This is a genomic window from Sediminibacterium sp. FW305-C-269, from assembly GCF_058231045.1.
Genome location: NZ_JBIQXQ010000003.1, coordinates 47052 through 104722 on the forward strand (window position 1 = coordinate 47052; position 57671 = coordinate 104722).

Annotated in this window: 49 protein-coding genes and 1 tRNA gene (1 of these 50 only partly in view); 34 read left to right on the plus strand and 16 right to left on the minus strand. The window is 47.2% G+C overall.

Annotated elements, in window-relative coordinates; genetic code table 11:
- The first annotated feature begins 246 nt into the window (after window positions 1–246).
- From ACH3Y6_RS10155 to ACH3Y6_RS10195, 9 genes are all read left to right on the plus strand, one after another.
- A complete protein-coding gene (locus ACH3Y6_RS10155; protein ID WP_490835501.1) occupies window positions 247–1074 on the plus strand; it encodes an outer membrane protein assembly factor BamD in 828 nt (275 codons plus the stop codon).
- Window positions 1043–1387: a DNA-directed RNA polymerase subunit omega gene (locus ACH3Y6_RS10160; protein WP_161818149.1), complete on the plus strand. Its 345-nt coding sequence runs from the start codon at window positions 1043–1045 to the stop codon at window positions 1385–1387. The genes ACH3Y6_RS10155 and ACH3Y6_RS10160 overlap by 32 nt, the downstream gene beginning before the upstream one ends.
- A gap of 273 nt (window positions 1388–1660) precedes the next feature.
- Entirely contained in the window at window positions 1661–2860 is a 1200-nt protein-coding gene (coaBC, locus tag ACH3Y6_RS10165) for a bifunctional phosphopantothenoylcysteine decarboxylase/phosphopantothenate--cysteine ligase CoaBC (RefSeq protein WP_490835502.1), read from the plus strand.
- Window positions 2850–3776 (plus strand): type IX secretion system protein PorD, encoded by a 927-nt coding sequence (porD, locus tag ACH3Y6_RS10170; RefSeq protein ID WP_490835503.1) that lies wholly within the window; start codon window positions 2850–2852, stop codon window positions 3774–3776. Before coaBC ends, porD begins: the two co-directional genes overlap by 11 nt.
- On the plus strand, window positions 3773–4141 hold the full coding sequence (locus tag ACH3Y6_RS10175; RefSeq protein ID WP_490835504.1) for a DUF4296 domain-containing protein: 369 nt from the start codon (window positions 3773–3775) through the stop codon (window positions 4139–4141). The genes porD and ACH3Y6_RS10175 overlap by 4 nt, the downstream gene beginning before the upstream one ends.
- Before the next feature lie 38 nt (window positions 4142–4179).
- The gene (locus tag ACH3Y6_RS10180; protein WP_490835505.1) at window positions 4180–4881 is read left to right on the plus strand and encodes a CoA transferase subunit A; all 702 of its coding nucleotides are present in this window, start codon (window positions 4180–4182) and stop codon (window positions 4879–4881) included.
- A gap of 47 nt (window positions 4882–4928) precedes the next feature.
- Complete coding sequence (locus ACH3Y6_RS10185) at window positions 4929–5585, plus strand: 3-oxoacid CoA-transferase subunit B (RefSeq protein WP_490835506.1); 657 nt, start codon at window positions 4929–4931, stop codon at window positions 5583–5585.
- A gap of 107 nt (window positions 5586–5692) precedes the next feature.
- Window positions 5693–6166, plus strand: a complete 474-nt coding sequence (locus tag ACH3Y6_RS10190; protein WP_490835507.1) for a redoxin domain-containing protein — start codon at window positions 5693–5695, stop codon at window positions 6164–6166.
- Window positions 6167–6271: 105 nt separating this feature from the next.
- The gene (locus ACH3Y6_RS10195) at window positions 6272–6625 is read left to right on the plus strand and encodes a T9SS type A sorting domain-containing protein (protein ID WP_490835508.1); all 354 of its coding nucleotides are present in this window, start codon (window positions 6272–6274) and stop codon (window positions 6623–6625) included.
- Window positions 6626–6711: 86 nt separating this feature from the next.
- On the opposite strand, the gene ACH3Y6_RS10200 is transcribed toward ACH3Y6_RS10195, so the two are convergent.
- Entirely contained in the window at window positions 6712–7887 is a 1176-nt protein-coding gene (locus ACH3Y6_RS10200) for a class I SAM-dependent rRNA methyltransferase (protein ID WP_490835509.1), read from the minus strand.
- 161 nt (window positions 7888–8048) lie between these two features.
- Between ACH3Y6_RS10200 and ACH3Y6_RS10205 the strand changes: the two genes are divergently transcribed.
- Both ACH3Y6_RS10205 and dnaJ read left to right on the plus strand, forming a co-directional pair.
- Complete coding sequence (locus ACH3Y6_RS10205; protein ID WP_490835510.1) at window positions 8049–8618, plus strand: nucleotide exchange factor GrpE; 570 nt, start codon at window positions 8049–8051, stop codon at window positions 8616–8618.
- 77 nt (window positions 8619–8695) lie between these two features.
- Window positions 8696–9859, plus strand: coding sequence for a molecular chaperone DnaJ (dnaJ, locus tag ACH3Y6_RS10210; RefSeq protein WP_490835511.1), 1164 nt, complete (start codon window positions 8696–8698; stop codon window positions 9857–9859).
- A gap of 43 nt (window positions 9860–9902) precedes the next feature.
- On the opposite strand, the gene ACH3Y6_RS10215 is transcribed toward dnaJ, so the two are convergent.
- The 5 genes from ACH3Y6_RS10215 to ACH3Y6_RS10235 form a co-directional block, all read right to left on the minus strand.
- Window positions 9903–11669: a vWA domain-containing protein gene (locus tag ACH3Y6_RS10215; protein WP_490835512.1), complete on the minus strand. Its 1767-nt coding sequence runs from the start codon at window positions 11667–11669 to the stop codon at window positions 9903–9905.
- A 78-nt stretch (window positions 11670–11747) separates the two neighbouring features.
- Complete coding sequence (gene hpt / locus ACH3Y6_RS10220) at window positions 11748–12290, minus strand: hypoxanthine phosphoribosyltransferase (RefSeq protein ID WP_490835513.1); 543 nt, start codon at window positions 12288–12290, stop codon at window positions 11748–11750.
- 42 nt (window positions 12291–12332) lie between these two features.
- Window positions 12333–13427: a glucosaminidase domain-containing protein gene (locus tag ACH3Y6_RS10225; protein ID WP_490835514.1), complete on the minus strand. Its 1095-nt coding sequence runs from the start codon at window positions 13425–13427 to the stop codon at window positions 12333–12335.
- 1 nt (window position 13428) lies between these two features.
- Window positions 13429–14067 carry an O-methyltransferase gene (locus tag ACH3Y6_RS10230; RefSeq protein ID WP_490835515.1) on the minus strand — a complete coding sequence of 213 codons (639 nt, stop codon included), beginning with the start codon at window positions 14065–14067 and terminating at the stop codon, window positions 13429–13431.
- A 79-nt stretch (window positions 14068–14146) separates the two neighbouring features.
- On the minus strand, window positions 14147–15607 hold the full coding sequence (locus tag ACH3Y6_RS10235; protein WP_490835516.1) for a sodium:solute symporter: 1461 nt from the start codon (window positions 15605–15607) through the stop codon (window positions 14147–14149).
- 83 nt (window positions 15608–15690) lie between these two features.
- On the opposite strand from ACH3Y6_RS10235, the gene ACH3Y6_RS10240 reads away from it, so the two are divergent.
- Window positions 15691–16230 (plus strand): LOG family protein, encoded by a 540-nt coding sequence (locus ACH3Y6_RS10240; protein WP_490835517.1) that lies wholly within the window; start codon window positions 15691–15693, stop codon window positions 16228–16230.
- On the opposite strand, the gene ACH3Y6_RS10245 is transcribed toward ACH3Y6_RS10240, so the two are convergent.
- The gene (locus tag ACH3Y6_RS10245; RefSeq protein ID WP_490835518.1) at window positions 16211–16813 is read right to left on the minus strand and encodes a hypothetical protein; all 603 of its coding nucleotides are present in this window, start codon (window positions 16811–16813) and stop codon (window positions 16211–16213) included. The two genes, ACH3Y6_RS10240 and ACH3Y6_RS10245, sit on opposite strands and share 20 nt — an antisense overlap.
- Before the next feature lie 350 nt (window positions 16814–17163).
- Here ACH3Y6_RS10245 and pckA point away from each other — a divergent pair, with 350 nt between their 5' ends.
- From pckA to ACH3Y6_RS10270, 5 genes are all read left to right on the plus strand, one after another.
- Complete coding sequence (gene pckA / locus ACH3Y6_RS10250; protein ID WP_490835519.1) at window positions 17164–18768, plus strand: phosphoenolpyruvate carboxykinase (ATP); 1605 nt, start codon at window positions 17164–17166, stop codon at window positions 18766–18768.
- A gap of 503 nt (window positions 18769–19271) precedes the next feature.
- On the plus strand, window positions 19272–20003 hold the full coding sequence (locus tag ACH3Y6_RS10255; protein WP_490835520.1) for a hypothetical protein: 732 nt from the start codon (window positions 19272–19274) through the stop codon (window positions 20001–20003).
- A 353-nt stretch (window positions 20004–20356) separates the two neighbouring features.
- On the plus strand, window positions 20357–21229 hold the full coding sequence (locus ACH3Y6_RS10260; protein ID WP_490835521.1) for an alpha/beta fold hydrolase: 873 nt from the start codon (window positions 20357–20359) through the stop codon (window positions 21227–21229).
- 460 nt (window positions 21230–21689) lie between these two features.
- A complete protein-coding gene (locus ACH3Y6_RS10265) occupies window positions 21690–21983 on the plus strand; it encodes a nucleotidyltransferase family protein (RefSeq protein WP_490835522.1) in 294 nt (97 codons plus the stop codon).
- The gene (locus ACH3Y6_RS10270) at window positions 21976–22305 is read left to right on the plus strand and encodes a HepT-like ribonuclease domain-containing protein (protein ID WP_490835523.1); all 330 of its coding nucleotides are present in this window, start codon (window positions 21976–21978) and stop codon (window positions 22303–22305) included. The genes ACH3Y6_RS10265 and ACH3Y6_RS10270 overlap by 8 nt, the downstream gene beginning before the upstream one ends.
- Window positions 22306–22865: 560 nt before the next feature.
- On the opposite strand, the gene ACH3Y6_RS10275 is transcribed toward ACH3Y6_RS10270, so the two are convergent.
- Complete coding sequence (locus tag ACH3Y6_RS10275; protein WP_490835524.1) at window positions 22866–23501, minus strand: deoxynucleoside kinase; 636 nt, start codon at window positions 23499–23501, stop codon at window positions 22866–22868.
- Between the two features lie 165 nt (window positions 23502–23666).
- Window positions 23667–24677: a tryptophan--tRNA ligase gene (gene trpS / locus ACH3Y6_RS10280; RefSeq protein ID WP_490835525.1), complete on the minus strand. Its 1011-nt coding sequence runs from the start codon at window positions 24675–24677 to the stop codon at window positions 23667–23669.
- A gap of 262 nt (window positions 24678–24939) precedes the next feature.
- Between trpS and recG the strand changes: the two genes are divergently transcribed.
- The 3 genes from recG to ACH3Y6_RS10295 all read left to right on the plus strand — a co-directional run bounded on the left by recG (window position 24940) and on the right by ACH3Y6_RS10295 (window position 31959).
- Window positions 24940–27051: an ATP-dependent DNA helicase RecG gene (recG, locus tag ACH3Y6_RS10285; protein ID WP_490835526.1), complete on the plus strand. Its 2112-nt coding sequence runs from the start codon at window positions 24940–24942 to the stop codon at window positions 27049–27051.
- Window positions 27052–27260: 209 nt separating this feature from the next.
- Window positions 27261–30929 carry a DUF7948 domain-containing protein gene (locus ACH3Y6_RS10290; protein ID WP_490835527.1) on the plus strand — a complete coding sequence of 1223 codons (3669 nt, stop codon included), beginning with the start codon at window positions 27261–27263 and terminating at the stop codon, window positions 30927–30929.
- Between the two features lie 28 nt (window positions 30930–30957).
- Window positions 30958–31959, plus strand: a complete 1002-nt coding sequence (locus tag ACH3Y6_RS10295) for a PorP/SprF family type IX secretion system membrane protein (protein WP_490835528.1) — start codon at window positions 30958–30960, stop codon at window positions 31957–31959.
- Window positions 31960–32055: 96 nt separating this feature from the next.
- Here the strand turns inward: ACH3Y6_RS10295 and ACH3Y6_RS10300 are convergent, their stop codons facing one another.
- The gene (locus ACH3Y6_RS10300) at window positions 32056–32838 is read right to left on the minus strand and encodes a hypothetical protein (protein ID WP_490835529.1); all 783 of its coding nucleotides are present in this window, start codon (window positions 32836–32838) and stop codon (window positions 32056–32058) included.
- 190 nt (window positions 32839–33028) lie between these two features.
- Here ACH3Y6_RS10300 and ACH3Y6_RS10305 point away from each other — a divergent pair, with 190 nt between their 5' ends.
- The 5 genes from ACH3Y6_RS10305 to ACH3Y6_RS10325 all read left to right on the plus strand — a co-directional run bounded on the left by ACH3Y6_RS10305 (window position 33029) and on the right by ACH3Y6_RS10325 (window position 38184).
- Window positions 33029–34321 (plus strand): aminopeptidase P family protein, encoded by a 1293-nt coding sequence (locus ACH3Y6_RS10305; protein WP_490835530.1) that lies wholly within the window; start codon window positions 33029–33031, stop codon window positions 34319–34321.
- 57 nt (window positions 34322–34378) lie between these two features.
- On the plus strand, window positions 34379–35158 hold the full coding sequence (locus tag ACH3Y6_RS10310; protein WP_490835531.1) for a CDP-alcohol phosphatidyltransferase family protein: 780 nt from the start codon (window positions 34379–34381) through the stop codon (window positions 35156–35158).
- 4 nt (window positions 35159–35162) lie between these two features.
- Entirely contained in the window at window positions 35163–35411 is a 249-nt protein-coding gene (purS, locus tag ACH3Y6_RS10315) for a phosphoribosylformylglycinamidine synthase subunit PurS (protein WP_490835532.1), read from the plus strand.
- A gap of 101 nt (window positions 35412–35512) precedes the next feature.
- Window positions 35513–36178, plus strand: coding sequence for a 16S rRNA (cytidine(1402)-2'-O)-methyltransferase (rsmI, locus tag ACH3Y6_RS10320; RefSeq protein WP_490835533.1), 666 nt, complete (start codon window positions 35513–35515; stop codon window positions 36176–36178).
- 137 nt (window positions 36179–36315) lie between these two features.
- Window positions 36316–38184 carry a M1 family metallopeptidase gene (locus tag ACH3Y6_RS10325; RefSeq protein ID WP_490835534.1) on the plus strand — a complete coding sequence of 623 codons (1869 nt, stop codon included), beginning with the start codon at window positions 36316–36318 and terminating at the stop codon, window positions 38182–38184.
- Window positions 38185–38486: 302 nt separating this feature from the next.
- Here ACH3Y6_RS10325 and rsmG read toward each other — a convergent pair whose 3' ends face one another.
- Both rsmG and ACH3Y6_RS10335 read right to left on the minus strand, forming a co-directional pair.
- A complete protein-coding gene (gene rsmG, locus ACH3Y6_RS10330) occupies window positions 38487–39131 on the minus strand; it encodes a 16S rRNA (guanine(527)-N(7))-methyltransferase RsmG (protein WP_490835535.1) in 645 nt (214 codons plus the stop codon).
- Complete coding sequence (locus ACH3Y6_RS10335; protein ID WP_490835536.1) at window positions 39101–40225, minus strand: glycosyltransferase; 1125 nt, start codon at window positions 40223–40225, stop codon at window positions 39101–39103. The genes rsmG and ACH3Y6_RS10335 overlap by 31 nt, the downstream gene beginning before the upstream one ends.
- 17 nt (window positions 40226–40242) lie before the next feature.
- On the opposite strand from ACH3Y6_RS10335, the gene tgt reads away from it, so the two are divergent.
- The 4 genes from tgt (at window position 40243) to ACH3Y6_RS10355 (ending at window position 44971) form a co-directional block, all read left to right on the plus strand.
- Window positions 40243–41499 (plus strand): tRNA guanosine(34) transglycosylase Tgt, encoded by a 1257-nt coding sequence (tgt, locus tag ACH3Y6_RS10340; protein ID WP_490835537.1) that lies wholly within the window; start codon window positions 40243–40245, stop codon window positions 41497–41499.
- 229 nt (window positions 41500–41728) lie between these two features.
- Window positions 41729–42820, plus strand: coding sequence for an LptF/LptG family permease (locus tag ACH3Y6_RS10345; protein ID WP_490835538.1), 1092 nt, complete (start codon window positions 41729–41731; stop codon window positions 42818–42820).
- 145 nt (window positions 42821–42965) lie between these two features.
- Window positions 42966–44288, plus strand: a complete 1323-nt coding sequence (locus ACH3Y6_RS10350) for a citrate (Si)-synthase, eukaryotic (RefSeq protein WP_490835539.1) — start codon at window positions 42966–42968, stop codon at window positions 44286–44288.
- A gap of 146 nt (window positions 44289–44434) precedes the next feature.
- The gene (locus ACH3Y6_RS10355) at window positions 44435–44971 is read left to right on the plus strand and encodes a hypothetical protein (RefSeq protein ID WP_490835540.1); all 537 of its coding nucleotides are present in this window, start codon (window positions 44435–44437) and stop codon (window positions 44969–44971) included.
- Between the two features lie 192 nt (window positions 44972–45163).
- Here ACH3Y6_RS10355 and ACH3Y6_RS10360 read toward each other — a convergent pair.
- The 3 genes from ACH3Y6_RS10360 to ACH3Y6_RS10370 form a co-directional block, all read right to left on the minus strand.
- Window positions 45164–45237: transfer RNA gene (locus ACH3Y6_RS10360), tRNA-Ala, on the minus strand.
- A gap of 99 nt (window positions 45238–45336) precedes the next feature.
- Window positions 45337–46233 carry a DUF1684 domain-containing protein gene (locus tag ACH3Y6_RS10365; protein WP_490835541.1) on the minus strand — a complete coding sequence of 299 codons (897 nt, stop codon included), beginning with the start codon at window positions 46231–46233 and terminating at the stop codon, window positions 45337–45339.
- A 306-nt stretch (window positions 46234–46539) separates the two neighbouring features.
- Window positions 46540–47535, minus strand: a complete 996-nt coding sequence (locus tag ACH3Y6_RS10370; protein WP_490835542.1) for an aldo/keto reductase — start codon at window positions 47533–47535, stop codon at window positions 46540–46542.
- A gap of 199 nt (window positions 47536–47734) precedes the next feature.
- Between ACH3Y6_RS10370 and ACH3Y6_RS10375 the strand changes: the two genes are divergently transcribed.
- The 3 genes from ACH3Y6_RS10375 (at window position 47735) to ACH3Y6_RS10385 (ending at window position 54534) form a co-directional block, all read left to right on the plus strand.
- Entirely contained in the window at window positions 47735–49447 is a 1713-nt protein-coding gene (locus ACH3Y6_RS10375; RefSeq protein ID WP_490835543.1) for a GMC oxidoreductase, read from the plus strand.
- 295 nt (window positions 49448–49742) lie between these two features.
- On the plus strand, window positions 49743–51458 hold the full coding sequence (locus ACH3Y6_RS10380) for a GMC oxidoreductase (protein ID WP_490835544.1): 1716 nt from the start codon (window positions 49743–49745) through the stop codon (window positions 51456–51458).
- Window positions 51459–51969: 511 nt separating this feature from the next.
- Window positions 51970–54534 (plus strand): Ig-like domain-containing protein, encoded by a 2565-nt coding sequence (locus ACH3Y6_RS10385; protein WP_490835545.1) that lies wholly within the window; start codon window positions 51970–51972, stop codon window positions 54532–54534.
- A gap of 85 nt (window positions 54535–54619) precedes the next feature.
- Here ACH3Y6_RS10385 and ACH3Y6_RS10390 read toward each other — a convergent pair whose 3' ends face one another.
- Complete coding sequence (locus tag ACH3Y6_RS10390) at window positions 54620–55393, minus strand: NUDIX hydrolase (RefSeq protein ID WP_490835546.1); 774 nt, start codon at window positions 55391–55393, stop codon at window positions 54620–54622.
- A gap of 87 nt (window positions 55394–55480) precedes the next feature.
- On the opposite strand from ACH3Y6_RS10390, the gene ACH3Y6_RS10395 reads away from it, so the two are divergent.
- Both ACH3Y6_RS10395 and ACH3Y6_RS10400 read left to right on the plus strand, forming a co-directional pair.
- Complete coding sequence (locus tag ACH3Y6_RS10395; protein ID WP_490835547.1) at window positions 55481–57394, plus strand: glycoside hydrolase family 3 protein; 1914 nt, start codon at window positions 55481–55483, stop codon at window positions 57392–57394.
- A gap of 22 nt (window positions 57395–57416) precedes the next feature.
- On the plus strand, window positions 57417–57671 hold the start of the coding sequence (locus ACH3Y6_RS10400) for a sugar phosphate isomerase/epimerase family protein (RefSeq protein WP_490835548.1). It continues 675 nt past the right edge of the window; only the first 255 of its 930 coding nucleotides appear in the window; it begins with the start codon at window positions 57417–57419; the stop codon falls past the right edge of the window.

The window sequence follows — 57671 nt, forward strand, 5'->3', positions numbered from 1 at the left end:
TGCTGGATGCTGGATGCTGGATGCTGGATGCTGGATGCTGGATGCTGGATGCTGGATGCTGGATGCTGGATGCTGGATGCTGGATATTGGAGGTTGATAACGCTGCTAATCCCTATTCCAGCATCTAGCATCCAGTATCCAGCATCCGGTCCCCCCCCTTTTTGGGTAATTCTTAACGAAATAACGGCCCAAACCCCATTCGGACTTTATAAATTGCCCGTAATTAACTAATTTTGCCAACTTGTTATGAATAGGATCGTTCTGTTATTGTTATCGGTAGTACTGCTCACCTCTTCCTGCTCCAATAAATTTGGAAAAATCATGAAGAGCAAGGATTATGAGTACAAATACAAAATGGCCGAACAATACTATGCAAACAAGAACTACGGTTATGCCCAGCAGCTCTTTGAAGATATCTTTCCCTATGTAAAAGGGTCCACGCGTTACGAGGATATGTATTACAAGTTCGCGTACTCTTACTACTACCAGAAAGATTATCTGAATGCAGAGAACCTGTTCAAGAGTTTTGTAGAGAACTTCCCTACCAGTACCAGGGGAGAGGAATGTGATTATATGAGGGCCTATTGCTATTACAAGCAATCACCCAAAGTGGAACTGGACCAGACCAATACCAACAAGACCATGCAGTTGATGCAGGCATTCCTCAATACACACCCTAATTCCGAAAGGGCAAAGGATGCCAGTGAGATCATTGATAAATGTCGCGAGAAACTGGAGCTGAAAGAATTCAAAGGAGCAGAACTGTATTATAACCTGGGCTTTTACAAAGCGGCTGCCATTGCTTTTGGGAATGTGTCTGATAATTTCCCCGATTCAAAAAAATCAGACGAATACAAGTTACTCGTGATCAAGTCATACGTAAAGTATGCAGAAATGAGTTACGAAGAGAAACAGAAAGAGCGTTATGAGAAAGTGATCTCTGAATGTAACGACTTCACCGAGCGTTTTGCAGACAGCAAATACGTGGAGGAAGTTGCCAAATACAAAACACAAACCAATAACATTTTAAAAAATCTGAAAAATGAGCAAGCTAAGAAGGCAAATGAGCGCTAATACCGCCAGTGTGGTTGAAACCAAAAGCCTGATTGACATCAAGGGCAAAACAGGCAACCTGTACGAGTCGATCGCTATTATTGCCAGAAGGGCCAATCAGATCAATATATCCCTGCGGGAAGAACTGCACAACAAACTCGAAGAATTTGCCAGCCATACAGACAGCCTGGAGGAAATTCATGAGAACAAAGAGCAGATTGAGATCTCAAGGGCCTACGAAAAAATGCCAAACCCCGCAATCCTGGCTACCCAGGAATTCATGGAAGGAAAAGTATACCACAGGCGCAACGACGAGAGCGACCTGTTCAGATAAGCCAACTATTTGATAAATGATACGAAAACGACAGTGATGAACTGTCGTTTTTTGTTATTTTGAGGGAGATTGTGGTGGGCAATGGGCAGTAGGGAGTGGTGAGTGGTCAGTAGGGAATGGACAATGGTGAAGGGTCAATAAATTACACACTACTGACTACTCCCCACTCCCCCCAGAGAATTCTTATATTTACACTCGTTTTCATTGCCTACTGCCTATTGCCTATTCACCATTGACAATTCACAATTGCCCATTGCCCATTCACAAAAAAACATGCTCCAGAATAAAAAAATACTCATTGGCATTACCGGCAGCATTGCTGCCTATAAGTCCATCCTGCTGGTTCGGCAGTTGGTAAAACAGGGGGCCGAAGTAAAGGTAGTGATGACCCCTGCCGCCAGGGAATTCGTATCTCCGCTGGTATTGGCAACGCTTTCCAAAAATGCCGTCATTTCTGAACTGGCAGAGGGCAGTGAATGGTCCAACCATGTAATGCTTGGCCGTTGGGCTGACCTGTTCGTGATTGCGCCATTAAGTTGTAATACACTCGCAAAAATGGCGAACGGGTTATGCGATAACCTGTTACTGGCCGTATACCTTTCAGCCACCTGTCCGGTGGTTATAGCGCCGGCCATGGATGAAGATATGTGGCAACACCCTGCCACACAGAGGAACCTTGATCTGCTGAAAGGATACGGTAACCATATCATTCCTGTGAACAGCGGAGAGCTGGCCAGTGGCTTGCATGGTGAGGGACGGATGGCAGAGCCTGAAGCCATTGTCTTATTCCTGGTGGAGCATTTTTTCAGGACAAAGGAACTGGCGGGCAAAAAGGTTATGGTCACGGCCGGACCCACGTATGAAGCCATTGATCCCGTTCGTTTTATCGGAAACCATTCTTCCGGTAAAATGGGTTTTGCCCTGGCGGAAGAGTTGTACCTCCGCGGCGCTGATGTACAGTTGATCACCGGCCCTACACAGCAAACCACCGCCTTTACTGGTATCCGCGTGAACAAAGTACAATCCGCCGCCGAGATGTTTGACACCAGTGTGGCGATATTCCAGGGTGTGGACATTGCGGTTATGTCGGCAGCCGTTGCCGATTACAGCCCGGCGGAAACAGCCAATGAAAAGATCAAAAAACAACCAGGTAACCTGACGCTGATGCTGGCACCCACCAAAGATATCCTGCAGTATGTGGGAACCCATAAAAAACAAGCTCAGTATGTAGTGGGCTTTGCCCTGGAAACACAAAACGAAAAGGAGAACGCACGTAGAAAACTGGAAAGCAAACAGGCAGACTGTATCGTACTGAATTCGCTGCGTGATGAGGCGGCTGGTTTTGGCGTTGATACGAATAAAGTTACCTTGCTTTGCAAGGACGGGACCGAAATGGTCACTGAACTCAAAACCAAAAAAGAGATCGCAAAAGATATTGTTTCATTCATCGTATCCCGTTTACATGCTGAATAGAAAAGTTGTTTATAGTATGATCCTTTGCTGCCTGTTTGCTGTTCCGGCTGTTTCGCAGGAACTGCAGGCGAGGGTGAGTGTGGTGGCGTCAAGGGTGAACTCCACGGTTGATAAGAAGATATTTACCACATTACAGACACAGTTGAACAACCTGCTGAATAACCGGAAATGGACCAATGATGTTTTTCAGGCAAATGAAAAGATCGAGTGCAGTTTCCTGCTGAACATAGAAAGTATTGTGGAGACCAATGTGTACAAAGCTACATTGACCATACAGGCTGCAAGACCCGTGTATAATAGTTCCTATAAGGCAGCGCTCGTTAATTTCATAGATGCGGACGTGACTTTTAAGTACCAGGAATTTCAACCGGTAGAGTTCAATGAAAACCGGGTGCAGGGAACGGATGCGGCGGCGGCCAACCTGCCGGCCATCCTGGCGTATTATGCCTATATGATCATCGGGCTTGACTATGACTCCTTCTCACCCAAAGGCGGAGAAACTTTTTACCGTAAAGCCCAGAACATAGTGAACAATGCACCGGAAGGCAGGAACGTAACAGGCTGGCGGATGTTTGACGGTCAGCGTAACCGTTATTGGCTGAATGAGAACCTGATCAATACCCGCTACAATATCATCCATGATGTGGTTTATGCATATTACCGGAAAGGAATGGATAATATGGCCGGAGCAGAACCAGAAGCCCGAAAGAACTTACTGGAAACCCTGATCCAGTTGCAGGCTTTCAATAAAGAAAATGCCAATACCATGTTCCTCCAGTTCTTTTTACAAGGAAAAGTGCAGGAACTGATCGGCGTTTTTAAAAAGGGAACAGGCGACCAAAAAAATAAAGCCGTCGACATTCTTGCAGAGATCGATGTGATCAATGCTTCACGCTATAAACAGGAATTGCGATGAGGAATGCCATCAAGCTGTTTTGTGTTTGCCTGATAGTTGTGATGGGATGTCGGTCCGGTATTTCCAAGGAGGGCTTACTGGCGCCTGATAGTATGAAAGTGGTTATGTGGGACATGATGAAGGCCGATGAATTGTACCTCCGTATCAGTATCAAAGATACTACGGCAGCCAGGCGTAAGGAGAATATCCGGTTATATGAACAGGTTTTTGCCGTACACAAGATCACCAAAAAGCAGTTCGATAGCAGTTACCGCTTTTATGCTGCCCACCCCGACCAGTTCAAACTGTTGCTTGACTCACTGGACACCTACGCTGCACGTCAACGCACCAAGCAGTTTGAAAAGAAGTATGGCACGTCCAAATAGGGAATCTTCTCTACCTTTACAGGTATAACGATTGCCACATGAACAAAGTATTTGCCAATGCCGATGCGGCCATACACGACATACCTGATGGCGCCACTTTAATGCTGGGTGGTTTTGGCCTGAACGGTATTCCCGAAAACACCATTGCAGCCCTTGTTAAAAAGGGAATTAAGAACCTCACCTGCATCTCCAATAACGCCGGGGTGGATGGGTTTGGTCTGGGCCTGTTATTGCAGACCCGTCAGATCCGGAAAATGATGGCCAGTTATGTGGGAGAGAATGCGGAGTTTGAGCGGCAGTTATTGAGTGGAGAACTGGAAGTGGACCTGATACCACAGGGAACCCTGGCTACCCGTATCCAGATGGCCGGGATGGGCATCCCCGCTTTTTATACCCCCGCCGGCTATGGAACCGAGATAGCAGAAGGAAAAGAAGTTCGTGAATTCAATGGTAAGAGGTACCTGATGGAACACGCTTTGCATGCGCAGTTTTCGATCGTGAAAGCCTGGAAAGGAGATACGATGGGCAACCTTGTTTTCCGTAAAACCACCCGGAATTTTTCCACTTCCATGGCCAAAGCAGGTGATATTACGATCGCTGAAGTGGAGCAACTGGTGCAACCCGGCGAGATTGACCCGGATGATGTGCATGTAGCCGGTGTATACGTGCACCGCATTTTCCAGGGAAGTCATTACGAGAAACGGATTGAACGAAAAACGGTTCAATTGGCGAATAGTTAGTAATACCTCTATTACTAACACTCATTCCTCATTCATAATTCATTCGTATGTCATTAGATAAATTCGGTATCGCCAAACGCATTGCACAGGAACTGAAAGATGGTATGTATGTAAACCTGGGCATCGGTATCCCCACGTTGGTATCCAACTATATTCCGGAAGGCATGACCGTGATCTTCCAGAGCGAGAACGGTATATTGGGTATGGGACCTTATCCAGTGGAGGCAGAAGTGGATGCAGACCTGATCAACGCAGGAAAAGAAACCGTGACGCTGATACCCGGCGGGGCTTTTTTCGACAGTGCCGAAAGTTTTGGAATGATCCGTGCGGGTAAGATAGACCTAACCGTACTGGGTGCCATGGAAGTAAGTGAGAACGGTGATATTGCCAACTGGAAAATACCCGGCAAAATGGTGAAAGGGATGGGAGGAGCGATGGACCTGGTAGCCAGTGCCAAGAATATTATCGTAGCCATGATGCATACCAACCCAAAAGGAGAAAGTAAACTGCTGCCTGCCTGTACCCTTCCATTAACGGGAGTGGGCTGCGTAAAAAAAGTAGTGACAGAACTGGCTGTGCTGGATATTACCCCTGAAGGATTTGTCTTAAAAGAGCGCGCCCCCGGCGTACCGGTAGAAGAGATCGTTTCCAAGACCCTTGGCAAACTGATCGTTCCTGATTTTGTACCGGAAATGATGTTATAACCACCTTCGCAGCTAAAGAAAATAGTGTTTCTTTGCGCACCGGACAACAATCTGGCTAACAGATTGTTATACACCGGTAACTTTCACCTAAACCATAAAATAACATCATGAGTATCCAGACCGGACAAAAGGCTCCAGAATTTTCATTGTTTGATACCGATAAGAACAAGGTATCACTGGCAGATCAGAAAGGAAATAATGTAGTGGTATTATTCTTCCCCCTTGCATTTACAGGCGTTTGTACAACCGAATTGTGTAATGTCAGGGATAATATCGCTACTTACAACAATACCAACGCCAAAGTGTTCGGGGTTTCTGTTGATTCACTGTTCAGCCTGGGTAAATTCAAGGCCGAGCAGAACCTGAACTTTCCGCTGCTTAGCGATTTTAACAAAGACGCAGCCAAAGCCTTTAACGTACTGTACGAAACCTTCCCGGCATTCGAAATGCAGGGGGTAAGTAAAAGGGCAGCTTTTGTTATCGATAAAGAAGGTGTTGTGCGTTATGCAGAAGTTTGTGCCACACCGGGCGACCTTCCCAATTTTGCAGCGATCCAGCAAACACTGGCTGAATTGAACTAGAATATCCCCAAAAAATGCCTTCCGGCTTATAACCGGAGGGTATTTTTGTTAAAAATGGGGTGAAACTCTTGTTAAAACGGGTTAGATTTAAGTAATTTGTCATGCATGCGAAAATTTTACCTGATCGGATTGGTACTTTTCTCCCTTTTCAGCAGCAGTTTTGGTGCTGACGATACCGTGTACTGGAATTTCACCGACGGGTCTACCCCCAAGATCGCCCATTTTTATCCCAACCCTGCCACCAGTTATATCAATTTTACTTTCGATAAATCGGTTGATAAATCCTACACCTTACAAGTGTATAATTTCATCGGGAAAAAGATGAATGAGTACCGCATCACCGATGCCAAACTCACCATTAACCTGGATGACAATTATTTAAGAGGCCTTTACATTTACCAGCTGCGCGACCAAAGCGGAAGAATCATAGAATCAGGTAAGTTCCAGGTAAACAAATAAGCTTTCATTAACTAAGGGATCAGTGGGACTCCGAATATATCGCTGTCCATTCAAATTCACTAAATCACAAATTAGTAATTCATCCGCTACCTGTCCGTCACTTCTACGATCAGAAATTTCAGATAGTTCGTATTCTCCATGCCCCAGATGATCGGGTGATCGCTGGCCTGCGCCTGAAAAGTTACCTGGCGTATTCTTTTGCGGGCATCTTTGGCGGCCTGTTCAATGGTTTGCAGGAACTGTTCAGGTGATACCAGGTTGGTGCAACTGGATGTTACCAGGAAACCCCCGTTGCGAACGAGTTTCATACCCCGGAGATTGATCTCCTTATAACCCGTTAAGGCTTTCTGTATGTTCTCGCGACTCTTCGTGAAAGCGGGTGGGTCCAGCATCACCACATCGTATTGTTTGCCTTCCTTGCCCCATTGTTTCAATACATCGAATGCATTCACGGCTTCAAAGTGACAAATAGCATCCAGTTGGTTCAGGGCAGCATTCTTATTGGCTTGCGTTACGGCAGTTTCAGAAATATCCAGTCCCAGCACCGATCTGGCACCATAGTGGGCTGCATGTATCTCAAATGTGCCGGTATAGGTGAACACACCCAATACCTCAGCACCTTTGACTAATTGCTGTATGGCCCGACGGTTATCCTGCTGATCGAGAAAATAGCCGGTCTTCTGTCCGTTCTCAATGTCTACCCAAAACCGTAAACCATTTTCGTTGATAAGAATATTCGTATCGAAGGGGGCGGATAAGAACCCTTTCTGCTGGGGTAAACCTTCCAGTTCACGAACGGGTACATCATTCCTTTCATAGATGCCCTTGGGCGAAAAAATAGCCTCTAATGCCGAAACAATGGCTGCTTTCCAGGTATCGATCCCCAGTGAAAGGGTCTGGATCACAAAATAATCGTTGAACTTGTCTATGATCAGGGCGGGCAAACCATCGGCTTCACCAAATACCAGCCGGCAGTTTTCGGTATAGCCTATTTTTTTCCGGTATTCCCATGCCTGCAGGATACGATTATGAAAAAACTGCTCATTGATGCTTTCCCCTTTGCGGGTAAGCAGGCGTACCAGTATCTGTGATTTTGGGTTGATATAACCACGGCCACAGGGCTTGCCATCACCATAATATACGTTCACAATGTCCCCGCCGGTCACTTCACCCTCAATTCTTTCCACTTCGTTTCCATAGATCCAGGGGTGCCCGTTGGCAATCCTGGTGGCGATCTTTTTCCGGAGATATACACTTGTCATGCGCCAAAGATAATGGTTTGGTATTTTGGGATGGCGACTTCGGCCCCGATAGAACAAATGCTAACCCCAAACCCAAACTTCGCTTCCTTTCTGCCATTTTTTCCCTTTTCTTTGCCCCGGCAATATTTTTGACAGGTATTGCAGCACAACGAATTATTATTATGGAAGAGCAAGAAATGACACAAAACCCTGAAAGTAAAGAAACGGTGAACGAAATGGATATCAATACTGACGAAAATGCAGCCGGAACCTCGCATCTGAACGAGCCGGTAGCAGAGGGGAACGGCCTTGAAAAACTGCAGGCTGAACTGCAGGAACAAAAGGATAAATACCTGCGCCTGATGGCAGAATTCGACAATTTTCGCCGCAGAACCGCCAAAGAGCGCCTGGAACTGATGCAGACGGCCGGAAAAGAAGTGATCGTTTCCCTGCTGGAAGTGCTGGACGATTGCGATAGGGCCGAAAAACAATTACAGGCTTCTGATGATATTGCCCTGCAGAAAGAAGGCGTTCAGCTGGTATTTAACAAACTGCGCAGTACCCTGCAGGCAAAAGGGGTAAAAGTCATGGAGAGCATTAATACGGATTTTGATGTGGAGAAACATGAAGCCATCACCGAAATACCGGCACCAAACCCTGCTATGCAGGGTAAAGTGATGGATGAAGTGGTGAAAGGCTATTATCTGAACGATAAGATCATTCGTTTTGCCAAAGTGGTGGTAGGAAAATAAAATTGTGAACCAGGAACCTTTTGCTGCGAGCCGGGTTCTGGTCTTATTTTCTGCTCGCAGCTAAAAGAAAGAAGCCAATGGCTAATAAAAGAGATTTTTACGAGATACTGGGTGTCAGCAAATCAGCCAGTGCCGATGAGATCAAAAAAGCTTATCGGAAAGTGGCTATGCAGTACCACCCCGACCGTAACCCCGGTGATAAAGCCGCAGAAGAGAAATTTAAAGAAGCTGCAGAAGCATACGAGATATTGAGTGATGCGGATAAAAAAGTCAAGTACGACCGCTACGGCCACCAGGCATTTGGTCCGGGCACATCGGGCGGTAGTGCGTACAGTGGTAACATGGATGATATCTTCAGCCAGTTCGGGGATATTTTCGGAGAAGACATGTTTGGCAGTTTCTTCGGTGGTGGTGGAAGACGTGGCGGTGGTGGCCGTGCCGCACGCGGTCAGCGCGGAAGCAATCTGCGTATCAAACTCAAATTAACTTTTGAAGAGATCGCCAAGGGAGTTACCAAAAGTGTGAAAGTGAAAAAGCACGTGGTATGCAGTACCTGTGGCGGTAATGGTGCAAAAGATAAGAACAGCGTACAGACCTGCGGTACCTGTAATGGCAGTGGACAGGTACGAAAAGTAACCAGCACTTTCCTGGGGCAAATGCAGACCGTAACCACCTGTCCTACCTGTAACGGAGAAGGCACTACAGTAACTGCCAAGTGTGGGGCCTGTAAAGGTGAGGGAAGGGTATATGGCGAAGAGACCATCAGCATCGATATCCCAGCCGGTGTACAGGAAGGTATGCAGCTCAGCATGAGCGGAAAAGGTAATGCAGGTGAAAGGGGTGGTGCTCCCGGCGACCTTATCATACAGATCGAAGAGGAAGCACATACAGAATTACACAGGGATGGATTGAATGTGGCGTATGACCTCCATATCTCTATTCCCGATGCAGTATTTGGTACGCATGTGGAAGTGCCAACCATTGATGGTCGCGCCAAGATCAAGATACCACCGGGGACACAGAGTGGAAAGATATTCCGCCTGAAAGGAAAAGGATTCCCCGAAGTGCAGGGCTATGGCAAGGGCGACCAGCTGATACAGGTGAATGTATGGACACCGCAGCATGTAACGGCCGAGGAAAAAGAGGCGCTGGAGAAAATGGGTAAGAGCGATAATTTTAAACCACATCCCAGTAAAGGGGAGAAGAGTTTCTTTGAACGGATACGGGATGCGTTCAATTAATACAAAAATGCCTCGCTGTACAGCGAGGCATTTTTGTGTATAGTTACCAAACTTTTTGTTTCTTCCGTTCTTTACCCGGATGATAGATCCTTATGGCTTTTTCTACCAGTGACAGGAATTCTGCCTGTTGGGGATCCTGAGGATCGACCGCTGTTCTGGCCAGCGACCATACATCTTCAGGCGAATAGTTCCGGGTGAACCTGGAATGTTTCAGTATGGATCCGAACATAGCCACCGCAGCGGCGAACCGGTAAGCTGAATCAATGGTTTCTATTTTTTCTGCCTGACCGATGATGGGGAATGACTGCTGCAGGATACTGTCCTTTCCTGGTATCCTGTATTGCAGGGAAGCATTGGCGATCAATTTTTTTTCATTGAACCGGTTGCCTGATGCCGGTATGATCTCGAAGATGGCCATCAGGGAATGCCCGCTGCCGATCTCACCACCTTCCAGCTCTCCCGTGCTGTCGTCCGCGAAATGTTCTTTGTTATCGAATCCGATCAGCCTGTATTCACTGATGCTGTTCGGTTGAAAGGACAGTTTGATGAACGCATTATTGGCAACAGAGTACAAGGTCTGGGTAAACTCCTTGACCAGTACTTTCTGCGCTTCCTGCAGGTTATCGATATAGGCAAAATTACCATTGCCTTTTTTGGCAAGTCCTTCCAGTTTGCTGTCTTTGTAATTCCCCATGCCCACACCCAGGCAGGTCAGATAAATGCCACTCTGCCGGTAACCACTGATCATGGCTTCCAGTTCCAACTCAGAGGTCTGGCCAATATTGAAATCGCCGTCGGTAGCGAGTATCACACGGTTGTTCCCTTTTTTGATAAAACTTTTTTTGGCCAGTTCATAAGCGATGCGGATAGCCCCTTCGCCGGGCGTATCGCCACTGGCCACCAGCGAGTCGATGGCTTCACGGATCCTTTTTTTGTGTGCGCCGCCTGTTGGTGCCAATGCTACACCCACGCCGCCGCCATAGGTTACGATGGTGATGGTATCTTTCTCGCGCAGGTTGTCGGTAAGCATGCCAAAAGCTGATTGTAACAACGGCAAACGGTTGGGTTTGTCCATCGAACCCGATATATCTATCAGGAATACGAGGTTGGAAGAAGGGATACTGTCAAGCTGTAGCCTGGGTGCCCTGATGTTCAGGAACAGCAATTGGTTTTGTTCATCCCAGGGGCAGGTGCTCAACTGACTCCTGAAACTGAAATAGCCGGTATCCTTTTTTGTGCCATGTATTTTCGAAAGATTGAAATAGTTCAGCATCTCTTCTATGCGAACGGCATCGACCGGTACCATCATCTCGTGGTTCAAAAACCGTCGGATATTGCTGTAGGAAGCTTTGTTGATGTTCAGGGAGAAACCTGTTTCCGGGTATTGGCCGGCTGCAATAAAACCGTTTTCCACCAGGTTGCTGTAGCTCTCACCCAGTACAGAGAAAAAATTACCGCGACTTCCTTTCAGGTTGGTGGTGATGGATATGGGCTTACGGCTGTAGAGGTTTGCCGTAGCAGGTAACATCTTCATGGTAATGGACTGAAACTTCCGGCTATCGATGGCCATGCGGATCGTTTCGTAACCTGCCAGGCTGATTTGCATGGTATCGTTGATGCTTGCTGTGGATATGCCGAATGTGCCGGTACTGCCACTATAGTAAGGGAAACTGCCTTTCGACAACAGCTGAATCTTGACGCCCTGTAACCATTGCCCACGTTCATCGCGTACTTCACCACGTAGGTAATACTGTGCCTGTGCAGCGGGAAAGCCAAGCCATACGCATACAGCCCAAATGATTAGTTTCATTGGTCAGCAGGATTTCAATTAAGTTAGCACAGTGTACAGGCAATAGCAAGCGCCTGTAAAAGATTAGCAGATTTTTGGCTATACGCCCCGCTCCAGTTGGTAAAGCTCACGGATATTACGTCCCAGTCCGTCATAATCCAGTCCGTAGCCCAGCACGAACTTATTGGGAATAGAAAAACAGCAATAGTCGATGGTAACCGGGTAAATGGTAGCATCGGGTTTGTGCAGTAATACCGCCACTTTTAAAGATGACGGATGCTGGTTACGCAACTGTGGTAAAAACTCGTTCATGGTCTTGCCGGTATCAATGATATCTTCCAGGATGATCACATGGCGGTCTGTGATATCTGTATCCAGTCCGATAGCGGTGATGACCTGGCCGGTAGACTTGGTTCCTTTATACGAAGCCAGTTTGATAAAACAGATCTCCGCTTCAATGGTCAGGTATTTGAACAGGTCCGATGTAAACATGAAAGAACCGTTCAGTATGGCAATGAATAAAGGTTTTTTGCCTGCATAATCCCTGTCAATCGTATTCGCCAGTTCTTTTACTTTTTCCAGGATAAGGGTCTCTGGTAAATAAGGTACAAAGGTTTTGTCGTGAACGGTGATGGCTGACATATGGCAGTTTTAAATTGTCCTGAAACTGGGTATCAGGAATGATTATTTGGGTGAACGGGGTGTTGTGTTAACAGTGGTTGTGGCAGTGGCAGGCCGTAAGTATATCTTCTCGCCTGTATTCACATTGCTGCTCCGGCTCAGCCGGTTATATTCCAGTAAACTGTCCAGCCGAATGGCTTCCTGCTGACAAATGGAGTGCAGGGTTTCGCCTTCTGCTACCACATGAAAATCAACGGCCCCTTTTTTGGGTTTTCTTTCAATGAACATCAACCGGTCAGTATCCAGTATATCCATAGAAGAGAGGTCGTTGTACTCGATCAGTTTGCTCAGCGGAATATCGTATTGGTTGGCCAGCGATAGTAGTGATGTGCCTTCCGCAGCATAGATCACTTTGGTATTGTTAATTACGAAGATACCAGCGGGATAACTTGTTTTTTTGTTTACAGTTACCTGCGCGTTGGAAGATATACCGGTATTCGATGGGGCAGTTGCTATGGCCGGTTCGGGTTGAGCTGTTTCCTGTGTAACAGGAGTAACCGGTTGTTCTGCAGCAGGCGTGGCTACCGGAGCGGGATTGGCTGTGACCGGTTTAGACTGGCTGTAAGATTCGCTTACAGGCGTCTGGTTCCTGGCAAGTGCGGTAAGACTGTATTGCTGGAGTTGATAATCATTGATGAGTTTCAGCAAACGCTGGGGATAGGTAGGGCTGGTAGCATAACCGGCTTTTTTTAAGCCTATGGCCCAGCCTTCATAATCTGTGGGGTCCAGTTTGAACAGGAAAGCGTAATGAGGTCTAGTTTTCAAAAAATCGGAATGATCACGAAAAGATTCTTCTGCTGATGGATATACGCGGAAACATTCCCCTTTCTCATCGTCATCGTGATAGGTCTTTGCGCCTGTCCATTCGGTCTTGCACTTGATGCCAAAATGGTTGTTGGAAGTTTTGGCCAGGGGGCTTTCTCCCCATTGCGACTCCAGGATACCCTGGGCCAGTGTAATGGCGGCGGGAACACCCGTGCGTTGCATTTCTGCCATCGCCAGTTCTTTGTAGCTATCGATATATGCCAATACTTTTTCTTTCTGTGCCCGGGCTGTGAAAGAGAGAACCAGGCAGAAAAGCAGGACCAGTTTCTTCATGTCATTTCTTTTTTATCAGCAATAGCCCGTCACGCATCGTTATCAGCACCTGTTCGGTTCGGGGGTCATTGTGTACATGTTCATTAAAAGCTTCTATGGCTTTGGCATTTTTACCGCTGATGGGTTCCTGTAATACCTCGCCATGAAACAATACATTGTCGGCTATGATAATGGCTCCCGGGCGTAAGCGGGGTACGATCAGCTCGTAGTACCCGATATAACCGGTTTTGTCGGCATCCAGGAAGACCAGGTCCCAGGTATGGTTGAGCGTGGGAATGATCTCCATTGCATGGCCAATGTGCAAATGTATCTGCTTATTCTTTTCGGATCTGCTAAAATTTGCCCGGGCAGTGGCTGCATCCTGTTCCCGCAGTTCAAGGGTATGCAGCTCGCCGTTTTCTGCCAGTCCTTCAGCCAGGCAAAGCGCACTGTAACCGGTAAAAGTACCCACTTCCAGGATATACCGGGGATGTATGAGAGCGCTGATCAGGGAGAGGAACCTGCCCTGTACATGACCACTCAGCATGTGCGACAGGGGATGGTTGGCCAGGGTCTGCTGGGTCACCTCCTGCAGAAGGGTATTCTCCGGGGAGCTGTATTTTGCCGCATAGGCTTCTGCCTGTGGAAGGATGAGGTCCATGGGCAAATATACAATGAATGAATGAGTGGATGAGTGAATGAGTGAATGATCAAGACCGTCATTCACTCATTCAATGATCTTATGCTTTCGCGGGTTCGTTGGAGGGTTTGGATGCCAGCCATAAACCGATAAAAGTGATTAATCCGTTAATGATCAGCAGTTCCAGGCCCAGTTCAAAGGAACCGAAGATCTGTTTCTGGAAGCGGTCCAGCAGGAAACAGATGACGGGTGAGATCACACAGATGAAAGGTACCAGGTGATCGCTCACCTTACGTTTGGAAATGATGCCGAAAGTGAACAGGCCCAGCAGCGGTCCATAGGTGAATGTGGCCACTTTCAGGATCAGGCCGATCATGCTGGAGTCGTTGATCCATTTGAACATCATCACAAACAGCAGGAAGATGAACGCGAAGGAAAGGTGTACGCGTTGACGTAATTTCTTCTTTTGCTCATCTGTCATATCCGACCTGCGTTGCATACCGATAATATCGATACAAAAAGTGGAGGTCAATGCCGTGATGGCACCATCTGCACTTGGGAAGAGTGCTGAGATCAATGCGATGATAAAGATCACAGAAACAAATGGAGGCATATGCTGCAGGGCGATGGCAGGAAATAATTTGTCACCGGTCACATCCAGATTCAGCTGGGTAGCATACAGGTACAGTAAACCGCCGAGGAACAGGAAGATCAGGATCACGATCATCAGTACAATTGACATAGAGATCACATTCTTCTGCGAATCTTTCAGTGTTTTAACAGAAATATTTTTCTGCATCATTTCCTGGTCCATACCGGTCATGGTTACGGTGATAAAGGCTCCGGCCAGGATCTGTTTTACAAAGAACAGTTTGCTGTTAGGGTCTGTGAAAAAGATTTTGGAATACCCTTTTTCCCCCATTACCTGCAGGCTTTCGCCAAAACCCATGTTCATTTGGCTGAGGATATATACCACGCAGATCACCAGTCCCAGCAGCATACAGGTAGTTTGCAGGGTATCGGTCCAAACGATGGTTTTCACACCCCCTTCATAGGTGTACAATAAGATCATCACCAGGATAATCAGGGTAGTGGCCCAGAAAGGAATATGAAAACTGTTCAGGATGGCTTCCTGCAGGATATTGACTACGAGGTACAAACGTGCGGTAGCGCCGAGGATGCGTGACAGGATAAAAAAGCCGGCACCTGTTTTATAAGATTTAAAACCCAGGCGGTTATGCAGGTAATGATAGATGGAAGTAAGGTTCAGCCGGTAGTAAAGCGGAAGCAATACATAGGCGATTACCAGGTAACCGATAAGGTAACCAAGTGTGATCTGGAAATAAGCAAAGGATTCTTTGGCAACGGCTCCCGGAACACTCACAAAGGTAACACCGCTTAAAGAGGTGCCTACCATACCGAATGCCACCAGCATCCAGTTACTGCTTTTGTTACCGATAAAAAATGAGTCGTTGTTACTGTTCTTACCCGTGTACCAGGCCACACCGAGTAATATCATGAAATAGGCAATAACAAAGGAAAAAAGCAGTAAAGGAGACATATTGGGGCAATTAAAATGATCAAACGAAAACGGAAAAGTAGTGAAAAATATTTAACCTAATTTGCCATTCGAAAATTTGGTATATGTCTGTCAATAATATCGCAGTGTTTTGCGGGTCGCGCTCCGGTAAAAATCCATTGTATGTTATGCATGCTGCACAGTTGGGCCGGCTCTTTGCAGATCGGAAGATCACGATGGTGTATGGTGGCGGCAACAAAGGCCTGATGGGTGCTGTGGCCAATGCTGCCATGGACAACGGTGGTAAAGTGATCGGTGTGATACCCGAGATCTTACTGGAATGGGAGGCCGAACACAAAGGAATCACCGAACTGAGAGTGGTGGCCGATATGCATGTTCGTAAAAAAACAATGTATGAGTTGTGCGATGCGGCCATTGTATTGGCCGGCGGTAACGGAACGCTGGATGAATTGTTCGAGATGCTGACCTGGAACAACCTCAACATCCATAATAAAAAAATTGTACTGCTGAATACGGCAGGATTTTACCAACACCTGGTGGTACATATCGACAGGATGCTGGATGAGGAATTCCTGTATGATAACTGGCGCGACCGGTTGATCGTTTGCGATGATCCGGTCGCTGCTATCGACGCTTTGGTTTAAGGTACATGCCAAAACCTGCCCGAAAAATGGGCAGCGGATCGTTGTACTGATCGCGGTAGGGAGAGTTGATGTTTTGGGTTACATCGATCATCAGGGTAACATAGGAATAATGTGAGCCGAGTACACGAGTTCCATAACCCACACCTACCAGTAAACTTCCTGCATGGTATTGATAACTGCCGGTTTGCCCGGTTTGAACATTCTTCTGACTGGAATTGATCCAGTTGAATTCGGGCTGTACCTGCAGGTGCAGGAAACTGACAGGCCATACCCGCAGGAAAGGGCCACCACCCAGGTTGAAATTGCGGAAACGGATATTACTGAATTCGGAAGCGTTCTGTGAAAAATAGTTGATGTTCAGTGCCACACCACCATCCAGCCATCTGGCGATGCTGTAGCCGATCTCGGGATTCAAGCCAACATTGAAGGAACGGTTGGTGATACCCAGGTTCAGGCTGGTACCCAAAAACATATTTTCCCTTTTGAATTTGCCCCTTTGTTCCTCCTCTTCATTCTGCTGGGCAAAACTGCCGGTGGCTGTTACAGCCAAAACGAGTACAAAAAGCAGTTTCTGGATCTTCATAACGCACATTTCCTGCAAACCTACTCATTTCAGCAGGCATAGAAATTTTTTGTTATCTAAAAAAATGTTAGGAAGATCCTGATCATTTGATGATCCCTGCTGTCAGTAAGCATTTTTCGCTCGCAACCTGTTCTGGCTGCCTGTCTGCTGGAACCGCTCGAAATGATTTCTAAAACCTTCAAAATATGCCAGTTATCCCTGTGTCTGGTTTAGAAAACCGCAAAGCCCGTTGGATATTCTTCAAGAAAGCAGTGGCAGGATAAATAATTTTTATGTGTACCTGCCACACATAAAAATCAGCGAAAGCATTAAACAATTACTTTTGTAATCTAACTAACGTTTGTTTGTTTATGATGGCAGCTACTATGATCCCCAAGCAGATCCTGCAGGAATTGGGTTTAACCGACAGCACAGGCATTCATTACCAGTTATCGCCCGAAGAATTGGCAGAACAGACGGTTCTGCGGGGGCAGGGTGTATTCAACGATACCGGAGCCCTTTGTATACAAACGGGTGAATTTACCGGCCGTAGTCCGAAAGACAAGTTCATCGTAAAAGATGCGATCACGGCGGACTCGGTTGACTGGAACGGTTTCAATATACCCATTGAAGAAAAATATTTTCACCAGCTGAAGAAAAAACTGCTGGATTATCTCGGCGAGAAAGAAGAGATATGGGTGCGCGATGCACATGCCTGTGCCGATCCCTCTCACCGCCTGAATATCCGTGTCATCAACGAACATCCCTGGAGTAACCTGTTTGCGCACAATATGTTCCTTCGTCCTTCAGATGAGGAGTTGCCGGATTTTGAACCGGAATGGCAGATCATACAGGCGCCAGGTTTCAAGGCCGATCCGGCAGTTGATGGAACCCGGCAGCACAATTTTGCGATCCTGTCATTCACGCATAAAACCATACTCATAGGAGGAACCGGTTATACTGGTGAGATCAAGAAAGGTATTTTCAGTGTACTTAATTTTATTCTCCCCAATCAAAGGAATGTACTGAGTATGCATTGCAGCGCCAATATGGGTGCAGCAGGTGATGTGGCCGTTTTCTTTGGCCTGAGTGGAACGGGTAAGACCACCCTCAGCGCCGATCCCAACCGCAAACTGATCGGTGATGATGAACATGGCTGGACCGACAGTTCTGTATTCAATTTTGAAGGCGGCTGTTATGCCAAGACGATCGACCTGAGTGAAGAGAAAGAGCCCGAAATCTTCCGAGCCATCCGCCCTGCGGCATTGGTAGAGAACATCCAGTTTTATCCCGGCACACAAAAGATTGATTTCAGCAGCAAACGGATCACCGAAAATACCCGGGTAAGTTATCCGCTGGGTTATATCAGTAATGCATTGGAGCCAAGTATTGGCGGTTTACCCAGGAATATCTTCTTTTTGACCTGCGATGCTTACGGTGTATTGCCTCCGATCAGCCGTTTATCTGCCGGACAGGCCATGTACCAGTTCATCAGCGGTTATACAGCAAAAGTAGCAGGCACCGAAGCGGGTGTTACCGAACCCAAAACCACTTTCAGCGCCTGTTTTGGTGCACCCTTCCTGCCACTGCATCCCGGTAAATATGCCGAAATGCTGGGGGAGAAGATGCGCAAACATGAAGTGAACGTATGGATGGTGAATACCGGTTGGAGTGGTGGTCCTTATGGTGTAGGCAGCCGCATGAAACTGGGCTATACCCGCGCCATGATCACCGCAGCGCTGGACGGAAAACTGGATAAGGTAGCGTACGAAGCCCATCCCGTATTCGGGATGGAAATGCCATTGAGTTGCCCCGGTGTACCCGCAGAAATTTTGAATCCACGCAGCACCTGGGCGGATACAACTGCCTATGATGCCAAAGCACGCGACCTGGCCCAGCAATTCGTGCAGAATTTTGAAAAATACGCTTCCGGCGTATCCGAAGAAATTCTGCAGGCCGCACCCAAAACTAACTGATTACCGTAATGCCATAACGCATTACAGAAAGGGTCTCTTGGTTGCTTGTCTGTTACAGGAACGCCACCCAAAAGGTGGCGTTTTCTATTGGGATAGAAAGCTGATAGCATGTCCCCTGCAGCAGGAGGTGCCGATAAGTTTCAGTAAACTTCCCTTCCGGAGAAGGAAAGTCGTCAGTGGTGAGTGGTGAGTAGGGAGTAGGGAGTGATTTATGATAGCCCTTCCTCTATTCACCATTGACAATTGACCATTCACGACTCACGTCTCACGATTCACCCCCCAAGTTACTGCATTTCGCCTGCGTATAAAAAAAGCCACCCGGGAAGGATGACATCTGTAAGCATATCAATTCAATGTATACCAATACTTTACTCACTATTCATTTTAAGTAACTCCACATTAACCACACTATAAACCTACACTACAGCATAAAAATGTTGTAAAATATGGGTATTTTGTTGAACAGCTATGGGTGATCAATATCGTTAACCAAAACTAACTATATGGCACGTATCAACCAGGATGGACTGACCGGGCTGGTGGGTAACCTAGTGTTTTATACCATGAACGGCAAGTCTTATGTTCGTTCCCGGCCTGTTTATTCTCCCTCAAAACAAAAGCAATTGGCAAGATCCGGGTCGGCACAACTGTTTGGACAGGTATCCCGTTGTACCTCCGTATTGTTAGAGCAGTTGCAGCCAAAACTGTTATTCCCCTTAAAAAGAGAAGCATATAACCGGTTCAGGAGCTGGCTATTACGGCAGTATAAGGCCCACGCCGGTTTGGCAGACTGGCCCCTCAGTTGTTTGCCCAATGATCAGTGTCAGTTACAAAGCTTTTGCGATCTGCGGGATGTATTCCGGGTGCAGGTTTCAGCAGAAGACCTGGGTGGCGGCAAAGTCCGGATCATCATTCCTGCATGGAATCCCGTGCTGCAACTGAGTGCGCCTCCGGGTACCAGCCATCTGTTGATCCGGCTCATGGTCCATGAACTGTCTTTTGCAGAAAGAAGCCGTATGGTATCATCCGGCATGGCAGAGATCAGCTTTCCCTTTACAAAAGAACAGCAACCAGCCAGCGAGATCCTGCTGGACTTAGCTGGTCAGAAAGAGGATCTGCTGTTCCTGTCTGTTTCACTGGCTTATGAAACCTTAACCACCCCATCCGGTTCACAGCTGGCCAACGCAGCCTGGCAGCCGGCAGCTGTATTGGGGATGGGGAGGAGGAAGGAGTGATGGGGGCAATGATAGAATGATAGGATGATAGAATGATAGAATGATATAGGATCGTGTGTGTGACAAGGGTGGCCCTGGTCTGTGTAAAATGATCTTTTGCGAAGGGGCTCCCCGGCGGGGGACCCTTCGCTTAGCATCGCCGATCTACCACTTTTTCACTCATCATAGCACAAAAAACTAAGTAAGAGTAATATCCTGCAACTCCATATATGCAATAACAGGATATACGCTTTGTTCACCTGTATAATAATAGCTGGCTGAAGGAATATAAATCTCCCTGTACTGAGTATTTTGTAATTCTAAGCGGAGGGTGCCCCGCTGGGGAGACCCTCCGGATAAGAAAATCAATGAATATGAAATCAATAAAAATTACCGGGCTAATAATACTGACGATACTGTCAACCCTTAGCTCCTTTGCTCAAGATAATTCAATTCCGTTTGGCAATAATCCCCAATCGGGTCATTACGCCAATGTGAACGGCATAAAAATGTATTATGAAGTGTATGGGAAAGGACAACCCTTGCTATTGATACATGGTAACGGCGGCTCTGTCAGAAGCAGTTCCAGCCAAATCCCCTTTTTCTCAAAACAGTACCATGTGATTGTTGTTGATAGCCGTGGGCAGGGCAAAACCAATGACAACAGCGATAGTCTGACTTATTCATTAATGACCGAAGATTACAATGCTTTACTGAATCATCTGAAGCTTGATTCAGTACTTGTTTTTGGCCAAAGTGATGGTGCTATTATTGGCCTGTTGTTAGCGGCCCGCCATCCTGAAAAAGTAAAAATGTTGGCGGCAATGTCGCCTAGTATTCGTCCTGATGATTCTGTATTCTATCCAGAAGCGGCAGCATTAAACCATCGATTTTTTGATAACCTCCAAAAAAAATCAATTGCGGGTGAACCCGGTGCTGAACGTGAATTTAAATTACAGAAATTGATGGCCTATCATCCACAGATCAGTGCTGATGAATTAAAAAAGATTAAAGCTCCTGTTTTAGTAATGACTTCTGACAGAGATTTGATCCGTCTGTCGCATATAATAGAAATATTCGAAGCTGTTCCAAATGCCAACTTATGTGTACTGCCCGGCTCTACTCATTTTGCAATTAAGCAAAACCCGGTTGCAGTTAATGAAACGCTTTACAGGTTTTTTACCGAACCTTTTATAATGCCCACATCAATAGGTTATTTGGAAAAAATATTTGAACAGTATAAATAAAATTAAGGGTAACTACAGTCAATAAAAGTATTTGCAAAAGCAGTCTTGACAATATAATATCAGCTATTTGCAGGCATCGGCAGTGACTGGGACTCAACGTTCAATGTTCAGCTTTTCCCTTCTTCGAAGGGTCTCCCCGGCGGGGGACCCTTCGCTTAGAATCACCGCTCTGTCATTGTTCCACACATTATAGCGCAGAAAACTAAGTAAGATCAATATCCTGCAACTCCAAATATGTAATAACAGGATATACGCCTTGTTCACCTGCAAAATAATAACAGGCTGAACTGTGCAAGTAGTCTTCCGGCAGTCCGCCTGCAGCAGTTGATTGCGGTTTATACACAGGGGAATTTGCGGTTCTAAGAAACGGAAGCCTGTATTGGGTGGTTGGTAGTGCTAAGCGTAGGATCCCCCGCCGGGGAGACGGAGAAGGAAACAAATAAAAAGGTATCTTTACATTGTGAAAGAATCGCAAAATATAATAGATTCATTAAAAAAGCTGAAGCCAGAGCTGACAAAGAAATATGCAGTAAGCTCTATCGGTCTTTTTGGCTCGGTTGTCAGGGAAGACTTCTCTCCGACAAATAGCGACATTGATATAATAGTCGATTTCTCAAAACCGATAGGTATAGAGTTTGTTGATCTGGCTGAATATCTTGAATCTGTTATAAATCGAAAAGTAGACCTGGTTTCCCAAAAAGGCATTAAACCAAAATATTTCGAGCAGATTCAAAAAGAAATAATTTATGTCTAAAAGAAGCACTGAACTACTCATAGAAGACATAATTGAATCTGGTAAAAAAATTATTAGATATACTGCAGCTTTATCGTTTGAACAATTCATAGCTGATGAAAAAACTATAGATGCAGTCGTGAGAAATTTTGAAATTATTGGCGAAGCTGCAAATCGTCTGCCTGAGGAATTTAAAGACGCACATTCAAATATTGATTGGTTCAGGATACGTGGCTTTCGAAACCGGATTGTACATGCTTATTTCGGAATCGACTACACCATTGTTTGGCACATAAAAGAAACCTACCTGCCTAATTTACTTTTACAATTGGAAGAACTGTAAAGAAGCAGCATTCTGCGCATAACATTGCATTTGCCAAAGCTGGGCAACAGAATATATTATCTCGGTTTTCCTTCCGCGAAGGGTCTCCCCGGCGGGAGACGCTTCGCTTAGTATCACCGCTCTACCACTGTTTCGTTTCACTCATCCGAGCACAGAAAATCAAGTTAGATCAATGTTCTGCAACTTCAAATATGTAATAACAGGATATACGCCTTGTTCACCCATATAATAATAGCAGGCTGAACTGTGCAGGTAGTCTTCCGGCAGTCCGCCTGCAGCAGTTGATTGCGGTTTATACACAGGGGAATTTGCAGTTCTAAGAAACGGAAGCCTGTATTGGGTGTTTGGTAATGCTAAGTGTAGGGTCCCCCGCTGGGGAGACCCTACGGGGAAGGAATAACCGTTTTGCAAAACTGGTAGGTGTACTTCTATAACAGTGAAGCGCTAAATTCAGGTTTTGTGCATCTAATGAAGGTTAGTCTCAAAAACCTGTCTTCGTAAAGCGGTAAACAGTTGCACCTGGAACTCACATTGTTTCTCAATCGTTACTTCAGCAGCTATCAAAACAACCCGAACAAAGTACTATCCACCTTACTGATAATATCCCCGAAATGTTCATCTGTTTCGGCAAATTTGTTCTTGTCGCAATCAATAATGAGTAAGGGACCTTCTTTGTAGCTGTCGATCCATTTATTATAATACTCGTTCAGCCGCTTCAGGTAATCCAGACGGATATTCTCTTCATATTCCCGTCCGCGTTTCTGTATCTGGGCCACCAGGGTGGGTACAGAGGCTTTCAGGTAGATCAGCAGGTCTGGTGGCTGTACCATGCTTTTCAGGGTCTGGAAAAAAAGGTAGTAATTATCAAAATCTCTTTTGCTCATCAGCCCCATTTCGTGGAGGTTCGGGGCGAAAATATTGGCATCCTCGTAGATGGTGCGGTCCTGTATCACGGTCTCGGTTCCATGATGGATCTCGAGCAACTGGTTCAGGCGGCTGTTCAGGAAGAATATCTGCAGGTTAAAACTCCACCGGGGCATATCCTCATAAAAATCCATGAGGTAGGGGTTATGGTCCACATCTTCGAACTGGGGAATCCAACGGTAATGTTTGCTCAGCATTTCCGTTAACGTGGTCTTTCCCGCGCCGATATTGCCGGCCACTGCAATGTGTTTTGGTTTTTTTGCCTTTGCCATAAAAATGAAAGTACGAAATACGCATATGAACTATGCGGTAATAGAAATATTTTTTTAACTTCTCATGCCAGTATCCAGCATCTAGCTTTGAGCCGCGAGCCACGAGCAACCAGTAACCAGAATCCAGTAACCAGAATCCAGTAACCAGAATCCAGAATCCAGCACCTAGTAATTCATCCCAACCGCCTGTCTTACCAGTTTCAGCGTTTCTGAGGCGCTGGCTCTGGCTTTATCGGCACCCTGCCGGATGATCCTCCCCAACAGTTCCTTGTTGTTCTGGATATCGGCTGCTTTCTCGCGGATAGGTTTGATGAAACCTGCCATATCCTCTGCCAGCTGTTTTTTCATGTCACCATACCGTATCACGCAGTTACCGCTGCTGCTGGCATTGAAGTCGTCCTCGAATTTTTTCACGGTATCCGGACTGCTTACCAGCCGCATCAAGGTGAACAGGTTCTCGATATAATCAGGTTTTACAGCATTGGGTTCAGCCGGCCCCTGGTCGGTCTTTGCTTTCATGATCTTTTTACGGATGCTCTCATCGTCATCCGCCAGGTACAGGGTGGCCATCTGATTCTCGCTTTTGCTCATTTTGCCATTGCCGTCAAGTCCCATGATGCGTACCAGTTCGCCGCCAAAATTAAAGGCATAGGGCATCGGGAATACTTCGCCATAACGGTAATTGAAGCGTTCGGCAAAGTTCCGGGCCATTTCCAAGTGTTGTTCCTGGTCTTTGCCCACCGGTACTTTCAGGGCACGGTGGATCAATATGTCTGAAGCCATCAAAACCGGATAAGTGAGCAGTCCCGCATTTACATTCTCTGGTTGCAGACGGACTTTCTCCTTAAAAGTCACGGTCTTTTCCAGCTCCCCTTTATAAGCCAGCATATTCAGGTACAGGTATAGTTCGGCTATTTCCGGAACATCGCTTTGAATATAAAGCGACACTTTTTCCGGGTCCAGTCCGCAGGCAATATTTTCAGCGATCACCCGGTGTACGCTGCTCTGCAGTTCCCGGGTATCGGGGTGTGTGGTAAGACTATGCCAGTTGGCCACAAAAAAATAACAGTTATAATCATCCTGCATCCGCACATAATTGCGCATAGCCCCGAAATAATTACCCAGGTGCAGGAACCCGGTGGGACGAATGCCGCTTAAAACAACCTCTTTTTCCATAGGCGCGAAGATAATATTAGTGGATGGGGAATGGTGAACGGGGAATGCTTTTTTTTAGGAGAGATCCACGGATGGCCGATTTTACTGGCATCCGGATCGGTCGATCAGCGTTCTGAACGTGACAGATAAACCATTTTGTGAGAGGTGTTTTTCAGGAAGTGTATGCGATAAATGCTGAATATGAATTTGTGTAAGGATATTTGTACCGATTCACGGATGCTTTGTTTATGAATCCTTTAATCCGCAATCCACTGATTTATTTTTGAACGAGATCGCCACCATATTAACTTCTCCCATCGAATACCTGAAAGGGGTGGGCCCCCTGCGTGCAGACTTGTTGAAAAAGGAACTGGAGATCTTCACGTTCGGTGATCTGCTGGATCATTTTCCCAACCGGCATATCGATAAGACCAAAGTCAGCCGTATCCGAGAGATCACGCCGCAGACAGAATATGCACAGTTGGCAGGTACGCTCATCAGTTATGAAACGATGGGGGCAGGAAGGGGCAAACGCCTGGTGGCCCAATTGCGCGATGCATCGGGCATACTGGAACTGACCTGGTTCCAGGGCATCAACTGGGTGGTGAAAGGTTTGCATGTAGGCAGTGATTACCTGGTGTTTGGCAAAACAGGGTTCTTTAATGGCAAACCCCAGATCGTGCACCCGGAAATAGAACCGTATGTGGCGGCAAAAGCGGGGGGCAAAGCTTACCTGGAGCCGGTGTATCCCACTACCGAAAAACTGAAGGCCAGAAGCTTTAATGGAAGACAGCTGGGCAAATTGACCTATACGTTGCTCACCCTGCTGCAACCCAAAGACCTGCCGGAAAATATTCCGCAGGAGATACTGGATAAGCTGCAACTGATGGGCCGTTTTGAAGCGTATCGCAACATACATTTCCCGGGCTCACCGGCTTTGGCCGATGCAGCGATGAAACGACTGAAGTTCGAAGAACTGTTCATCGCACAGGTAAGACTGAATCTGGTTCGATTGCAACGCCATCATACCAGCAAAGGGGTGGTATTTGAGAAAGTGGGCGATTATTTCAATACACTCTATGCCAACTACCTGCCATTTGAATTGACCGGCGCCCAGAAAAGGGTGTTGCGAGAGATCAGGACGGATACGGGTAAGGGCCACCAGATGAACCGTCTATTACAGGGCGATGTGGGCAGTGGCAAGACCATTGTGGCATTACTGAGCATGTTGCTGGCAGCAGACAACGGTTACCAGAGCTGTTTGATGGCACCCACAGAAATATTGGCACAGCAGCATTATACCGGATTGAGTGAACTCCTGAAAGATATGCCTGTTGAGATCGCTCTGCTTACCGGTAGTACCCGCGCGGCGGAAAGAAAACGTATTCTGAAAGGATTACTGGAGGATACGATCCATTTTGTGGTGGGTACCCATGCTGTGATAGAAGATGCGGTACAGTTCCGTAACCTGGGACTGGTGATCGTGGATGAACAGCACCGTTTCGGGGTGGCGCAGCGGGCCAAACTATGGGAGAAAGCGGCTGTTCCGCCACATGTACTGGTGATGACGGCAACCCCCATTCCGCGAACGCTGGCCATGACGGCTTATGGCGACCTGGACTACAGCATCATGGACGAGCTGCCACCCGGTAGGCAACCGGTCACCACGGTTCACCGTAACGAAACCGCCAGGGCCAATGTGATGGATTTTGTTCGATCAGAGATTGATAAAGGGCGGCAGGCATACTTTATCTATCCCCTGATCGAGGAAAGTGAGAAACTGAGTTATGAGGACCTGATGCAGGGATATGAACAGGTGAAAAGTTTTTTTCCGGAACCCAAATTCCATATCAGCATGGTGCATGGCCGGCAACCGGCCGAGCAGAAAGAGACCAATATGCAGCGTTTCGTAAAAGGCGATACGCAGATCATGGTGAGCACCACGGTGATAGAAGTGGGCGTGAATGTACCCAATGCCACGGTGATGGTGATCGAAAGCGCCGAGAAATTCGGCTTATCGCAATTGCACCAGCTACGCGGCAGGGTGGGCCGGGGCAGCGAAAAGAGTTTTTGCATTTTATTAACGGGTAGCTCAGCAAGCAAAGAGGCCCGCGAACGTATCAAAACAATGTGCGCTACCAATGATGGGTTCCGGATAGCCGAAAAGGACCTCGAGATCCGGGGTCCCGGCGATATTGAGGGTACCCGCCAGAGCGGTGCGCTCAATTTTAAGATCGCAAGTATTGTGAACGACAAGGAGCTGCTGGAACTGGCCCGGGCAGAAGCGGAAAAACTGGTGGAAGAAGATGTGGAGCTGTCCATGGCAAAGAATTTGCAGTTAAAGAACTTCCTGCAGTCGCAGAAACGGAAGCATGGGTGGGGGAAGATATCGTGAGTGGTGAGTGGTGAGTAGGGAGTGGTCAGTGAGTGGGCAATGGTGAATTGTCAATTGTGAATGGGCAGACCCCTATTGACAATTGACAACTCCCTACTCACCACTCACCACTCACTACTCCCAATTCTTAAAACTATCCTAACAATCTGAATTTTTGAACTTTATCATTGCACCGGACGTATATAAATCGTAACTTTTAAAAAAATAGTTTGGCTATACTGAAGACGATAGGAAGAATACTGGTATTGCTGCTGGTATCTGCAAATACCTTTTCCCAAAACAACCTTGAATTTATCGAGAATAAAGGGCAATGGGACAAGCAGATCCGTTTCAAGGGAGAGATGAGCACGGGGGCTTTTTTGCTGCAGGATAACGGTTACCGGGTGGTATTGTATAACAAGGACGACCTTACCCGTATCAGTGAATCAGTTCATAAACATGGGGTGAAACCGGTACAAAAGACACTCGGTACAAAGAATACATTGGAAAAAAGATTGCCCTTGCCATCTGAGCAGGAGCCTGTTTCCCCGGCATTGCGCGGGCATGTCTATGAGATGCGTTTTTTGCATGCCAACCCTGCTCCCGAGATCGTTCCGGACAAACCCCTGGAAACCTACGCCAACTATCTTATTGGTAATGATCCCTCCAAATGGGCCAGTAACTGTAAGACCTACCAGGCACTTACCTACAAAAATGTGTATCCCAATATCGATGTGCGTTACTATACCGCCAATGGCGTATTGAAATATGATATCATTGTGCATCCCGGCGGAAACCCTGCCAGTATTGCTATGTATTTTGACGGGGCTGAAAACCTGCGGGTAAAAGACGGTGCGCTGCAGATCAGGACCTCTGTGGAACTGGTGCAGGAAATGGCACCATATACGTATCAACTGATCGATAACAACCGCAAAGAAATTCCCTGCAGTTATGATGTGAAGAGTAATATTGTTCAGTTCAAGCTGGGAGCAGCCTATTCCCCCACGGCAACCATGGTGATAGACCCCTCGGTGGTATTCTCCACTTTTACGGGTAGTTCGGCTGATAACTGGGGGTATACGGCTACCTATGATGCCAGTGGTAATTTTTATGCCGGCGGTATTGTATTTGGAGGAAACAGAAGCTTCCCGGTAAGTAATGGTGCTTTTCAGCAAACCTACCAGGGTGGTAATACACAAACGGGAGAACCGGGTGGTTTTGATATTGGGATCATGAAATTCGATCCCACAGGTGCAAGGCGCATTTATGCCACCTATATCGGTGGTGCCACAGGTAATGAACAACCCCATAGCCTGGTGGTGGATGGGGCGGGTAACCTGGTGATCGCCGGTAGAACTACTTCTACCGACTATCCTGTTCAGGGCGCTTTAAAAACCTATGGCCCGCTGGGTGGCGGTTGGGACATAGTACTGACCAAACTGAATGCAGCCGGAACAGGGTTGGTGGGTTCGGTGCGTATTGGCGGTAAGGGAGATGATGGTGTGAATATCCGTCACAAATATCCTACCCTTGGAGCCGAATCGATCGACCGGAACTATGGTGATGATGCCCGAAGTGAAGTGATCCTGGACAATGCGGGTAATATTTTGTTTGCTTCCTGTACGCAATCGTCCAATTTCCCGGTCACTGCTGTTTCTGTACAAACCGGTTTGGGCGGTGTTAATGCCCAGAACCGTGCGCAGGATGCCGTTATCTTAAAACTGACACCGGACCTGAGCCAGGTACTTTTCAGCGTGATCGTTGGTGGTAATGATGATGATGCGGCCTTTGTACTGGCTATCAATCCCTTTACCAGCAATATTTTTGTAGCCGGCGCCACTGCCAGCAGTAATTTTCCGGGCGATAAGACCGGTGTCAAATATGCTGCCTACCAGGGTGGACTGAGTGATGGATTTGTTGCAGAATATACCAGTAACGGGGTGCCTGTAAGGACAGGCTTTTTTGGTACTGCCGGTATCGATGTGATCTATGGTATCCAGTTCGACCGTTTTGGTTTCCCCTATATTGCCGGTACCACTACCGGAAACTGGCCAGTGGTGAATGCTCCCTTTAACCAGGCCAATGGAAAACAGTTCATTGTAAAATTGAAACCGGATCTGTCCGATTACGTGTACTCCACCGTGTTTGGTTCGGGAAGTGCCAATCCTAATTTGTCGCCGACTGCCTTCCTCGTTGACAGGTGTGAGAATGTATATTATTCCGGTTGGGGAGGTTCCGTGAACATCGTCGAAAATTATCCCAACGCCGGAACCAATGGATTGCCTATTACCGCGGATGCATACCAGAAAGTAACGGATAATAGCGATTTCTACTTTTTTGTCATGGAGAAAGATGCCAAATCGCAGCTGTATGGAAGTTATTTCGGGCAGTTGGGTGGTTTCGGGGAACATGTAGATGGCGGAACCAGCCGCTTCGACAGAAATGGGGTCATCTACCAGGCCATGTGCGCCAACTGTAGTTCACCCAAGCCCAGGTTTCCTACCACACCGGGTGTATGGTCGCCCTACAACGGCTCGCAGAGCTGTAACCTGGCCGCAGTGAAAATTGCTTTCAACCTGGCGGGTATCGGTGCCGGAATACAGGCTTCTATCAACGGAGTGCCTCGTGATACTTCGGGTTGTGTGCCCATGACAGTGGTTTTCACAGATACGGTTGCCATGGGGAAAAAATATGTCTGGGATTTTAATGATGGCAGCGCTCCCGATACCACCACCGCACCAACGGTTACGCATACCTTCAACACCATCGGTATGTACCGGGTACGCCTGATATCGGTTGATTCGACCAGTTGCAATATTTCCGACACAGCCTATGTTACCATGCGGGTACGTGATGACGAGGCGGCACTGAAAATGGCGGCCGTAAAACTGCCGCCCTGTACCTTACTGGCCTATGAGTTCACCAATAATTCAGTGGCGAATAAACCATTTACCAATACCAGTTTCCGCTGGGATTTTGGCGATGGAACCACACAACCGGCCGGTTTGGGAAAAGTGACACATACCTATGCTTCGGCAGGAACCTACAATGTGCGTTTGGTATTGGTCGATACTAATTATTGCAATGCTCCCGACAGTATCACCCAACGCATACGGATCTCTACCAACGTAAAAGCGCAGTTCACAACACCGGCCAAAGGCTGTGCCCCATATACGGCCATGTTTGATAACACTTCTTTGGGAGGCAGCGATTTTATCTGGGATTTTGGTGATAGCACCACTTCTGCCGAACATGATCCCCAGCATGAATATACCCGAACAGGAGTATACCGGGTTCGGTTGATTGCCAATGATCCGAATACCTGTAACCAAACGGATACCTCGGCATATTTTACGATAACGGTCAATCCGAATCCCAGTTCTTCATTCACCTACACGCCCAATCCAACAGAACCCAATACAGCGGTGAGCTTTCTGAATGCCGCTGTGGGGGCAAGCAGTTACAAATGGCTGTTCGGCGATGGCGATACTTTGTTCACGATCAGTACTGATACAACGGTGCGCCACCTGTTCAACGCATCGGGCACGTATAATACCTGCCTGGTTGCCTACAACAATGCTGGTTGCAGTGATACCAGCTGTCAGCCGATTTCTGTTACGATCAACAGTTTACTGGATGTGCCCAATGCATTTTCTCCGAACGGAGACGGGCGCAACGATAAGATCTATGTGCGCGGTTATGGTATCGAACGGATGACCTGGACCATCTATAACCGCTGGGGAGCGGTGGTCTACAAGGGAACGGATCCATACGAAGGATGGGATGGTACTTATCAGGGAAAGATGCAGCCACAGGATGTGTATCATTATACCCTGGTGGTGGAATTCAGCAGTAAGGAACGGACAACGAAAAAAGGAGATATCACGCTATTGCGATAAGGTTATGCAGATAAGAAAGAAAATACAAATGGGATTGGTTGCTCTGCTGCTGGCAGGGACAGTTGATGCACAGGACCTGCATTTTTCGCAGTATTTCAATACGCCCATGCTGGTGAATCCGGCCAACACCGGTTTTAATCCGGATTACGATTTTCGGGTAGGGGGTAATTACCGGAACCAGTGGGCCAGCATAGGTGGCAATCCCTATCGTACCATGAGTGTATGGGCCGATACCAAATTATTTACCGATCGTTTCGAGAATGGCTGGCTTGGCGTGGGCGGTTCTATTTTAAAAGATGTGGCGGGCAGCGGCAGCTTATCATCCACCGGCGGTTTTGCCAGTGTTGCCTATCACCAGATGCTTGGCTACAATAGTTTGCTGAGCGGCGGGTTTTCACTCGGGTATGTATCCAAACGCATCGATCTCTCCAAACTCACTTTTGATAACCAGTGGAACGGAAGCTTCTTTGATGTTACCATTCCGCCCAATGAACCTTTTGCTTATAACAAAGTCAATTACCTGGATTTGCAGGTAGGCCTCAACTATGCCTATTTTGCTTCTGAGAATGTATATTTTAATGCCGGACTGAGTGTGATGCATATCAATCGCCCGCTGGAAAGTTTTTTTGATGCCACTGTTTCGGATAATCGCGTGCAAAGACGGTATACGGCATTTGTGAACAGCAGTATCAAAATACAGGATGTGTGGATCGTGAACCCGAATGTATATGTAAGTAAAATGGGCAACAGCTGGGAAACCGTTGTGGGTTTCAATGCCAATCGCGACCTTACCGGCGATGGGCTTTCCCAATTGATCATTGGACTCTATTACCGTAACAAGGATGCACTGATCCCCATGTTGGGTTACCAGGTAAATGATCTCAGGTTCACCATCAATTACGATGCAACGGTATCGAGCCTCAGCAGCTTTAACAGCACCAGGGGTGCTTATGAACTCTCTATTGTAAAAACCGGGATCTTCCCTTCCAGTGCAGGGAGATCGGTGCGATGCCCTACTGTTCGTTTTTAATTCCCCATCTGGCAAAATAAGAATAGGGTAGACATACAAGGATCATCCGGTGCATGCTACCCTATTCAGCTGATACGGGGGATAAGTATTCAGTTTTTACAGTGATGAGATCTCATTCCCGTCACTTCGGATGCTGTAATCTTCTTCTTTAAAATATTTACGGTACTTGTCGTTCACTTCTTTCGGTTGTTGGATGCCATTAATGTAGAGCTCCCCTTTTTTCACTTCTATCCGGTATCCCTTTTTCCGGTCGATCAGGCCATCTTTTTCCAGGTTCCCGGTAAACTCTTTTAACTGTGCGATCTCTTTTTTCGCTTTTTCAATACCTGCTTTGGCTTCAGACATGCCTTTCTCCACGTCTTTTTTGATCTTTTCCATATCGATCTTCGACTTCAGTCTGGCTTCACTTATTTCATCCTTAGCCCGGGCCATTTCCTTTTCGATCTGTTTCTTGTCGATCTCCTTCATTTTCTTTTCAGCTTCGCGCAGGGAACGTTCCACTTCGGTCCTGGTTTTTTCCCAATCTACTTTTGCAAGGGCGGTTTGCACTTCGCGGCTGATCTTCTCAAAATCGATCTTTTTCATTTCGTCCATGGCAGCTTTCAGTTCTTTGTCCATTTTGGCGAAATCGATATTCATGTTCCTGTTTAGTTCCTCTGCTGCGCGGTCCAGTTCTTTTGAGGCTTTATCGAGGTCCCCCACAGTATAATCCCTGTTCTGCGAATACTTTTTACGGGGTTTGCTGGTGTCATCCTGGTAATGAATGCTGTAAGGTTTTACCGGGATCTGGTTGTTCTCGGCGGTTTTCCAGGAAAGGGTGCCCAGGGTGACAACCGCTATTCCTGCCAGTGCCAGCCCGTTTTTTACTTGATGTTTCATAGTTGCATGGTTTAATAAACGAATTATTTCGTAGTAAATATACGAGTGAATTCGTAATTCAATATGCCGGTTAACATTTTTTTATTTATTTAACAAATACGTGAGAATACCTGAGCTGACCGTTTGTTCAAATATATTATGCGTATTCCTGCGGCTTAATTTTTATCTTGCGACATATCAACGAACCACTATGAAATATTTGCCGCTGAATCCGCAACTCTTTATCAATAACCGGAAAAGGTTTGTGAAAGAGATGTTGCCCAACAGCATTGCCATATTTGTGAGCAATGATGAGTTTCCTTCCAATGGCGATGCTCTTCACGCTTTCAAGCAGAATACCGATCTGTTCTGGCTGTCCGGTATTAACCAGGAAGATTCCATGGTGATCCTGTTCCCCGATAACCCGGATCCCAAATACCGTGAGGTGTTGGTGTTGGTTCGTCCCAACGAGCTGAAAGAGAAATGGGATGGTAAACGGTTGCGTGCAAAGGAAGCTGCTGAAATTTCAGGCATCCAGACCATTGTATGGCTGGATACGATTGATGCGCCTTTGCAGACCTGGGTTCACCTGGCGGATCATATTTACCTTGATACGAATGAAAACGACCGCAAAGCATCCCATATCCGCAGCCGCGAATACCGTTTTGTGGATGAGATGAAAGCGGCTTATCCGCTGCATTCGTTCCAGCGTGCCGCCAGGATCATGAAGCAGCTGCGCAGCATCAAGACCAAAGAAGAGATCGAAGTGGTGCAGAAAGCGATTGATATCACCGAAAACACTTTCCGCAGGCTGTTGCAGTTCATCAGGCCCGGTGTAACCGAATATGAGATCGAAGCCGAGATCTGGCATAGTTTTTTAAGCCAGCGTGCAACCGGTCCCGCCTACGGCAGCATCATTGCCAGCGGCGATAATGCCCGCACCCTGCACTATGTTTCCAACAATGCCGAATGTAAGGATGGCGAACTGATCCTGATGGATTTCGGTGCCGAATACGGTAATTACTGCGCCGACCTGACACGTACCGTTCCGGTGAACGGTAAATTCGGACGCAGGCAGAAAACGGTCTACAATGCCTGTCTGCATTTACATAACTATTGCAAAAGCATTCTCAAACCCGGTATATCCATTGTTGAATACACAGAAAAAGTAGGAGAGGAAGCCACCCAGCAGTTCCTGAAGATCGGCCTGCTGCGTAAATCGGATATTAAGAACGAAGATCCTGAGAACCGCGCTTACCGTAAATACCTGTATCACGGTATCTCGCACCATCTGGGCCTTGATGTGCACGACCTGGGAACCCGTACCGCACCCATACAGGCGGGGATGTTGTTTACCATTGAACCGGGTATTTATATTGAGGAAGAAAAAATGGGGATCCGTATTGAAAATAATTTCTGGATCACGAAGAATGGTAACATTGATTTAATGAAAAATATTCCGATCACGGTAGAAGAGATCGAAGCTTTGATGAAAAGAAAATAGTTGATTGTTCATGAACCATCTGCCCGCAATAGCATACCGGGTAGGGAACATGGACCAATGACCCCCAAACCAGGCATGAAACAGATCCCCAACCTATTTACCTTACTGAACCTGCTGGCCGGATGTCTGGCTATTGTTGCGATCATGCAGTCGGGCGTGACCCTTTCGGTGGACGCTAATGGCGAGAACCTGGTAGTGATACCTGAAAAGATCTGGCTTGCCAGCCTGTTCATAGGCCTGGCAGCTGTAGTTGATTTTCTGGACGGTTTTGTGGCACGTATACTGCAGGTGCCTTCCGAACTGGGTAAACAGCTGGATTCGCTGGCAGATACCGTGAGTTTTGGTGTGGCCCCGGGCCTGATCGCTTACCAGTTCCTGCGTTTGTGTTTTGCCCAACAGGCAGACGGATTGGATATCAGTACCCTCTGGTTATTACCTGCCTTCCTGCTTCCCTGTGCCGGTGCTTACCGCCTGGCACGTTTCAATATCGATCCATCACAGGGATATGGTTTCAAGGGTGTGCCCATACCTGCCGTTGGATTGTTATTTGCCTCTTTTCCGTTGATCTACTGGTATTCGGGTAGTGATTTCCTGATCAACCTGTTGCTGAATAAATGGTTCTGGTATGGCTCGGTACTGCTGTGCAGTTACCTGATGGTATCGCGTCTGCCCATGCTGGCGCTCAAGTTTTCCGGTATTACCACGCGCAAACTGCTCCCATTCCTCATCATAGCCCTGCTGGCACTGGCCAGTGGATTAAGTTTTGGCTGGCTGGCAGTTCCCATCGCATTTATTGCGTACGTAATTCTATCTTTGACCTTCAAACAACCCGAATAGTATCATGACCTATCATGTTCAGATCAAAGTAATGCCTTTGAAAGACCTGCTTGACCCACAGGGCAAAGCCGTATTGGGCGGATTGCAGAACCTGGGATTACATGCCGTAGCCGATGTGCGTGTTGGAAAACATATTACCCTCGATGTAGAAGCTTCCAGCGAAGCGGAAGCCAAACAGATAGCCGATGAGGCCAGCAAAAAATTACTGGCTAACCCGGTGATGGAGTTTTACGAGATCGAACTGATCAATTAATAGTATTCGCCAGGAGTCTGAACGGGTAGTTAAGAATGATCACTCAATCACTAACTACTCACTACTGACTACTCACTATTCATTCCTAACTGTTAACTCCCTTGCTATACCTTGTTCCCACACCGCTTGGTAACCTGAAAGACATCACGCTCCGTTCACTGGAAGTGCTGCAGCAGGTGGATGTGATCCTTTGTGAGGATACCAGGACTTCCGCCCGTTTGCTGAACCACTACCAGATACAGAAACCGGTATCGCCCTATCACCAGCATAATGAACATAAGATCGTTCAGCATATTGTTGATCAGCTGCGGGCCGGTAAGACGATGGCGCTGATCACCGATGCGGGTACGCCGGGTATTTCGGATCCCGCTTTCCTGCTGGTACGGGAATGTATCAAACAGGACGTGAAAGTGGAATGTCTGCCTGGCGCCACCGCTTTTGTGCCGGCGCTGGTGAACAGTGGCATACCTGGCAACCGCTTTGTGTTCGAAGGTTTCCTGCCCATTAAAAAAGGCAGACAGACCCTGTTGAAACAACTGGCAGAAGAGGAGCGCACCATGATCATCTACGAAAGCCCGATGCGACTGGTAAAGACGCTGGAAGAATTCATCACCTATTTTGGCGCCGAAAGACAGTGTTGTGTCAGTCGCGAGCTTACCAAACTGTTCGAAGAGAACAAACGGGGCACATTGCGCGAAGTGGCTGATCATTTCAAGGCAAAAGCCGTGAAAGGAGAGATCGTGATCGTTCTTGCCGGTAAGGAATAGCCCTTCCTGAACCAGGTTGCAGGTTGTTGACAGCAAGATGCAACCCCTGCCCGGTTTCTTTTGCCCATTGACCACTATTCTGCACTTTCTAAGCTGAATTTCCTGAAATTTACCCCTTCTAAAAATTTCCGCATCACATGAGCCAAAAACTATTGAAGGTTTTCTTACTATCGATTGCCGTTTCCCGGTTAACCACAGCCTTTGCCCAACCCGACCGTTGGCAGCAGCGCATCAAATACAATATCAATGTAGCTGTGGATGTGGCCACCAACCGTTTTACAGGAACGGAAAAACTGGAGTACACCAATAATTCGCCCGATACACTGGATAAAGTGTATTTCCATCTGTACTGGAATGCATTTCAGCCAGGCAGCAGTATGGATGTGCGCAGCAGGGAGCTGGGCAAGATACAGATAGCGGAACCCCGCCGGAACAGCGATGGTTTGGACTGGGATGCACGTGTGAAAGACCGTATCAGCAAACTCACGCCCGATCAAATCGGGTACCAGCGTGTCAGCAGTATCCGGATAGCTGGCGTGGAGCAAAAGCTGAAAGAACATGAGACTATCCTGGAAGTGTTACTCAGTAAACCCATTTTACCCAAAAGCAAAGTGCAGATGGACCTGGTGTTCGAAGCGCAAGTGCCTTTGCAGATACGCCGTAGCGGCCGTGATAATGCGGAGGGTATCCGTTACAGCATGAGCCAATGGTATCCGAAAATGGTGGAATACGACTACCAGGGCTGGAATGCCAATCCTTATATTGCCCGCGAGTTTTATGGCGTTTGGGGAGACTTTGATGTGAACATCACCATCGACAAGAATTATATGGTTACTGCCGGTGGCGACCTGATCAATGCCCATGAAGTGGGTTTTGGTTACCAGGCACCCGGAACCGTTGTAAAACCCGCTGCCGGTAATACCCTTACCTGGAAATGGCAGGCATATAATGTGCATGATTTTATGTGGGCTGCAGACCCTTCCTATAAGATGATTACACGTACCGTAAAAGATGGTCCGTTGATCCGTGTGGTATATAAAGCTGTGGACTCGCTGGAGACCCGCTGGCAGAAAATGGCAGACACTGCGGCCCTGGCTTACCCGATCATGGCAAAGACCTTTGGCGCCTATCCATACAAGACCTACACTTTTATACAGGGAGGCGACGGTGGCATGGAATATCCCATGGGAACCCTGCTGAAAAGTGCCAGCGTGGGCACTGCCATTCATGAGTGGATGCACAGCTGGTACCAGATGATGATGGGCAGTAACGAATCTTTATATCCCTGGATGGATGAAGGATTTACCGATTACGGCAGCACCCGGGTACTGGCCACTTTGCGGAACAGTAATGGCTTCTGGTATGCAGGTTCTTACCGTGGATATTTTGCATTGGCCAAAAGTGGTTACGAAGAACCAGCCAGTACGCATGCCGATCATTACAATACCAACTATGCTTATGCCAGTGCAGCGTATAGCAAAGGCGCTTTGTTCCTTTCGCAACTGGGTTATATCGTGAGCGATAGTGTGCGGGATAAGATACTGCTGTCCTATTATAACCAGTGGCGGTTCAAACATCCCAATCCCAACGATTTTGTGCGTGTGGCGGAAAAGCAAAGCGGTATGGAACTTGACTGGTTCAAAGAATACTGGATCAACAGCACCAAAACCATCGATTACGGCGTAGGTGATATTGCTGTAAAAGATGGTAAGACCCTGATCACCATCAGGCGCATAGGTAAAATGCCGATGCCGGTTGATGTATTGCTCACTTTCAAAGACGGCAGTAAGGAACTACATTATATACCATTGAACCTGATGTATGGAGAGAAGCCGGCAGAAGATGCCACACCCAGAACCGTTCATGAAGAATGGAAATGGACACATCCCGAATATGCTTTCGCCACTTCCCGGGGGATACAGGAGATTAAATCCATCGAGATCGATCCCAGCCTTCGTTTGGCGGATGTGAATAGGGTCAATAATAAACTTGTGATACCTGATTAATCCTCTTCCTGACCCATAATACTTCCTGCGCCTTAGGGCCTTTGCGAGCAATTATTTTTCTCGCAAAGGCCCTAAGGCGCGGTTGTTTTGAGCTATTCTAATCTTACGTTCATGGGAACAGATGAACAGATGAGCAAGGAACAAGGAACAAGAATCAAGGAACAAGGGGACAGATGAATGTTGCAGTAGGCCAACCTCTGCGTTGACTCACCGATCTCTGCGTCTCAGCAGTGAAGAGCGCCTGGAAGAATGAGCAAGTAATAAAAAATATCTCTAAGACAAAAGCCCAACAGCTGAAGACCCTATTTTGCCGCGTGGATCACATATTTCTCTTGAAAATATTCTTCCGGGAAGATCTTGAAGATCGGCATCATTTTGGGACGTAAACCACTTTCGAAAATTTCCTGGGTTAGGTCGCCGCCTTTCAAACAGATCAAACCGGAGGGCAGTGGTTTGCTATGGTCTTTTTTCAGCAGGGGGGCACTCCACTTCCAAAGGTCCTTCAGGGGGGCTACCGCGCGGGAGATGGCATAATCAAATTTTCGGTTTTTGATCTCTTCTGCCCGGGTATGCTGAACGGTGATGTTCCGGATATTGGCTCCTTCACAAACGGCTTCCACCACTTTGAGTTTTTTGGCGATACTGTCGACCAGATGAAACTTCACTTTCGGAAAAAATATTGCCAGCGGCACACCGGGAAAACCTCCTCCGCAACCGATATCAATGATCTGTGTGCCTGGCTCAAAATCTGCTATCGCCGCAATGCTGAGCGAATGCAGTACATGGTGCAGGTATATACTGTCGATATCTTTCCGCGAGATCACATTGATTCTGGCGTTCCATTCTTTGTACAACGCTTCCAGCGCTGTGAACTGTGCGATCTGCTCTTCGGTAAAATCGTCGAAGTATTTGAGGATCAATCCCAGTTTTTGCGGGGCGCTTTCCATATGGCAGGTAAGGTAAAAATGTAATAAAAGAACATCCAGATATCCAGCAACAGGAACCAGGGCCAGAGATCGGACTCATTCAGCCTCTTCATGCCCTTGTACAGGATCACCGCCTGTATCAGCAAACGGAAGCCGAACACGGCCAGTGCGATCCACCAGTTAAAGAAGATGATGGACAGGGCCAGTAAGGGATAGAGCAGGAATAAACTGAGTGAATACAGTCCCAACAGGAATTTATGTTTGGGCTTATAATAACGCCCCGTAGTGTAATGGCGGTATTTCTGCGTCATCCAGTCGCTCCAGCGTTTCTTGGGTTCACTCAGGGTATGCGCTTCCGGGTCGATCACCACTGCGGTATTTTCTGCGGTGGCCACCTGGTTGATGAACAGGTCATCATCGCCGCTGGGGATCTGGTTGATGGAGGAGAATCCCTTGTTGCGGAGAAACACTTCTTTCTTGTAACTCAGGTTCCTTCCCACACCCATATAAGGTGTTCCGGCAAGTGCATAAGAGAGGTATTGTAAAGCGGTATGAAAGGTTTCGAAACGGATCAGTTTGTTCAGGATCCCCGGACGTTTGTGGTAGGCACCATATCCCAGCACGATCTCGGTATCCTCATCATAGGCATCCTGCATTTTCTGCATCCAGAACTCCGAAGCGGGCGTACAATCTGCGTCTGTCAGTAACACGATTTCGTATTTGGCGCTTTTGATACCGATGGACAGGGGAAACTTTTTTCCGCTGATCATCTTGGCTTCCTGCGTAAGCTGTATATGGTTGATGTTCTTGAACGATTTCTGAAACTCTTCGATCACATATTTGCCTTCATCGGTAGAGTTATCGTTCACGATAACGATCTCATGTGTTGTCTTATAGTCCTGCACCAGCACACCCGGCAGGTTGCGGGTAAGGTTATCGGCCTCATCGCGGGCACAGATGATCACGGATACGGGATGCTCAAAATTGACATCCCTTGCCGGTTTCTTGAAAAAAGCCAGCCGTCTGAAGAAATACAGGTAATACATGACCTGTATGGCAATGACGGCGCAGAATACATAAAACAGTATAGTCCAGGTGATGGTTGGTATCATCATCCGGCAAAAATAGCGCTTTGAAAGCTTCGTCTGGCGCGGGTGTGGAAAAGATAGGTGGTGGCAAAACGGAGCCTGTACAAGCAGGGAACGTCGACTGCTGCCTCTCAAACACCGAGTTTCCCTACTTTTGCGCCATGGCAGCACTGGATTTTGCGTTACAGACAACCGCAGCGGGTTCCAAAGCAAGGGCAGGAAAGATCACAACGGATCATGGTGAGATACCCACGCCCATCTTTATGCCCGTAGGTACGGTAGGTAGTGTAAAAGCGGTTACCCAGCAACAGTTATTGAACGAGATCGATGCAAAGATCATCCTGGGTAATACCTATCACCTGTACCTCCGTCCGGGTACAGAAGTTTTGGAGGCTGCAGGTGGTTTGCACCGGTTCAATGGCTGGAACAGACCCATCCTGACGGATAGCGGCGGTTACCAGGTTTTTTCTCTGGCGGCCAACCGGAAGATCAGGGAAGAGGGTGTGATGTTCCAATCGCATATTGACGGTAGCCGACACCTGTTCAGTCCGGAGTCCGTCATGGATATCCAGCGCAGCATCGGTGCCGATATCATCATGGCTTTTGACGAATGTCCGCCCTATCCCAGTGAATATGGGTATGCCAAAAAAAGTATGGAACTCACCCATCGCTGGCTCGACCGTTGTTTCAAAAGACTGGAAGAAACGCCTGATAAATATGGGTACACACAGAACCTGTTCCCGATTGTACAGGGGAGCACGTACCAGGACCTGCGGAAAGCTTCCTGTGAATATATCTCATCTAAAAATGCAGTGGGTAATGCAATCGGAGGTTTGAGCGTAGGTGAACCGGAAGAAATGATGTATGAATTTACCGCGCTTTGTGCCGATCATTTACCTGAAGCCAAACCCCGTTACCTGATGGGCGTGGGTACTCCCTGGAATATTCTGGAGTGTATTGATCTTGGTATCGATATGTTCGATTGCGTAATGCCCACCCGCAATGGCCGTAACGGCATGCTGTTCACCACCCGGGGCGTGATCAATATCCGCAATAAAAAATGGGCCAACGATTTTTCGCCTCTCGATCCCGGACTACCCGTGGAATCGAGCCAGTTCTATACCAAAGCCTACCTGCGGCATCTGTTTGTGGCAGACGAGATACTGGGCCTGCAACTGGCCAGTATCCAGAATCTGTCGTTCTACCTCTGGCTGGTGGGGGAAGCCCGCAAACATATCCTGGAAGGCGATTTCAGCAGCTGGAAAAAAAGCATGGTGGAGCAGGTGAAGCAAAGGCTGTAGGGTGGTTAAAAGAGTTAAAATCGTTAAAGAAGTTAAAGGGAAGGGGTTAAAATGGTTAAAGAGGTTAAAGGGCGGCTTGGTCTCACTGGGTAGCCCTGTAACGCTCGTAACAATCTAAACCATTCTAACTGCTTTTAACGATTTTAACCCCTTTAACCCCTTTTAACTTCTTTAACGATTTTACGCCCCGCTAACTCCCTGCCCCCCGTATCTTTGCCCATAACCCATCATGAAGAAACTTGACTGGTACATACTGAAGAAATTCCTGACCACGTTCTTTTTTGCCATTTTCCTGTTCACCATCATTGCCGTGGTGGTGGATGTGAGTGAAAAGACCGATGATTTTGTCAAGACCGGTTTGGGTGTAAACCAGATCATCACATTGTATTATTTCGGGTTTGTTCCGCATATCATTGCCTTGCTGTTTCCGTTGTTCGTGTTCATTGCGGTGATATTCTTTACCTCTAAGATGGCCGGCAAAAGCGAGATCATTGCCATACTCGCCAGTGGAACCAGTTATATGCGCTGGCTCAGACCTTACTGGATCGGGGGAGGATTCCTTTGTGTGCTGCTCTGGTTTGCCAACCAGTACGTGGTGCCGAGAGCCAACCAGATCAGAGGCACTTTTGAGGCCAAATACATTGACGGTAATAATTCTTACAATGCCCTGGTTGCCACCAGCAGTAATATTTACCTGCGGGTGGATTCCTTTACCTATGCTGGTATTTATTCTTATGATACCCTGACCAAACGGGGAGGGCCCGTGTTCTTTTACAAAGTACAGAATGATCAAGTGGTGGAGAACATGCGGGCTGATGGCATTTCCTGGGATACGGCTACCAAAAAATGGCGGCTGGAATCGCTGCTCGACCGGAAACTGCAGCCATTGAGGGAAGACGTGAAGCTGGAAATGACCAAGACCATGAACTTCAATTTCAAGCCCTATGACCTGAGCCGGGATAAATACACCAAAGACAAACTGATTTCGCCCGAGCTGGATCGTTTTATCCGTCTGGAGGAGTTGCGAGGTTCGGAAGGGTTGAACGAACTGAAAGTGGAACGTTACCGCAGGGATGCCACCTGTATCACGGTATTATTGCTGACCCTGATCGGCGCAATTGTTGCCGGGCGTAAAGTGAGGGGAGGCAGTGGCGTACACCTGGCCGTAGGTTTTATGATCGCCGCACTGTTCATCATCACCGATCGATTTTCTACCATTTTTTCTACCAAGGGCAACCTGCCACCTCTGATCGCGGCCTGGATACCGAACATGATCTTCGTTTTTGTGGTGGTCTATCTTTACCGGAAAGCTCCTAAGTAATTTTACCTGATTTTGACAACCTAAGGCCTAATTGTTTTGTTGTAGAAAGCAACTTGTTTTACCTTTAGCACTTACAACCAACCCTTTGCCTGCAAGCATTCTAACGTGCTTGTTATCAACGGTTAATAAAAAACATAGCTTAGTCATGGAAATAGTAAAAGAGCGGTTCAAAGCAAAAGCAGATGCTTCGAATGCAGAGATCAAAGCATTACTGAAAGAACACGGTAGCAAAAAAGTGGGGGAAGTGACCCTGTCGCAGGTATACCAGGGTATGCGTGGTATCACTGGTCTGGTAACCGAAACCAGTTTACTGGATGCACAGGAAGGTATCCGTTTCCGCGGGTATTCTATCCCAGAACTGCAGGCCCAATTGCCCAAAGCCCCCAATGGAGGAGAACCGCTGCCTGAAGGCCTGTTTTACCTGATGCTAATCGGTGAATTACCCACTTGCGATGATGTGAACAATGTCACCAGCATCTGGCAGCGCCGCAGCCATGTTCCCAATTATGTGTTCGATACCATCGATGCCCTGCCCATCAGTGCGCACCCCATGACCATGTTTGTAACAGGTGTGATGGCCCTGCAGACCGAGAGCCAGTTCGCCAAAGAATATGCAAAAGGCATCAATAAAAAAGATTACTGGGATCCTGTATTCGATGATTCGATGGACCTGATCGCACGTCTGCCAAGGATCGCAGCTTATATCTATCGCCGCAAATACAAGAACAACGAACATATACAACCCAACGGGCTGCTCGACTGGGCCGGTAACCTGGCACATATGATGGGCTTTGAAGATGAAAGCTTTAAAGAACTGATGCGTTTGTACATGACCATCCATGCAGACCATGAAGGTGGTAACGTATCTGCCCACACTACGCACCTGGTGGGTTCTGCCCTGAGCGATCCCTTCCTTAGCTATGCTGCGGGTATGAACGGCCTGGCAGGTCCGCTGCACGGACTGGCCAACCAGGAAGTGATCAAATGGATCTTTGAGATGCAGGAGAAGCTGGGCACCGATACTCCTACCAAAGAGCAGATTGCTGCCTATGTGCAGGAAACCCTGTCTTCCGGTAAAGTGGTTCCGGGTTATGGCCATGCGGTATTACGCAAGACCGACCCCCGTTTTACTGCGCAGATGGAGTTTGGAAAGAAACACATGCCTGATGATAAACTGGTGAATACCGTATGGAATATTTACGATACGGTTCCGCCGATCCTGCAATCGCTGGGTAAGATCAAAAACCCATGGCCCAACGTGGATGCACATAGTGGTGCTTTGCTGGTTCATTATGGCCTGGTGGAATATGAATTCTACACCGTACTATTTGCCGTTAGCCGTGCCTTGGGTGTACTGGCCAGCCTTTGCTGGGACAGGGCCCTCGGATTTCCGCTCGAAAGACCCCAATCCGTTACCACCGAAGCTGTTAAATTATGGCTGGAAGGGAAGGAAGAGATCTGGGATTAGGGACAATCGTGAGTCGTGAGTGGTCAGTGGGGAGTAGTTAGTTAGTATGGTGTTCATTGACAATTCACTATTGACATTTCACCTAAAAAAGTCCGCCGGAGTAGTTGCTTCGGCGGACTTTTTTTATATTAGGAGAAACAGATCCCATGGCAAAGTCTACGGATGTTGCGGTCAAAACGATAAAAAAGACGGCTAAGAAAACAGTTGCCGGAAAAACTGCTGTCAAAAAAACAGTGGTTAAAAAAAGCGAACCGGAGAAGAAAGAAAAAACCATCTCGGTCAAGTATACCGATAAATCTGCCGGGCAGCCGGAACTGGTCAAGATCTTTACTGCTATTCAACAGATGATGAAACCTTATGATCAAAAGGGCTCATTAGTCTTTCATGCTGCAACCGGAGGACAGGCGCACCTGGTCAGCCACAAGACGGTGGAGATAGCGGGACGTAAAAGACAGGAAATGTGGCTGGTATCTGCGATGATACAGAAAGGCTATGTGGCTTTTCATTATCTGCCCGTTTATATGAATCCGTCGATGGAAAAACTGTTCAGCCCGGCTTTTATCGGATGCCTGAAAGGCAAAGCCTGTTTCCACATCAAAAAAATGGATCCGGTGATATTGGCGGAAGTGGAGAGAGCCATCCAGATAGGGTATGAAGCCTATCAGAAAAAAGGATGGGTGTGAGGGATGATGAATAATGAATATCGAGCAAGGAATGTTGAACTGTGGAATAAATAAAAAGGTCTCACAGAAACTGTGAGACCTTGGTGGAGAGTATCGGGGTCGAACCGACGATCTTCCCGCCGATGGCGGGACGCTCTGGTTGGACTTGAGTTAATAAAATAAAAAAGTCTCACAAAAATTGTGAGACTTAAGTGGAGAGTATCGGGGTCGAACCGACGACCTCTTGCATGCCATGCAAGCGCTCTAGCCAACTGAGCTAACCCCCCATACGACCGGTCATCTTTTGCAGGAAAGCCAATTGATGCCGATAGGATTGCAAATGTATAGTCTGCTAAGATTCTGACAAAATTTAGTTATCTGCCGGTTTAGTGATTCCCATAGTTCTTTTCCCCTGCCATGATCGCCAAGGGAAGGCGGTTCTGGGGCGGTGGTAAGGGGCAGGTAGCAAACGGGGTAAAAGCGCAGGGTGGATTATAGGCTTTGTTAAAATCAATCACCGTGTTTCCCTGGGCATCAGGTTTGGGAATGTAGACGAAACGCCCGGAGGGATAGGTCTCCGAGTCATTGGTGGCATCTGCAAAAACGATAAAAAGTTCTTCTTCTCCCTCGTCCAGTACGTCCAGCGTATAGGTTTTGCCCTGCAGGGTGAATACCAGTTTGCCGGCAGCATTCTGCAGGTTGGTTTGTCCCAGCACGTTCGTAATGGAGATGAGCCCGGGTTGTCCGATGGTTTCCAGTTTGGCCGTAGTTTTCCATGCCGCATTTACCGGGTACCTGTTGATGCCTTTGAAACGTTTCAGTTCTTTGCTGTCCAGGTCGCGCAGGCGGATACCGATCCTGTCTTCTCTTTGGATCACCGACCATCTCAAAGAACCATGCGCCAATACCGGGGCATTCATCGAATCCGGCTGTAAAATGATGCGATCTGTGACGAGTGTATCCAGGATAGTGATATTCGTGCCCGCCTGGGTATGTATTGAAACGGTATTGCCTTTTCGTATGAAATAGCCGGCCTGTGCAGCAATGCTTCCTTTGGGAAAAATAATAGCTTGTGTTGAATCACTGCCAAAGCTGTTACTGCCTTCGGATAACCAGAACAGTCCGGCCAGGTTCAGCCAGCCATTTTCTTTTTTCAGGTTCTCTGTTCTGGTACGATGCCAGTTATCGATGCTGGCCTGATAGGCATCAGTGGATTGTGCAAAGGATTGTGTGGAAAGGGCAAGACCCGATAACAGGATAGCTATTTTTCTATAATGGTTCATGGAACGGTTGTAATGGTAAAGGGATCAATTATTGCACTAAACAGGCAACTTCGTCAATAGTTCTGATACAGAACGGTAACCAGGATCAGATCAGCAATAACAGGTCTGTCTGTGTTGCTGGGAACGGCGAACGAAAATAGTGGAAGCGGTGATGTTGTGTGTTGCCTGCATGGTAGGGTGTTAATTAGTCTACTTATTTAGTAGGCAAATATAAATGACCTTATAAGATATTACCAAAATATTTTTATGGTCGAAGTACCCGTGTCTGTGATGCAGGTATGATATTTTATGATGCCGTTCAGATGATCAGAACACCAGCTCCAGTTTGCCCAGTTTGTCATTGATCAGCTGCAGCTCTTCCTGGCTCAGCAGGATATTACTTGCCCGGGCGTTCTGGCTTGCCTGTTCTGCATTGCGGGCGCCCACCAGCGCCAATGTGATACCGGGTTGCCGCAGGGTCCAGGCAATGACCAGTTGTGCCAGTGAGGCATTTTTATCTGCTGCCAGTGACCGGAGATCGTCGAGGAAATGATTGATCCTTTTGATATTCTCATCAGAATAAAAACGGTTGCCTTCACGGGTATCACCTTCGTTGAACTGGTGGCCGGGTTTGATCTTGCCTGTCAGCAAACCCCGCTGTAAGGGACTATAGGCGATTACGGCTTTCTTTTGCTCGATGCAGTAGGGGACCACATCTTTTTCTATATCACGGAAGACCATACTATAAGGTACCTGGTTGGATGCCAGCGAAAGAACGGTTTCGGCGGTCTTCATCTGATCAACCGTATAGTTGCAGACACCTGCTGCGCGTATCTTACCGGCTTGCTGTAATTGCAGCACCGCTTCCATGGTTTCTTCAATAGGAGTGGTGGGATCAGCCCAGTGTATCTGGTACAGGTCAATATAATCCGTACCCAGCCTGCGCAAACTGTTCTCACATTCCTCGATGATACTTTCTTTACCCGAATAGCGGTTGACGACAATGGGATTGCCATAATTGTCGATGCTGTTAAAAAAGAATTCTCCCTTATCCAGGTCCCAGCGAAGCCCGTATTTGGTGAGGACCTGTACCTTATCTCTCGGAAGGATCTTCAAAGCATCCCCTACAATCTCTTCACTGAGTCCCTGCCCGTAAGCCGGGGCTGTATCTATCGAAGTTACGCCTAGTTCATAGGAAGCCAGGATGGCTTCCAGTGCCTCTTTTCTATCGGCTCCGCCCCACATCCATCCGCCAATGGCCCAGGCGCCAAAAGTGATGGCCGAAGCCTGTATGCCCGACTGACCAATTTCTCTGTATTCCATATTGCTGAATTTAAAATGAATTGTGGTATAAAATTATCAAAAGTTGATAATAATCTTACCGGAGCATACGGGAAGAAAAATAATATGTTAGATTTAAGTGATGATGAAAATATCATGATTGGCTGAATATATGATCAGAATGTGCTTATCATTCACTCATTCGCTCATCCACTCATTCACTCATTGAATATCGCTTGCTATGCCAGATACACTTCATGTCAACACCAAAGGTGTTGCGCAAAATTCTTTTGATGCCATTGTGGTAGGATCCGGTATCAGTGGCGGCTGGTCTGCCAAGGAACTCTGTGAGCAGGGGTTGAAGACCCTGTTGCTCGAAAGAGGAAAAGATGTGGTTCACCTGAAAGATTATCCTACCGCTACCAAGAATCCCTGGGACTTTCCGCATCGGGGTAAAATGCCGCCACCCATCGCACAAAAAGATCCGGTAGTGAACCGTTGTTACGCGTATGGCGAAGCCACGGATCATTTTTTTGTGAAGGATCATGAACATCCCTATGTGCAGGAAAAACCCTTCGACTGGATCCGTGGATACCAGGTTGGTGGTAAATCGTTGTTATGGGCAAGGCAGACACAACGCTGGAGTAAATACGATTTTGAAGGCCCGGGCCGCGATGGCTTTGCGGTTGACTGGCCCATCCGCTATGATGACCTGGCACCCTGGTACACGCATGTGGAAAGGTTTGCCGGTATCAGCGGTAATAAAGACGGAGTGGAAACCCTACCCGATGGTGATTTTCTGCCGCCCTGGGAAATGAACTGCGTAGAGAAAGAGATTCAGCAAAAGATCAAAGCCCATTACAAAGACCGCTATGTGGTGCAGGGCCGTTGCGCACATCTGACACAACCCAGGGATATCCATATACAACAGGGACGTACCCAGTGCCAGGCAAGAAGCCTGTGTGAAAGGGGCTGTCCATTCGGTGGTTATTTCAGTTCCAATTCCACCACCATTCCCTGGGCACAGCGAACCGGAAATCTCACACTTCGTACCAATTCGGTGGTACATTCCATCATTTACGATGAACAGAAACAGAAAGCCGTCGGTGTTCGGGTGATTGATACTGTGACACATCAAGCCACGGAATATTTTGCACGCATCATTTTTGTGAATGCCGCCTGTTTGAATACCAACCTGATCCTGTTGAATTCCACTTCGAACCGTTTTCCAAATGGGTTAGGCAACGATAATGGCCTGCTGGGTAAATATGTGGCTTTCCATAATTACCGGGGTTCTTTAACAGCATCGTATGACGGACCGCAAGACAAATACTATTACGGGCGTAGACCCACTGCAGTGATGATGCCCAACTTCCGGAACGTATACAAGCAGGAGATGGATTTTCTCCGTGGGTATATGGTGCATTACAGTGCCAGCAGGGGCCGGGCAAGAGCCGATGGTATCGGTGGTGATTACAAAGATGCATTGACCGAAGCCGGCGACTGGGGTATTTATATGATGATGCAGGGAGAAACCATTCCCAAGGAATCGAACCATGTCCGTTTGAGCAAGGACCAGAAAGATGAATGGGGTATCCCGCAACTGATCACTTCGGTAGGGTATGATGATAATGATGAAAAATTATTAAAGGATTTCCTGGAACAGGGAAAAGAAATGCTGGAGAAAGCGGGTTGCACCAATATCAATGCCCGCGACAGCAAACAGGCTCCCGGACTGGATATTCACGAAATGGGCGGGGTGCGTATGGGAAGGGATCCCAAGACCTCCATGCTGAATGCCTGGAATCAATTGCACCAGTGCAAAAATGTTTTTGTTACGGACGGTGCCTGTATGACTTCTACCAGCACGCAGAATCCGTCACTCACTTTCATGGCTATTACTGCAAGAGCAGCTAACCATGCGGTGGAAGAGTTGAAGAAAGGAACTTTGTGAGGGGGCAATGGTCAATTGACAATAGTGAGTGGTGAGTGGTGAATAGGCAGTAGGGCTGGTTGTAGAAATGGGTATTTTGTGATCTGTAAATCCACCATCCGTAATTCATTATTTGTAAACTATCTATAACCTTTTAATATAATCGGGACCCTCTGCGGTGGAAAACCCTTTTTAAAAGGCCAGTTGCTATTGTTCGGAATGTTATTTACCGCAGAGAATGTGAGAACAGGAAGTTTGCGCAGAGGTTGTAATAGGAGTATAACATGTTAATCCGTAATCCACTAATCAAAATATCATGTCTGCAGATTCAACCAACCTGAACAACAAAGCCAAAATGCAAAACAGTTTTGATGCCATTGTAGTGGGATCGGGGATCAGTGGGGGCTGGGCGGCAAAGGAACTTACAGAGAAGGGACTGAAAGTTCTGATGCTGGAACGTGGCAGGGACTATCAGCATATCAAGGACTATACGACTGCATCCAAAGACCCCTGGGACTTTGCGCATCGTGGCAGAACAGCTGCTGATCAGAGGAAGAAATACCCTGTCATTCACCGCGGCTGGGCAGCCAGTGAGGCAGTAATGGATTCCTGGACAAACGAAGAGGATTGTCCGTACACCGAAGTGAAACCCTTTACCTGGTGGCGTAGTTACCAGCTGGGTGGCCGTTCCATTTTATGGGGCAGGCAGAGTTACCGGTTGAGTGATCTTGATTTTGAAGCCAATGCAAAAGAAGGCGTGGGTATTGACTGGCCGATCCGTTACAAAGACCTAGCACCCTGGTATGATCATGTAGAGAAATTTGCCGGTATCAGCGGGTCCAGGGAAGGTCTGCCACAATTACCCGACGGCCATTTTTTACCGCCAATGGATCTGAATTGTGTAGAGAAAGATGTAGCTGCCAGAATCAAAGCACACTATAAAGGTGCGCGGCATCTGTTTATTGGCCGTGTAGCCAATCTTACAGAAGCCATTGAAGGAAGAACAAAATGCCAGTTCCGTAACCGTTGCTGGGAAGGTTGCCCCTTTGGCGGATACTTCAGTACGCAATCTTCCACTTTACCTGCAGCCATGAAAACGGGGAACTTGACGGTGAGGCCGTTTTCCATTGTTACCAAACTGATCTACGACAAGGATACCCAAAAAGCCAAAGGGGTGGAAGTGTTGGATGCAGAGACTAACCAGACCTATGAGTATTACGCTAAAATAGTATTCCTGAATGCTTCGGCTTTGAATTCTACCTGGGTGCTGTTCAATACGGCAACGGATATCTGGCCGGGCGGACTGGGTAGCAGCAGCGGTGAGCTGGGACATAATGTGATGGACCATCATTACAACCTTGGGGCAACAGGCCAGGTGGAGGGTTACGAAGACAAATATTATTTCGGAAGAAGGGCCAATGGATTTTATATTCCGCGTTTTGCCAATATTGGTGAAGATAAACGTGATTTTCTTCGAGGTTTTGGTTATCAGGGAAGTGCCAGCAGAGCTGGATGGAGCAGGGATATTGCGGAACTGAATATCGGAGCTGATTTTAAGGAAGCCCTTACGGAACCGGGCGGCTGGAGTATCGGTGCTACCGGGTTCGGCGAAATACTTCCCTATCATGAGAATAAGATCACGCTGGATAAAAACAGGAAAGACAAATGGGGACTGCCGGTACTCTCGATGGATTGCGAGTTGAAAGACAATGAAAAGAAAATGCGCAAAGCCATTGTGGAAGAACTGAAAGCTATGTTCGAAGCGTCGGGTGTAACGAATGTCCGTACCTGGGACAATGGACATGCCATAGGACATGGGATCCACGAAATGGGAACGGCCCGTATGGGAAAAGATCCCAAGACCTCTGTTGTAAATGCGACCAACCAGGTATGGGACGCAAAAAATGTATTTATTACGGATGGTGCCTGTATGACCTCATCGGCCTGTCAGAACCCTTCACTCACTTATATGGCTTTAACAGCAAGGGCTGCTAATTTCGCTGTTGATGAATTAAAAAAAGGGAGCCTCTAAAAAATAGGTATCGATAGGTAAAAGGCAACAGTCAGATTCCACTGCCTTATGGAATCTGACTGTTGCCTTTTTTGGTAGGTAGTTCCCGTTATTCTCTTTTCCCGCCTCATTCATTCTTTCACCGTTCGCCGAGCTTTATTATTGTGATGGTTGGTTGTCGTAATATGCTTTTAAACTGTTTTTTTTGTAATTCTAAATAGCAGCCAGCCTATTTTTCTTCCTTTTGGTATGGACTTTTTGTAGACATTATTCTATATCTATTTGCCTATATAGTGATAATTCTATTATAAAATAGCAATTTATAGTCATAATTATTTTTAATATGCTTTTAATTGTAGTTTGATAACTACAAGTGTAGATTTGCGTACTACAATTTCATTTTCTGCAAATTGTTGCCCTCCCCCCTGATTTTCCAATATCCCCGAAGAGAAGACTTGGCGTGTGGACTGATGAGATCTCTGCCAATCATTTTCGAATAAGCCATCGTTATACCAAATCTTAAACTAATGCCATGAAAAAGCTTTTACACATCCTATCCTTCAAGCGTTTATTGTTGCCGCTAATCTTTGTTTTGTCTGCAGCGTTTGTGTCCGCACAAACGCCTACTTTTTCTGCTGGTTTCAATGTCTATTTACTGGAAAAGACCTATGATGCCGGGGCTTCAGCCACTACGTTTATCTGGCGTGTTGAACAGACCACCAGTCTTACAGGTCTTAGCCACATGAATATGGCAAATTTTTGCCTGGAAGGATCTGTCAGGAATGCGGAATATTCTACAGACGGGGTTACCTGGAGTGCTACTACACCCGTTTATTCCGACGGTTCTACACCGGAATGTCAGTCTGCAAATAGTCTGATCAAGTTTTCAGGCAAAGCGCTCAACAATTATTTCAAACTCACTCTGAATGGACGTTATGATGCTATTTTAGGTGAGGCTGTATTGAAATTTGGGAATGGAAATGTGAACAGCGGGGTGGGTAACGGATTTACCACCACCGGATGCAGTTCTCTGCAGATCATGGTGCCTGTTAAAGTACAGAACTATACTACTGTTACGGTTTGTGAAACCACGGGAAAAACAAAGCTAAACGCTGCCACCGGTGCTGACGTTTACACATGGACGGCTCCCGACGGCACGCAAAAAACAACAACGGAATCTTTTCTGGATATTGACCAGCTTCCTGCTTCTTCTGGAACCTATCGGGTAGTGTATACCAGGGCAGGCTGCCGCCAGGAAGATCAATTTGTGGTACTGGTTAACCCGGCACCGGCAGCGCCTTCTGTAACAGGAGCAGCACGTTGTGGGGAAGGATCGCTGATATTGGCCGCTCAAACTGCTACCAGCGGTGCTGTGATTGATTGGTATGCAAACGCAATGGACGGTATTGCTTTATTAACGGGCACTGGTTCTTATACTACACCCTCTCTCAATACCACCACCCGCTATTATGCAGAAGCGGTCAACAGCAACACCGGATGCGTATCCCTGTCCAGAACCGCTGTAACGGCACTGGTTAATCCTGTGCCTGCGGCTACGGCTACTGCTGTTAATGTGAAGTGTAAAAATGGTACTGATGGTTCTGTATTGCTTAGTGTGAGTGGCGGAACAAGTCCTTATAATTATGCCTGGTCCAACTCAATTCAAACGCAACAGTTGACAGATGTTGCTGCCGGAACCTATTCTGTGACCGTAACAGATGCGAATGGATGTATCGCTACGGCTTCATCCGAAGTGACAGAACCAGCCTTATTAACGGCTACGGCTACTGCATCGAATGCAACTTGTAACGGAGGTTCAAACGGTTCTATCGATCTTACAGTGAGTGGTGGCACAGGTTCATATAGTTATGTATGGTCCAATACGACTTTGGCAGAAGATGTGAGCGGACTTACCGCGGGCAGTTATTCTGTAACTGTAACGGATGCAAATGGTTGTAACACTACTGCCTCTGCAGTAATTACAGAACCTGCCAAAATCAATGTTTCTGCAACTGGTCCGGGTTCTGTTTGTACTGGATCTGCCATTTCTCTCACTGCTGCCGGCGGGGTGTCTTATCGCTGGTCTGGTCCTGATGGATTTAGTTCTAACCTGCAAAATCCAACCATAACCGATGCGTTGTTAACCAACGCCGGTGTTTATACGGCTACGGTAACTGATGCCAATGGTTGTAGTAATTCGGCTATGGTAACTGTTGCGGTGAATGAATGCAGGATCAATGCAGGTATTTATCCAACAGAAGTGAACTGTTCCATTTTCAATTCCGGGAAAGCGGTGGTATTACCAACCGTATGTCTGACACCTAAAACGGTTTCCGGTAAAAATACTGTATTCAATGCTACGCCAGGTGTGTTCTTCTATTATACGAATATTGTAGCCCCTGCCGCTAATTTTTCTGTATATGTGAGCCAGACCGCATCCGGTGCTTTGGGTGGGGCTAGGTTCAGCCTTCACCAGGGGTATGCATTTGCTTTTGCCAATGGCTGTACCAAAATTGCCACTGGCGCCGAAGCAGCCACTATTGGCGATGCGATCATCAATTTTAAGAATGTACAACCTGGAACGGTTATTACACTCGCCGTGAAGTACGATGCAAAATCAGTGGTCGGTAAATTGATCACCGGGACACTGCCATCGAGCAGCAGTTTTGTGACAAGATTGGGTAATTCAGTCTCGGCGCCTGTGATCCCAAATACAATGACCTCTGTTAGCCTGAGCAACTGCAATGGCGGCACTGTATTGAATGGATCTTCTTCTGAAACTGCTGTCAATGCTTCTGCGAAAACCGAGAAGGCAATGGTAGCTGAGGAAGGCCCGGCTGTACAGGTAACCGCTTTCCCGAATCCATATGTCAGCAGGATCAGTTTCACGCTTCGTTCAACTGTTTCGGGTATGGCTACACTTGAATTGTATGATATGACCGGTCGTAAACTGGCTGTTCCATTCCTCGGTACCATGCAGGCAGGTGTACCGCAACAGGTAAATTTCACGGCTCCTTCTGCCATCAACGGAACATTGATCTATCAGTTCAGGGTGGGTAATAAATCAGTAAATGGTAAACTGATGTCAGTTCGTTGACCAGTTGATCGGATTTGAAATACAATGAAATAATAAAGGCACCCAAGTGGTGCCTTTATTATTGCTGAAAGAGTGCCTTATAACCTTACCAGCCTCCCTGTAATCCTTCTTCCAGTGCCTTCTTATATTTTTTCAGGTCGAAGCAATAGAGGTAAGGCGCTTTATGGGCACCGCCTTTGCGGGTTTCTTTCAGACGTTTGATGAACCCGAAGGAGAGAATGCGGCGCTGGAAATTTCTTCTGTCGAGTTTTTTGTCGAGTATGGTTTCGTAAAGCTTCTGTAATTCCGGCATCGTGAATTTCTGCGGCAGGAGTTTGTGACCGATAGGAACATGGTTCAATTGCATCCGTAACGTATACAACGCTGTATCCAGGATATGTTTGTGGTCCATGAACAATTCTTGGATGCTGTGGATGTCTTTCCATTCGCAGGCAACAGAACTTAGGTCCGGTTCTGGTGTGACCGTTGCGAAATCAACGAGTGCATAATACCCCACCGTAATAAAACGCTGGAGGATCCAATTGTCTTTTTTCAATTTGATACCGTCTTTCCGCAGCATATTGCTATGGAACTTCTTTTCTGAACGGTTGGGTTGTCCGAATACATGAAACTGCCTCAGGAAGATATCGTGCAGACCGGTTCTTTCGCGCAATACCCGGGTAGCTGCATCTTCTATATCTTCTTCCCTGTAGATAAAACCGCCTGGTAATGCCCAGGTGTCGGCATTTTTCATTTTCAGCAGTAACACTTTCAGCTCGTTCTCGTGAAACCCGAAAATGACACAATCCAGTGATACTGAAGGCATAAAGAAATCGCTGCCTCTTAGTATGGTTTCTTTGATGGAGATATCCCGTTTCATATCGCTGCTAAAATTAGGGAAAACCGTGGTTCAGGTTTGGATTATCCTATTTAATCAGTATTATTGTGTCATAACGACGCAATGAATATGAAAAAACAAAACACCAACCAACGCCTGCTCATACTGGCAGTGTTGTCGCTGCTAATTATGACAGTCTCCTGGGTAGCTTTCCCCGGTAATGGACCCGGTAAGGCGGCGCCTGTTTTCCGCGACCTGAACAAGAACGGGAAAATGGATGTGTATGAAGATGTGAAACAACCCATCAATGCCCGGGTGAAAGACCTGTTGTCTCAGATGACACTGGAAGAAAAAGCCGGCACTTTGTTCATCAATGGCGCAAAGATCGCGGCCGATGGGTCACTGAATGATTTCAGCGGCACAGGTTTCTTCGACCGTATCCCGGTCGCCACGCAATTGATGGATGGAAAAAAAATGAATCACATCAACCTGTGGCAGGTACCTGATATCAAAGCACTCGCCACCTGGTACAATAACGTGCAGAAACATGCGGAACAAAGCCGGCTCGGAATCCCGGTCACAGTAGCTTCTGATCCGCGCAATGCATTTGCCCAGAATATTTTTGCGATGGCTGCCAATGGTTTTACCCTGTTCTGCGAACCGCTCGGACTGGCCGCTATCGGCGACGATGCGTTTACCCGGAAGTTTGCAGATATCGTTCGGCAGGAATACGTTGCCGTGGGTATCCGCGAAGCGTTGCATCCCATGGCCGATCTGGCTACTGAACCCCGCTGGCCCCGTATCAGTGGTACTTTTGGTGAAGACGCCGGCCTGGCTGCCCGCATGACCAAAGCCTATGTGGAAGGATTACAGGGAACGCAACTGGGCAGCAACAGCGTGGCCGCCATGACCAAACATTTTTCGGGCGGTGGTCCGCAGAAAGAAGGCCTGGACCCTCACTTCGAATTTCAGAAAGGACAGGTATATCCCGGTAATAATTTCAAATACCACCTGATCCCGTTTGAAGCTGCCTTCAAGGCACACACATCGGCCATCATGCCTTATTATGGAATTCCTGTTGACCAGTCTAATGAGAATGTGGCTTTCTCCTTCAATAAAGCCATGATCACAGATCTGCTCAGGAAACAGTACAAATATGATGGTGTGGTCTGCACAGACTGGGGGCTTATCACCGATGCCAATATGGGTGCTTTTGTATGGCCTGCCCGTGCATGGGGTGTAGAGAAACTGACACCGGAAGAACGTGTGTTGAAAGTGATTAATGCAGGTGTTGACCAGTTTGGCGGAGAAAGTGTACCGGAACTGGTTGTGAAACTGGTAAAGGAAGGTAAACTCAAGGAGTCGAGAATTGATGAGTCCGTTACCCGCGTGTTGCGCCAGAAATTCCAGCTGGGACTGTTCGATCATCCCTATGTGGATGTGGATTATGCTTTGAAAACAGTGGGTCGTGCAGATTTTGTGAAAGCAGGAGAGGAATCACAGAGAAGGGCGATGGTATTGCTGAAGAATACCAATACAGGTAAGGGTATGCTGCCTTTATCAAACCCTCGATTGAAGATCTATGCGGGTAATATGGATCCCAAAGTAGTAGGCAAATACGGCATTGTGGTTAACCAGCCAGCTGAAGCGGATATTGCTATCCTGCGTTTGAACACACCCTGGGTGCCTGTAGAGACGCCTAATTTCATGGCAAGGATGTTTCATCATGGTGATCTGGATTTCAAAGAGAAGGAACGCGACAGTATTCTGCAGATCATGAATACGGTTCCGACCATTGTTGATATTTACCTGGACAGGCCCGCGGTTTTTCCGGAGATCAATGCCAAAGCCAAAGCTGTGCTGGCTGACTTTGGAGCAAGTGATGCTGCGGTTATGGACGTAATCTTTGGTAAGGCCAAACCTGGTGGTAAACTTCCTTTTGAATTGCCTTCTTCCATGGAAGCTGTTCGTAACCAGAAAGAAGACCTTCCATACGATTCAAAAAACCCTTTGTACAAATTCGGATTTGGTCTGACCTATTAATTCATCAATCATCCTAATCATTATGAATACACGTAGAAGATTCCTGAAAAATACCGCAGCCATGACACTGGGCGGACTGTTGCTGAACAATGACCTGTTGGCCAAAGCACTGACCAACAAATATGCAATGCCTGGTGTAGGCTTGCAATTGTTCACTTTATTTGGTGTACTGGATGAAGATGTACCGGGTAACCTGAAGAAGATCTCCGATATCGGTTACACAGAGATTGAATCGGCTTTCAGCAAAAAAGGTGGTTTTTATGGAATGAAGCCCAAA

Bases quoted from the DNA above. Each gene is read 5' to 3' on its own strand.
- ACH3Y6_RS10155 (WP_490835501.1), top strand. From the start codon at position 247: ATGAATAGGATCGTTCTGTTATTGTTATCGGTAGTACTGCTCACCTCT.
- ACH3Y6_RS10160 (WP_161818149.1), top strand. From the start codon at position 1,043: ATGAGCAAGCTAAGAAGGCAAATGAGCGCTAATACCGCCAGTGTGGTT.
- coaBC (WP_490835502.1), top strand. From the start codon at position 1,661: ATGCTCCAGAATAAAAAAATACTCATTGGCATTACCGGCAGCATTGCT.
- porD (WP_490835503.1), top strand. From the start codon at position 2,850: ATGCTGAATAGAAAAGTTGTTTATAGTATGATCCTTTGCTGCCTGTTT.
- ACH3Y6_RS10175 (WP_490835504.1), top strand. From the start codon at position 3,773: ATGAGGAATGCCATCAAGCTGTTTTGTGTTTGCCTGATAGTTGTGATG.
- ACH3Y6_RS10180 (WP_490835505.1), top strand. From the start codon at position 4,180: ATGAACAAAGTATTTGCCAATGCCGATGCGGCCATACACGACATACCT.
- ACH3Y6_RS10185 (WP_490835506.1), top strand. From the start codon at position 4,929: ATGTCATTAGATAAATTCGGTATCGCCAAACGCATTGCACAGGAACTG.
- ACH3Y6_RS10190 (WP_490835507.1), top strand. From the start codon at position 5,693: ATGAGTATCCAGACCGGACAAAAGGCTCCAGAATTTTCATTGTTTGAT.
- ACH3Y6_RS10195 (WP_490835508.1), top strand. From the start codon at position 6,272: ATGCGAAAATTTTACCTGATCGGATTGGTACTTTTCTCCCTTTTCAGC.
- ACH3Y6_RS10200 (WP_490835509.1), bottom strand. From the start codon at position 7,887: ATGACAAGTGTATATCTCCGGAAAAAGATCGCCACCAGGATTGCCAAC.
- ACH3Y6_RS10205 (WP_490835510.1), top strand. From the start codon at position 8,049: ATGGAAGAGCAAGAAATGACACAAAACCCTGAAAGTAAAGAAACGGTG.
- dnaJ (WP_490835511.1), top strand. From the start codon at position 8,696: ATGGCTAATAAAAGAGATTTTTACGAGATACTGGGTGTCAGCAAATCA.
- ACH3Y6_RS10215 (WP_490835512.1), bottom strand. From the start codon at position 11,669: ATGAAACTAATCATTTGGGCTGTATGCGTATGGCTTGGCTTTCCCGCT.
- hpt (WP_490835513.1), bottom strand. From the start codon at position 12,290: ATGTCAGCCATCACCGTTCACGACAAAACCTTTGTACCTTATTTACCA.
- ACH3Y6_RS10225 (WP_490835514.1), bottom strand. From the start codon at position 13,427: ATGAAGAAACTGGTCCTGCTTTTCTGCCTGGTTCTCTCTTTCACAGCC.
- ACH3Y6_RS10230 (WP_490835515.1), bottom strand. From the start codon at position 14,067: ATGGACCTCATCCTTCCACAGGCAGAAGCCTATGCGGCAAAATACAGC.
- ACH3Y6_RS10235 (WP_490835516.1), bottom strand. From the start codon at position 15,607: ATGTCTCCTTTACTGCTTTTTTCCTTTGTTATTGCCTATTTCATGATA.
- ACH3Y6_RS10240 (WP_490835517.1), top strand. From the start codon at position 15,691: ATGTCTGTCAATAATATCGCAGTGTTTTGCGGGTCGCGCTCCGGTAAA.
- ACH3Y6_RS10245 (WP_490835518.1), bottom strand. From the start codon at position 16,813: ATGAAGATCCAGAAACTGCTTTTTGTACTCGTTTTGGCTGTAACAGCC.
- pckA (WP_490835519.1), top strand. From the start codon at position 17,164: ATGATGGCAGCTACTATGATCCCCAAGCAGATCCTGCAGGAATTGGGT.
- ACH3Y6_RS10255 (WP_490835520.1), top strand. From the start codon at position 19,272: ATGGCACGTATCAACCAGGATGGACTGACCGGGCTGGTGGGTAACCTA.
- ACH3Y6_RS10260 (WP_490835521.1), top strand. From the start codon at position 20,357: ATGAAATCAATAAAAATTACCGGGCTAATAATACTGACGATACTGTCA.
- ACH3Y6_RS10270 (WP_490835523.1), top strand. From the start codon at position 21,976: ATGTCTAAAAGAAGCACTGAACTACTCATAGAAGACATAATTGAATCT.
- ACH3Y6_RS10275 (WP_490835524.1), bottom strand. From the start codon at position 23,501: ATGGCAAAGGCAAAAAAACCAAAACACATTGCAGTGGCCGGCAATATC.
- trpS (WP_490835525.1), bottom strand. From the start codon at position 24,677: ATGGAAAAAGAGGTTGTTTTAAGCGGCATTCGTCCCACCGGGTTCCTG.
- ACH3Y6_RS10295 (WP_490835528.1), top strand. From the start codon at position 30,958: ATGGGATTGGTTGCTCTGCTGCTGGCAGGGACAGTTGATGCACAGGAC.
- ACH3Y6_RS10300 (WP_490835529.1), bottom strand. From the start codon at position 32,838: ATGAAACATCAAGTAAAAAACGGGCTGGCACTGGCAGGAATAGCGGTT.
- ACH3Y6_RS10305 (WP_490835530.1), top strand. From the start codon at position 33,029: ATGAAATATTTGCCGCTGAATCCGCAACTCTTTATCAATAACCGGAAA.
- ACH3Y6_RS10310 (WP_490835531.1), top strand. From the start codon at position 34,379: ATGACCCCCAAACCAGGCATGAAACAGATCCCCAACCTATTTACCTTA.
- purS (WP_490835532.1), top strand. From the start codon at position 35,163: ATGACCTATCATGTTCAGATCAAAGTAATGCCTTTGAAAGACCTGCTT.
- ACH3Y6_RS10325 (WP_490835534.1), top strand. From the start codon at position 36,316: ATGAGCCAAAAACTATTGAAGGTTTTCTTACTATCGATTGCCGTTTCC.
- rsmG (WP_490835535.1), bottom strand. From the start codon at position 39,131: ATGGAAAGCGCCCCGCAAAAACTGGGATTGATCCTCAAATACTTCGAC.
- ACH3Y6_RS10335 (WP_490835536.1), bottom strand. From the start codon at position 40,225: ATGATGATACCAACCATCACCTGGACTATACTGTTTTATGTATTCTGC.
- ACH3Y6_RS10345 (WP_490835538.1), top strand. From the start codon at position 41,729: ATGAAGAAACTTGACTGGTACATACTGAAGAAATTCCTGACCACGTTC.
- ACH3Y6_RS10350 (WP_490835539.1), top strand. From the start codon at position 42,966: ATGGAAATAGTAAAAGAGCGGTTCAAAGCAAAAGCAGATGCTTCGAAT.
- ACH3Y6_RS10355 (WP_490835540.1), top strand. From the start codon at position 44,435: ATGGCAAAGTCTACGGATGTTGCGGTCAAAACGATAAAAAAGACGGCT.
- ACH3Y6_RS10365 (WP_490835541.1), bottom strand. From the start codon at position 46,233: ATGAACCATTATAGAAAAATAGCTATCCTGTTATCGGGTCTTGCCCTT.
- ACH3Y6_RS10370 (WP_490835542.1), bottom strand. From the start codon at position 47,535: ATGGAATACAGAGAAATTGGTCAGTCGGGCATACAGGCTTCGGCCATC.
- ACH3Y6_RS10375 (WP_490835543.1), top strand. From the start codon at position 47,735: ATGCCAGATACACTTCATGTCAACACCAAAGGTGTTGCGCAAAATTCT.
- ACH3Y6_RS10380 (WP_490835544.1), top strand. From the start codon at position 49,743: ATGTCTGCAGATTCAACCAACCTGAACAACAAAGCCAAAATGCAAAAC.
- ACH3Y6_RS10385 (WP_490835545.1), top strand. From the start codon at position 51,970: ATGAAAAAGCTTTTACACATCCTATCCTTCAAGCGTTTATTGTTGCCG.
- ACH3Y6_RS10390 (WP_490835546.1), bottom strand. From the start codon at position 55,393: ATGAAACGGGATATCTCCATCAAAGAAACCATACTAAGAGGCAGCGAT.
- ACH3Y6_RS10395 (WP_490835547.1), top strand. From the start codon at position 55,481: ATGAAAAAACAAAACACCAACCAACGCCTGCTCATACTGGCAGTGTTG.